This is a genomic window from Shewanella sp. c952 (assembly GCF_019654975.1).
Lineage (GTDB): Bacteria > Pseudomonadota > Gammaproteobacteria > Enterobacterales > Shewanellaceae > Shewanella.
Genome location: NZ_BPEW01000013.1, coordinates 1 through 57,671, shown reverse-complemented (window position 1 = coordinate 57,671; position 57,671 = coordinate 1). Strand labels below are relative to the sequence as shown.

Annotated in this window: 45 protein-coding genes (1 of these 45 running past the window's edge); 18 read left to right on the top strand and 27 right to left on the bottom strand. The window is 43.6% G+C overall.

The annotated features are described in order from the left end of the window. A protein-coding gene (gene purF / locus K5R16_RS10870; protein ID WP_220737585.1) for an amidophosphoribosyltransferase crosses the window boundary here: on the top strand, window positions 1-1,034 show its 3' portion. Its footprint begins 481 nt before the window's first position; 1,034 of the gene's 1,515 nt are visible here — the last part of the coding sequence; its start codon lies off the left edge, out of view; it ends in the stop codon at window positions 1,032-1,034. A gap of 59 nt (window positions 1,035-1,093) precedes the next feature. On the opposite strand, the gene K5R16_RS10865 is transcribed toward purF, so the two are convergent. Further along, a complete protein-coding gene (locus K5R16_RS10865) occupies window positions 1,094-1,366 on the bottom strand; it encodes a hypothetical protein (RefSeq protein ID WP_220737584.1) in 273 nt (90 codons plus the stop codon). 181 nt (window positions 1,367-1,547) lie between these two features. Between K5R16_RS10865 and K5R16_RS10860 the strand changes: the two genes are divergently transcribed. From K5R16_RS10860 to K5R16_RS10840, 5 genes are all read left to right on the top strand, one after another. After that, window positions 1,548-3,533 (top strand): DNA topoisomerase III, encoded by a 1,986-nt coding sequence (locus tag K5R16_RS10860; RefSeq protein WP_220737583.1) that lies wholly within the window; start codon window positions 1,548-1,550, stop codon window positions 3,531-3,533. A 165-nt stretch (window positions 3,534-3,698) separates the two neighbouring features. Then, entirely contained in the window at window positions 3,699-4,088 is a 390-nt protein-coding gene (locus K5R16_RS10855; protein ID WP_220737582.1) for a hypothetical protein, read from the top strand. A 247-nt stretch (window positions 4,089-4,335) separates the two neighbouring features. Further along, on the top strand, window positions 4,336-5,703 hold the full coding sequence (locus tag K5R16_RS10850; protein WP_259649841.1) for a TolC family protein: 1,368 nt from the start codon (window positions 4,336-4,338) through the stop codon (window positions 5,701-5,703). Continuing rightward, a complete protein-coding gene (locus K5R16_RS10845; RefSeq protein WP_220737581.1) occupies window positions 5,703-6,998 on the top strand; it encodes an efflux RND transporter periplasmic adaptor subunit in 1,296 nt (431 codons plus the stop codon). The genes K5R16_RS10850 and K5R16_RS10845 overlap by 1 nt, the downstream gene beginning before the upstream one ends. 12 nt (window positions 6,999-7,010) lie before the next feature. Next, window positions 7,011-10,151, top strand: a complete 3,141-nt coding sequence (locus K5R16_RS10840) for an efflux RND transporter permease subunit (RefSeq protein WP_220737580.1) — start codon at window positions 7,011-7,013, stop codon at window positions 10,149-10,151. 59 nt (window positions 10,152-10,210) lie between these two features. Here K5R16_RS10840 and K5R16_RS10835 read toward each other — a convergent pair whose 3' ends face one another. After that, window positions 10,211-10,408, bottom strand: a complete 198-nt coding sequence (locus tag K5R16_RS10835; RefSeq protein WP_220737579.1) for a DUF4250 domain-containing protein — start codon at window positions 10,406-10,408, stop codon at window positions 10,211-10,213. A gap of 139 nt (window positions 10,409-10,547) precedes the next feature. Beyond that, window positions 10,548-11,837 (bottom strand): alpha/beta fold hydrolase, encoded by a 1,290-nt coding sequence (locus tag K5R16_RS10830; protein ID WP_220737578.1) that lies wholly within the window; start codon window positions 11,835-11,837, stop codon window positions 10,548-10,550. A 238-nt stretch (window positions 11,838-12,075) separates the two neighbouring features. On the opposite strand from K5R16_RS10830, the gene K5R16_RS10825 reads away from it, so the two are divergent. From K5R16_RS10825 to K5R16_RS10815, 3 genes are all read left to right on the top strand, one after another. Further along, window positions 12,076-12,573, top strand: coding sequence for a DUF1294 domain-containing protein (locus K5R16_RS10825; RefSeq protein ID WP_220737577.1), 498 nt, complete (start codon window positions 12,076-12,078; stop codon window positions 12,571-12,573). A gap of 584 nt (window positions 12,574-13,157) precedes the next feature. Beyond that, window positions 13,158-15,200 carry a pentapeptide repeat-containing protein gene (locus K5R16_RS10820; RefSeq protein ID WP_220737576.1) on the top strand — a complete coding sequence of 681 codons (2,043 nt, stop codon included), beginning with the start codon at window positions 13,158-13,160 and terminating at the stop codon, window positions 15,198-15,200. Window positions 15,201-15,633: 433 nt separating this feature from the next. Next, entirely contained in the window at window positions 15,634-16,278 is a 645-nt protein-coding gene (locus K5R16_RS10815; protein WP_220737575.1) for an MBL fold metallo-hydrolase, read from the top strand. A 366-nt stretch (window positions 16,279-16,644) separates the two neighbouring features. Here the strand turns inward: K5R16_RS10815 and K5R16_RS10810 are convergent, their stop codons facing one another. The 3 genes from K5R16_RS10810 to pdsR form a co-directional block, all read right to left on the bottom strand. Further along, complete coding sequence (locus K5R16_RS10810) at window positions 16,645-17,823, bottom strand: cystathionine beta-lyase (protein WP_220737574.1); 1,179 nt, start codon at window positions 17,821-17,823, stop codon at window positions 16,645-16,647. Between the two features lie 92 nt (window positions 17,824-17,915). After that, on the bottom strand, window positions 17,916-20,102 hold the full coding sequence (gene pdsS / locus K5R16_RS10805; protein ID WP_220737573.1) for a proteobacterial dedicated sortase system histidine kinase: 2,187 nt from the start codon (window positions 20,100-20,102) through the stop codon (window positions 17,916-17,918). Next, window positions 20,102-20,794, bottom strand: a complete 693-nt coding sequence (gene pdsR, locus K5R16_RS10800; RefSeq protein ID WP_220737572.1) for a proteobacterial dedicated sortase system response regulator — start codon at window positions 20,792-20,794, stop codon at window positions 20,102-20,104. Before pdsR ends, pdsS begins: the two co-directional genes overlap by 1 nt. A 247-nt stretch (window positions 20,795-21,041) precedes the next feature. Here pdsR and pdsO point away from each other — a divergent pair, with 247 nt between their 5' ends. The 3 genes from pdsO (at window position 21,042) to K5R16_RS10785 (ending at window position 24,663) form a co-directional block, all read left to right on the top strand. Beyond that, window positions 21,042-21,791, top strand: a complete 750-nt coding sequence (pdsO, locus tag K5R16_RS10795) for a sortase-associated OmpA-like protein PdsO (protein ID WP_220737571.1) — start codon at window positions 21,042-21,044, stop codon at window positions 21,789-21,791. A 68-nt stretch (window positions 21,792-21,859) separates the two neighbouring features. Continuing rightward, entirely contained in the window at window positions 21,860-23,992 is a 2,133-nt protein-coding gene (locus K5R16_RS10790) for a marine proteobacterial sortase target protein (protein ID WP_220737570.1), read from the top strand. Window positions 23,993-24,045: 53 nt separating this feature from the next. Next, window positions 24,046-24,663 (top strand): class GN sortase, encoded by a 618-nt coding sequence (locus K5R16_RS10785; RefSeq protein WP_308440812.1) that lies wholly within the window; start codon window positions 24,046-24,048, stop codon window positions 24,661-24,663. A 100-nt stretch (window positions 24,664-24,763) separates the two neighbouring features. Here the strand turns inward: K5R16_RS10785 and K5R16_RS10780 are convergent, their stop codons facing one another. Beyond that, entirely contained in the window at window positions 24,764-25,786 is a 1,023-nt protein-coding gene (locus K5R16_RS10780; protein ID WP_220737568.1) for a GGDEF domain-containing protein, read from the bottom strand. Window positions 25,787-25,978: 192 nt separating this feature from the next. Between K5R16_RS10780 and K5R16_RS10775 the strand changes: the two genes are divergently transcribed. Next, complete coding sequence (locus tag K5R16_RS10775) at window positions 25,979-27,577, top strand: M28 family metallopeptidase (protein ID WP_220737567.1); 1,599 nt, start codon at window positions 25,979-25,981, stop codon at window positions 27,575-27,577. Between the two features lie 137 nt (window positions 27,578-27,714). Here the strand turns inward: K5R16_RS10775 and K5R16_RS10770 are convergent, their stop codons facing one another. Continuing rightward, window positions 27,715-28,587: a hypothetical protein gene (locus K5R16_RS10770; RefSeq protein ID WP_374758395.1), complete on the bottom strand. Its 873-nt coding sequence runs from the start codon at window positions 28,585-28,587 to the stop codon at window positions 27,715-27,717. A gap of 389 nt (window positions 28,588-28,976) precedes the next feature. Beyond that, the gene (locus K5R16_RS10765) at window positions 28,977-29,348 is read right to left on the bottom strand and encodes a diacylglycerol kinase (protein ID WP_220737566.1); all 372 of its coding nucleotides are present in this window, start codon (window positions 29,346-29,348) and stop codon (window positions 28,977-28,979) included. Between the two features lie 284 nt (window positions 29,349-29,632). Between K5R16_RS10765 and K5R16_RS10760 the strand changes: the two genes are divergently transcribed. Next, window positions 29,633-30,526, top strand: coding sequence for a DNA ligase (locus tag K5R16_RS10760; RefSeq protein WP_220737565.1), 894 nt, complete (start codon window positions 29,633-29,635; stop codon window positions 30,524-30,526). A gap of 121 nt (window positions 30,527-30,647) precedes the next feature. Continuing rightward, window positions 30,648-31,046 carry a DUF1353 domain-containing protein gene (locus K5R16_RS10755; protein ID WP_220737564.1) on the top strand — a complete coding sequence of 133 codons (399 nt, stop codon included), beginning with the start codon at window positions 30,648-30,650 and terminating at the stop codon, window positions 31,044-31,046. A gap of 34 nt (window positions 31,047-31,080) precedes the next feature. Here K5R16_RS10755 and K5R16_RS10750 read toward each other — a convergent pair whose 3' ends face one another. From K5R16_RS10750 to K5R16_RS10690, 13 genes are all read right to left on the bottom strand, one after another. Continuing rightward, window positions 31,081-34,221 (bottom strand): efflux RND transporter permease subunit, encoded by a 3,141-nt coding sequence (locus K5R16_RS10750; protein WP_220737563.1) that lies wholly within the window; start codon window positions 34,219-34,221, stop codon window positions 31,081-31,083. Continuing rightward, entirely contained in the window at window positions 34,221-35,390 is a 1,170-nt protein-coding gene (locus K5R16_RS10745) for an efflux RND transporter periplasmic adaptor subunit (RefSeq protein ID WP_220737562.1), read from the bottom strand. The genes K5R16_RS10750 and K5R16_RS10745 overlap by 1 nt, the downstream gene beginning before the upstream one ends. A gap of 161 nt (window positions 35,391-35,551) precedes the next feature. Then, window positions 35,552-36,358, bottom strand: a complete 807-nt coding sequence (locus tag K5R16_RS10740; RefSeq protein WP_220737561.1) for a TonB family protein — start codon at window positions 36,356-36,358, stop codon at window positions 35,552-35,554. Window positions 36,359-36,366: 8 nt separating this feature from the next. Next, on the bottom strand, window positions 36,367-36,759 hold the full coding sequence (locus K5R16_RS10735; protein WP_220737560.1) for a biopolymer transporter ExbD: 393 nt from the start codon (window positions 36,757-36,759) through the stop codon (window positions 36,367-36,369). Beyond that, window positions 36,743-37,147: a biopolymer transporter ExbD gene (locus K5R16_RS10730; protein ID WP_220737559.1), complete on the bottom strand. Its 405-nt coding sequence runs from the start codon at window positions 37,145-37,147 to the stop codon at window positions 36,743-36,745. The genes K5R16_RS10735 and K5R16_RS10730 overlap by 17 nt, the downstream gene beginning before the upstream one ends. After that, the gene (locus K5R16_RS10725) at window positions 37,147-37,773 is read right to left on the bottom strand and encodes a MotA/TolQ/ExbB proton channel family protein (RefSeq protein ID WP_259649840.1); all 627 of its coding nucleotides are present in this window, start codon (window positions 37,771-37,773) and stop codon (window positions 37,147-37,149) included. The genes K5R16_RS10730 and K5R16_RS10725 overlap by 1 nt, the downstream gene beginning before the upstream one ends. Beyond that, the gene (locus K5R16_RS10720) at window positions 37,770-39,131 is read right to left on the bottom strand and encodes a HAMP domain-containing sensor histidine kinase (RefSeq protein WP_220737558.1); all 1,362 of its coding nucleotides are present in this window, start codon (window positions 39,129-39,131) and stop codon (window positions 37,770-37,772) included. Before K5R16_RS10720 ends, K5R16_RS10725 begins: the two co-directional genes overlap by 4 nt. Continuing rightward, window positions 39,124-39,801 carry a response regulator transcription factor gene (locus tag K5R16_RS10715; RefSeq protein ID WP_220737557.1) on the bottom strand — a complete coding sequence of 226 codons (678 nt, stop codon included), beginning with the start codon at window positions 39,799-39,801 and terminating at the stop codon, window positions 39,124-39,126. The genes K5R16_RS10720 and K5R16_RS10715 overlap by 8 nt, the downstream gene beginning before the upstream one ends. A 209-nt stretch (window positions 39,802-40,010) precedes the next feature. Beyond that, complete coding sequence (locus tag K5R16_RS10710) at window positions 40,011-42,089, bottom strand: TonB-dependent receptor domain-containing protein (protein WP_220737556.1); 2,079 nt, start codon at window positions 42,087-42,089, stop codon at window positions 40,011-40,013. 295 nt (window positions 42,090-42,384) lie between these two features. Then, a complete protein-coding gene (locus K5R16_RS10705; RefSeq protein ID WP_220737555.1) occupies window positions 42,385-43,185 on the bottom strand; it encodes a DUF4198 domain-containing protein in 801 nt (266 codons plus the stop codon). A gap of 100 nt (window positions 43,186-43,285) precedes the next feature. Beyond that, window positions 43,286-43,801, bottom strand: a complete 516-nt coding sequence (locus K5R16_RS10700; protein ID WP_220737554.1) for a DUF2271 domain-containing protein — start codon at window positions 43,799-43,801, stop codon at window positions 43,286-43,288. A 5-nt stretch (window positions 43,802-43,806) separates the two neighbouring features. After that, entirely contained in the window at window positions 43,807-44,337 is a 531-nt protein-coding gene (locus K5R16_RS10695) for a PepSY-associated TM helix domain-containing protein (protein WP_220737553.1), read from the bottom strand. 147 nt (window positions 44,338-44,484) lie between these two features. Further along, window positions 44,485-45,402 carry a LysR family transcriptional regulator gene (locus K5R16_RS10690; protein WP_220737552.1) on the bottom strand — a complete coding sequence of 306 codons (918 nt, stop codon included), beginning with the start codon at window positions 45,400-45,402 and terminating at the stop codon, window positions 44,485-44,487. Between the two features lie 130 nt (window positions 45,403-45,532). Between K5R16_RS10690 and K5R16_RS10685 the strand changes: the two genes are divergently transcribed. Together K5R16_RS10685 and K5R16_RS10680 are read left to right on the top strand one after the other, a co-directional pair. After that, window positions 45,533-47,443 (top strand): alkyl/aryl-sulfatase, encoded by a 1,911-nt coding sequence (locus K5R16_RS10685; RefSeq protein WP_259649839.1) that lies wholly within the window; start codon window positions 45,533-45,535, stop codon window positions 47,441-47,443. Window positions 47,444-47,659: 216 nt separating this feature from the next. Further along, window positions 47,660-47,917, top strand: coding sequence for a hypothetical protein (locus K5R16_RS10680; RefSeq protein WP_220737551.1), 258 nt, complete (start codon window positions 47,660-47,662; stop codon window positions 47,915-47,917). A 42-nt stretch (window positions 47,918-47,959) separates the two neighbouring features. On the opposite strand, the gene K5R16_RS10675 is transcribed toward K5R16_RS10680, so the two are convergent. From K5R16_RS10675 to K5R16_RS10665, 3 genes are all read right to left on the bottom strand, one after another. Then, a complete protein-coding gene (locus tag K5R16_RS10675) occupies window positions 47,960-48,538 on the bottom strand; it encodes a HupE/UreJ family protein (RefSeq protein ID WP_374758396.1) in 579 nt (192 codons plus the stop codon). A gap of 241 nt (window positions 48,539-48,779) precedes the next feature. Then, window positions 48,780-49,718, bottom strand: coding sequence for a ribosome biogenesis GTPase YlqF (ylqF, locus tag K5R16_RS10670; RefSeq protein WP_220737549.1), 939 nt, complete (start codon window positions 49,716-49,718; stop codon window positions 48,780-48,782). 106 nt (window positions 49,719-49,824) lie between these two features. Next, window positions 49,825-50,664 (bottom strand): isopenicillin N synthase family oxygenase, encoded by an 840-nt coding sequence (locus K5R16_RS10665; protein ID WP_220737548.1) that lies wholly within the window; start codon window positions 50,662-50,664, stop codon window positions 49,825-49,827. A 383-nt stretch (window positions 50,665-51,047) separates the two neighbouring features. Here K5R16_RS10665 and K5R16_RS10660 point away from each other — a divergent pair, with 383 nt between their 5' ends. Beyond that, window positions 51,048-51,959, top strand: a complete 912-nt coding sequence (locus K5R16_RS10660) for a bifunctional methionine sulfoxide reductase B/A protein (protein ID WP_220737547.1) — start codon at window positions 51,048-51,050, stop codon at window positions 51,957-51,959. Window positions 51,960-52,024: 65 nt separating this feature from the next. Here the strand turns inward: K5R16_RS10660 and K5R16_RS10655 are convergent, their stop codons facing one another. Together K5R16_RS10655 and rne are read right to left on the bottom strand one after the other, a co-directional pair. Continuing rightward, on the bottom strand, window positions 52,025-53,584 hold the full coding sequence (locus K5R16_RS10655; RefSeq protein ID WP_220737546.1) for a SulP family inorganic anion transporter: 1,560 nt from the start codon (window positions 53,582-53,584) through the stop codon (window positions 52,025-52,027). A 389-nt stretch (window positions 53,585-53,973) separates the two neighbouring features. After that, window positions 53,974-57,216: a ribonuclease E gene (gene rne / locus K5R16_RS10650; protein ID WP_220737545.1), complete on the bottom strand. Its 3,243-nt coding sequence runs from the start codon at window positions 57,214-57,216 to the stop codon at window positions 53,974-53,976. Between the last annotated feature and the right edge of the window lie 455 nt (window positions 57,217-57,671).

Here is a 57,671-nt window from a genome sequence, read left to right as displayed (position 1 = left end):
TCGCTCGCGGTGCTTATGCGGTTGCGGCGATGGTCATCGGCCATGGCTTAATGGCATTTAGAGATCCATTTGGTATTCGTCCGTTAGTTATCGGTAAGCACGAAACTGAAACCGGTACAGAGTACATGGTAGCCTCAGAAAGTGTTGCACTTGATGCTGTTGGTTTTGAGTTTATGCGCGATGTCGCGCCGGGTGAAGCCGTTTATATCACCTTAGAAGGTGAGCTATTCACTCGCCAATGTGCTCATACTCCAAGCTACGCGCCATGTATCTTCGAATTCGTTTATTTTGCTCGCCCAGACTCGACTATCGACAATGTCTCTGTTTATAGCAGCCGCGTAAACATGGGGACGATGTTAGGTGAGAAGATTAAGAAAGAATGGGAAGATCACGATATCGATGTGGTTATTCCTATTCCTGAAACTTCGTGTGATATCGCCCTTGAAATTGCTCGTCATATGGACTTGCCATACCGTCAAGGTTTCGTGAAAAACCGTTATATTGGTCGTACCTTTATTATGCCTGGTCAACAAGAGCGTAAGAAATCAGTACGTCGTAAGCTCAATGCGATTGGTGCTGAGTTTAAAGGTAAGAATGTCTTGTTGGTTGATGACTCGATTGTTCGTGGTACAACTTCAGAACAGATCATCGAAATGGCACGTGATGCTGGCGCTAAGAAAGTGTACTTTGCTTCAGCGGCTCCGGAAATTCGTTTCCCGAATGTTTACGGTATCGATATGCCGACGACAAACGAGCTTATTGCTCATGGTCGTGACGTTGAAGAGATCACTAAGCTTATTGGTGCCGATGGGATGATTTTCCAATCACTGCCAGATCTTATTGAAGCCGTACGTAAAGAAAATCCATCGATTAAGCGTTTTGAAACATCAGTATTTGACGGCAAGTACGTGACTAATGATGTTGATCAAGCGTATTTAGACCACATTACCCAACTGCGTAATGATGATGCTAAAGCTAATCGCAGCAAAGATATTGGTACTAATCTAGAGATGCATAACGTTTGTCATCCGTAGATTTAGTATAAAGTGCAAAAAAGCCGAGTGAATACTCGGCTTTTTTGTGGCTATAAAGTCTAAAGACTAAATAGCTGTTGTGCCCATACAGCCATCCAACTGGCGAACAACAGTGTATAGGCCACTCGCGTAAAACCATGTCCTAACTTCAAACCTATTAAGGTGCTAACGCAACTGAGGGTAATAGTAAGACTGGCAAGGATCAACGGTTCTATTGTACGGCTCTGTGACAACAACGGCGAGGCTAGAATGACCCATGCCGTGATAAGTAAGAAGTGGAACAGTAATAACCTATCGAGCCTGACGCCAGGGTTTGTCATTGTGGTTAGCATAGTGGTTCTCCTTTAACGGTACTAAAGTCCTCCTTTAACGATGGCTAACTTAACCATTAAATGAGAATTGTTCTCAACAAAATTTACAATCTTTGAGCAGTTAAACGCCTTTTGATTGCGCTGTATGTCACCTCAGGTTACAGTTACTGTTAATTTATACAGTAATAAAGAATCTGCATCGATGATCTTATATATTGCCGAGAAACCCAGTTTAGGTAGAGCCATTGCCGACGTATTGCCCAAACCACTCAAAAAGGGTGAAGGTTTTATACGTGCAGCTAATGGCGATTGTGTTTCTTGGTGTGTGGGGCACCTATTAGAGCAAGCTGAGCCCGATGCATACGCGCCAGAATATAAATCATGGAAGTTTGAGCACCTGCCAATCGTGCCTGATGTGTGGAAGATGAAACCCAAGTATAAGATGCGAGGGCAGATCTCTGTGCTTAGAGGCTTAGTTAAAGAAGCGACACAACTGGTCAACGCGGGCGATCCCGATAGAGAAGGGCAGTTGTTAGTTGATGAGATTATTGCTCACTTAGGCGTTAAAGGCGCCAAGTTAGCACAGGCTAAAAGATTGCTAATAAGTGATTTAAATCCTCAAGCGGTAAAGCGCGCTTTGGGACAATTGCGACTTAACCGAGAATTTATTCCACTATCAACTTCCGCATTAGCACGCTCACGCGCTGACTGGCTTTATGGCATGAACATGACTCGTGCTTATACCATACAAGGCCGAAAAGTCGGTTATCAAGGGGTGCTGTCAGTAGGCCGAGTGCAAACCCCTATACTCGGATTAGTGGTGCGCAGAGATGAAGAGATCGCTAATTTTGTCTCTAAGCCTTTTTTCGAGGTATTGGCGCATTTAACTGCGGAGCCACAGCAAACATTCACCGCCAAATGGCAGCCTAGTGAAGCCTGTCAGCCCTATATGGACGAAGATGGGCGGGTATTGTCGAAAGGGCTGGCACAGAACGTAGTGGGGCGTATTAGTGGCCAGCAAGCGACAGTTGAAAAAATTGCCGCGCAAGACAAGAAACAGAATGCTCCATTGCCCTACAACTTATCAAATTTGCAAATTGATGCCGCCAAACGCTTCGGCATGAGTGCAAAAACAGTGTTAGATACCTGTCAGTCACTATATGAACGGCACAAGCTTATCACTTACCCGCGTTCTGATAGCCGATATTTGCCACAAGAGCAGCATGCTATGGCGCCAAGTGTCATCAGCACAGTTAACAAGGGCGCCCCGGAACTGACACAAGGCATTGATGCGCCTAATGCCAAACTTAAGTCAAAAGCTTGGAATGACAAAAAAGTCGATGCTCACCATGCGATTATTCCCACTGAAAAAGTGGCGAACTTAAGCAGCCTAAGCCCCGCAGAGAAGCAAATATACCTGCAGGTCGCCCGTCAATACTTGATGCAGTTCTATGATGCTTACCAGTACAAAGAAACGGTGGTGGAAATCATTATTGCTGGTGGATTATTTAAGACTAAGGCCAAGCAGGAGACCGCTAAAGGTTGGAAGCAACTGCTAAAGCAGAGTAAAGCTAACAGCAATGTGGAGGCTAATGGGCAAGATGAGGAAGAGTTAGCAACCATTCCACCATTAACAAAAGGCCAAATCCTTTCTTGTGACCGAGGCGAGTTATTAGAGAAACAGACTCAGCCGCCTAAGCATTTTACTGATGCGACGCTTTTAAGCGCGATGACAGGCATTAGCCGCTTTGTTACCGACCCAGAGATCCGCAAAATCCTTAAAGATACCGATGGACTCGGCACTGAAGCGACTCGTGCAGGGATTATTGAATTATTGTTTAAACGCAGTTTTCTTATCAGGCAGGGTAAAACAATTGTAGCCACCGACGTGGGTAAAGGACTGATTAACAGTTTACCCCATAGCGCCACAACTCCCGATATGACAGCGCTTTGGGAAAATAATTTGGACTCGATGAGCCGAAAAGAAACCCAATATCAAGCTTTTATGCAGCCACTGATCAGCAAACTTGATGAGCTAATTACCCAAGCGGGCTCCGTGTTACCCACCGCTTTGCAAGGAGTGAAAAGTCCTGCTCCGTTTAAGAAAAAGTCTTATGCACGTAAAGGGAGCAAAGGGCAATCAACCGCAAAGAAACCTGCTCGGAAGCCAAGGGCAGTTAAAAGTTAGCGATTAGAATTTAATGATAACTAATAACTTGTAAAGCTTGGCTTGCTTGTCGATCTCTATCATGTTTCACAAATCATTTTGCATGTAGGGCTATTTCGCCGCGATAAAAGCGGTTATCATTTGCAATAGTTTGGCTGGTGCCAGTTTACGCTTTTAGGAAAGTTGTTGTTTAATTCACGAAAATCAATGCAGATGTTCCAATCTAATTTGACACTGGCGTTATTGCTGGTGGTTTTTGTGTCGCAAATTTTTCCAACCTGTGTGGCAGCAGACATTCATAATGTTGAACAGAACATGAGCCAGATCCATCACTTTGAAAACAGTTTGCCAGCTGAGCTGCAACAAGACTGTTGCGATAGCGCTGTGCATGCGTGCAGCCACATGGTTGATGTCAGCGAGCAAGATGAGCATAGCGATGATTTCCATACCGCTTGTCATCCGCCAGTCGAATTAGGCACAGTGGCTAAATCGACAGGTGTAGAAGATCGTACTCTGTTTGCGATTAGCTATCAAAACCGCAGCTATGCTCCACCTATTCCCCCTCCATATTGTTAATCCCTGTTTCGTTTAATTGAATTATTTTTGAGTGATTAGACTAGCGAATATGCTGGATCTTAGGCATTTCTACATCCGTTACGGTTAGTTACTGTCAGTTATTGCCAGTTATTGAATGTATTGCCGATTTACGATCCTATTCACATGCAAAGTTTAAGCTCGAATCAATGAGTCAATGCATTGTTTATAAGGCAGTATTTACTGCGATTTAAACAAGCAAAGGCTTAACTAACAGGAGTTTCATCTCGTGATAAGAGATAAAAATATCTTCTTGGTGGCATGCCAACGGGCATTGTTCACCGCGGTTATCTGCATGGCAGCGTTGTATTGCGCCAAGAGTATTGCCGCAGAGCAAACACAATTAGCATCATCACAGCCGCAAGATTTAGCATCAACAGCGGATGTTGGCATCAACTTACCTTGGGCATTAGAGCAAGCATTACTTAACAATATTGCGCTTAAATCATTTCCTTATTCGCTACGCGCAAGTGAAGCATTAACTTTGCAAGCTGGTATTACTCCTAACCCTGAGCTATCGGTTAGTGTGGAAAACATTCTCGGTACCGGAGATATGCAGGGGGTTGATAACGCTGAAATCAAATTGGTGCTGAGCCAATTGATTGAACTGGGCGATAAACGTCAGCACCGCATTGATTACGCCCAAGCAGGCCAAAAACAGCAGTTAAGCGATTATGAGTCCATCCGCTTACAGGTGCTAGCGCAAACCACTGAGCGCTATTATCAGCTGTTACGTTTACAAGCTATGCAAACTTGGATCGACAGACGTATCGAGCTGGAACAAGCCTCGTTAGCCGCGATTAAAACCCGTGCAAGCGCAGGTGCGGTGATCCAAGCCGATGTCAGTAAAATGCAGCTACGTCTCATTCGCTCAAAGGTGTTAAAGCAGCGTATTGATGGCGACTTTAATGTTGCTAAACAAAAGCTGGCAGCCATGTGGTCAAGTGAAGTTAAGTTTACGGCAGCTAACGATGAGCTAACACCGCTTTTAGTGTTGCCAACAGCTGCAAGTGTGCTCAATGCGATTGAAACTGCGCCGCAGTATCTACAACTACTCAGCGTTGAGCGTATGCTGATTGCCAAGCGTCGAATGGAAGAGTCTAAAGCCAAGGCCGACATTACCCTAGGGGTTGGCGTGAAAAGCTATGAAGGCTTTGATGACGGTGCATTGATGTTTAACTTTTCAATGCCACTGCAATTTTCTAATCCAAATCAAGGCAATATTCTTGCCGCTAAGGCTCAAGAAGATAGAGCCCACGAGCAACAACGCTTTGCCCGTGAGCAACTGAAGCTGACCTTGTTAGAGCTGCACCAATCAATGCTCAACAATGCTAAACAAGCGCAGTTGTTAAAAGTACAAGTGTTACCGCTAGCTAAGCAGCTACAACAACACACTCAATCTGCTTACCAAACAGGTCAAGCTAATGTGCTGCAACTTGCCGATGCACAATCAGAACTTTTCAGCGTTGAACGCGAATTGATTGAAGCCAAAACGGCAGTATATATGGCATTGCTTGCCATTGAGCGCATTACTGGGCAGTCAATGACTGTCGCTAACACCAACATAAAGCCTGTTGTGGCAATGGAAAATCGATAATGAAACTTAATTTTAATTTTTTACCTGCACAACTGGCAGCCACTATTTTATCTTTCGCTTTATTGACTGCAGGCACGTTAGCGCCTGTTAGTGTGGCAAATGCCAGTGGCGATCACGGACATGGTCACGAGGAAGAGGAGGAGCACCAAGAGGAAGGGCCACACGGCGGCCGACTGTTGGAGCATGAAGATTTCTCACTAGAGATCACCATGGCAGAATCTGGGATCCCACCAGAGATGCGTATATACGCTTTTTATAAAGGTGAGCCAGTCAATCCTAATGAAGTCGAGCTATCAGTGACTTTAGCCCGCTTAGGCGGTGCTATCGATAAGGTTAGTTTTGCCGCTGAGGAGCAATATCTGGTTAGTCAAACCAGTGTACGTGAACCACACTCATTTGACGTAGAGGTTCATGCCGCATTTAAAGCTCATGATTATGATTGGCACTATGAAAACCACACCGGCCGAGTAACGATTAATGATCGCTTACTGGCATTATCGGGTGTTGAAACCGCTAAAAGCGGCTCACAAGAGTTGCATTTTGTTGACAGATTATTCGGCGTTGTTAGCACCATAACCGACAAGCAGTTTAGTGTGTCAGCGCCTTATACTGGGGTTATCGAGCAGCTGAATGTGACTGTCGGTGACAGTGTAGAGAAAGGCCAAGTGATCGCCACGGTAAGAAACTCATCAACCTTGCAGCGTTATACCGTGAAAAGCCCAGCAAAAGGTCAGGTGACAGAACAGATGCTGTCGGTAGGTGATAGCACCTTTAACCAAGCGCTGCTGCAAGTCAGCGACCTGTCAAAAGTGTGGATTGATATGTCAGCGTTTCCAAAAAACTTAGCCCGAGTGTCGCTCGGTCAAAAGGTGACTATTGGTGATGATGAGCACGGCAATAGCGATGAAACCCACAGCGAAGGTAAAGCCATTAGCACTATCAGCTACATTGCGCCTGTCATGACCGGCGGTCATATTGCCCGAGTACGCGCCGTTATCGCAAACCCTGACGGCCACTGGCGTCCAGGTATGCATGTGCAAGCTAATATCGAAACGCGTTCGAAAAAGGTTGCTCTCGCTGTTCGTGCGGATGCACTACAAACCTTTAATGACAAGCCTACCGTTTTTGTAAAACACGGTAATATCTTTGAGGCGCGTATGCTAACACTAGGCGAATCAGATGGTGAGTTTGTTGAAGTGCTAGAAGGGCTTGAGTCAAACGCAGAGTACGTGACTGAAAACAGCTACTTGCTTAAAGCTGACATCATGAAAAATGCTGCTAAGCACGTACACTAAGGACGAAACGATATGGATACTATTATCTCATTCGCCCTTAAAAGGCGATTACTGGTACTAGCAATTACACTGCTCATCGCGCTATTAGGGGTTTATAACACTCTAAAACTGCCTATTGATGCCGTGCCAGACATTACCAATGTGCAAGTACAGATCAACACTGCGATTGCCGGCTATTCACCGCTTGAGTCAGAGCAAAGGCTGACCTATGTGATTGAAAATGCTATGGCTGGGATCCCAAGCCTCGATTACACCCGCTCAATCTCGCGTTATGGCTTGTCACAAGTGACCGTCATTTTCGAAGAGGGCACTGATATCTACTGGGCGCGTCAGCAGATAAGTGAACGCTTACAAGGCGTTCGCAGTGAGCTACCTGCAGAAGCCGAACCTGCGCTTGGCCCTGTTAGTAGTGGTTTAGGCGAAGTATTTACTTACTCCATTCGCGCCCTTGATGGTGCGGTAAAAGAAGATGGCACGCCTTATAACGCTGAAGATCTGCGTACGATTCAAGACTGGATCATCCGCCCGCAACTGGTAAAAGTGAAAGGCGTTACAGAAATTAATAGCTTGGGTGGTTATGAGCGCGAATATCAAGTCGCGCCAGTGCCAGCAAAGTTATTGGCATTTAAGGTGACTGTTGATGATGTCATTAGTGCACTTGAACTCAATAACCGCAATGCAGGTGCCGGTTATATCGAGCGCAGCGGCGAGCAATGGTTAGTCCGCTCTCCAGGGCAGCTGAAAGACCTTGAGTCAATTCGCCAAGTCGTGGTCACTAAACGTGATGACGCACCTGTGCGAATCGGCGATGTTGCCGACGTGTTTTACGGTAAGCAGTTACGTACCGGCGCCGCCAGTCAAAACGGCGAAGAGACCGTGCTGGGTACCGCGTTTATGTTACTGGGTGAGAATAGCCGCGTAGTGGCTAAAGAGGTCGGAGAAAAACTCCAGCTCGTCAATGCAAGTTTGCCTGAGGGCATAGTGGCAGAAGCGGTGTACGACCGCACAACCTTGGTCGACAAAGCAATTGAAACGGTACAGAAAAACCTATTTGAAGGCGCTGTACTGGTTATCGTGGTGCTATTTGCACTATTGGGTAATTTCCGCGCGGCACTGATTGCGGCGCTAGTTATCCCTTTGAGTATGTTATTTGCCATTACTGGGATGACCGCTAACCGCGTATCAGGCAACTTGATGAGCCTTGGTGCAATTGATTTCGGTATTATTGTCGATGGCGCAGTGATTATTGTTGAAAATGCCCTGCGTCGCTTAGGCATGGCGCAACATCAATACGGTCGCTTACTGGTGCTTGAAGAGCGCATTAAAGTGGTTGCTGATGCGACCAAAGAGGTGTTTCGTCCGGCGGTGTTTGGTGTACTTATCATTATGTTAGTGTATCTGCCGATATTTGCCCTAAGCGGTGTCGAAGGCAAAATGTTCCACCCGATGGCCTTTACCGTGGTGGCAGCACTTATTGGTGCATTGCTGTTTTCGGTAACGTTTGTGCCAGCAGCCATAGCGCTGTTTGTAAAAGGCAAAGTGAACGAGAAAGAAAACTGGCTGATGGCTGGTGCACGTAAAGCCTATGAGCCAGTGCTGTTTTTCTCGCTTAAACGTCCTTTTATTATCATTGCAGGTGCTATCGTGCTGATGGTGGTGACCAGTGTTCAGCTGAGTCGTTTAGGTTCTGAATTTTTGCCAAAACTCGATGAAGGGGATATCGCGATGCATGCCATGCGGATCACCGGCACTGGGCTTGAGCAATCGATTGAGATGCAGAAAAAGCTCGAAGTGGTGATTAGTGAGCTTGATGAAGTTGAGCGGGTATTTTCAAAGGTGGGAACACCTGAAGTGGCAACCGACCCTATGCCACCGAGTGTTGCCGATACCATCTTAATCATCAAACCACGGTCGCAGTGGGCTGATCCGACTAAGACCAAAGCGCAGTTTGTTGATGAACTTCGTGAGCATGTTGAGCAAGTGCCGGGTAATAACTATGAGTTTACCCAGCCGATTGAAATGCGTTTTAACGAGTTAATCGCGGGTGTGCGCGCCGATGTGGCATTAAGGATCTATGGCGATGACCTCGATACCTTAAAAGAGGCTGGTGACCGCGCTGTTGGGTTGTTCCAAGGTATAGACGGCGCAACCGATGTGCGCGTTGAGCAGATGTCTGGTCTGCCAATGTTATCGGTCGAGCCTAACCGCGATCATTTAGCGTTGTTGGGGCTGACGATTGTTGACGTGCAACAAGCGCTACAAACAGCAGTCTCGGGCATACCTGTAGGGCTCATCTATGAAGGTGATAGACGTTTTAAGCTGGTAGTGAGAATGGCGGATGATATCAGTCAAGATCTCGATAAACTGGCCAATATTCCTATAGCACTGTCAAGCGAGCTTAACCCCGATCTCAGCTATGTGCCTTTGGGCGAAGTGGCTGAGTTGCACTTTAAAGTCGGCCCTAATCAAATCAACCGTCAAAGTGGTAAACGCCATGTCGTGGTAACAGCCAACGTTGATGGACGCGATTTAGGCTCGTTTATACAAGACACTAAAAATGTGATGGCGGAAGAGCTCGCGCTTCCCAGTGGTTACTGGAGTGAATATGGCGGCACTTTTGAGCAGCTAGAATCAGCATCGAATCGCTTAATGATTTTAGTGCCGTTAACGCTTCTGCTTATTTTTGGTCTGTTATATAGCGCCTTTGGCTCAGTGCGTGACTCGCTCATCATCTTTAGTGGCGTACCTTTAGCGCTTACAGGCGGTGTATTGGCTTTGGTATTGCGCGATATGCCATTGTCGATCTCAGCGGCGATTGGCTTTATTGCACTATCAGGCATTGCGGTGCTAAATGGCGTGGTGATGCTGAGCTTTATTAAAGAGCTTAAACTGCAGGGGCTAGAGCTTATTGAGGCGATTAAACAGGGGGCAAGCCAACGTTTACGCCCTGTGATGATGACGGCATTAGTGGCAAGTCTTGGCTTTGTGCCGATGGCGCTCAATGTCGGAACCGGTGCAGAAGTACAGCGACCGCTGGCCACAGTCGTGATAGGCGGTATTATCTCGTCGACACTACTGACGTTAGTGATTTTGCCAGTGCTTTACTCATTGGTTTATCGCTTTAGCCGTAAACAGAGTTCTACAACGAGTTAAGCTGTAGCAAGCAGCAATTTTGTTAATGATAGAGACGATAAAGGCTAAGCCTTTATCGTCTATTTTAGGTTTTTATATTGATTACTGAGCGGGTCATAGTGGTAACCGATATCGGCAAGCTTAGAGTCTAGCAATTGCTTATCAATATCCATCTCATAAAAAAGCGCGGCTTGGTCGTTGCAGGTCAATCTGAGTTTTTCGTTAACGATCCCAAGCAATGTTGCAGAGCTAAGCTGTTCCAGATGAGTGATGTCCATCAGAGTTAACCTCAATATGAGAGAGGCTTTAAATATGGTTTTCGAGGCAAAAAAAAGCAAGCCTAAATGAGGCTTGCCAAAGGTGATACAGGTGAGGAACAGATTACATTATGTCGAGGTAAGCTTAAGTGTTTCTTAATTAACGTAAGTTTTCCCCACGATTAATTGTAATTAATCTGTCCAAAATATGCTCGCCATCCATACGAATACCGTTGTGCTCATATTCAGAGGTTAACCAGTATTTTAAGTTGCCCACTTTCGCTGCGGTTTCTAAGCTATAACGCATCTCAACAAACATATCTTCGCTATATATCGCTGCGGCAACAGGCACCTTGTTCTCTGCTAATTTTGTTGGTTGATATAGCATCGGCCAATCGCTTTTTTCAGCTAGCATTGCCGCAGCCTCTTTTAACGGCTTAAGGTTATTGAACTGCTCAAACATCCACGGGTAGATCATCTCTCCGGTGAATAGAAATGGCTTATCGGCGCTGTAGTTAAATTGCGGATACTGCTGTCTTACTCGATGAGCTGACCAGTTTGACGCGCTTTGCTGGCAATAAATAGACTCATGCAGTAAGGCAAAAATGGGGTTGGTGTTGTAATCGAGTAACTGGCAGAAATGTGCCAAAAATAGCGGGTTTACTATGGTACCGCTAGCCGTGGTGATTAGCGCATGTTCCAACAGATAATAGACGCTCTCTGGACCTTGCTCCATGCCTATGTTTATGCCGAGCAGTTGTAACATCTCAACGGTAAGTTGCTCGCCAGTGGCCAGTTTTACCTCGTTATTGCTAATATGTTGTGCTAGTGCTTTAACCAACTCCTGCGCATCAGTAAAACGGTTGAAAAAGTCATTATTCTTAGCGATAACTCGCTGGTATGTGGCTTGGTAGACTTCATCTGCACTGCGGTTTAGCGACGGAATACCGCCAGTAATATAAGCTTCTTCAACGCCATTAGGCGCATCATTAAGGTATTTTAAAACACAAAACCCACCAAAGCTTTGCCCTAGAATCGACCACTTATCATCGCCAACCAATTGCTGACGAATAGACTCGGCATCGCGGATAATATTGTCGGCGCGAAAGTGGCTCAAGTATTGGCTTTGCTGCGCTGAATTCAAGTGCGACAGGCTTGCAGAGCTTACAGGTGTCGATAGCCCGGTACCACGCTGATCGAGCAGCAACACTCTAAATTCTTGCAGTGCTCGTTTTATCCAGCCTCCAGTAGCGGCGGGTCTGACCGCACCAAAGCCGGGACCACCTTGAAAAAACACTATAAAAGGCAACTGCTTATCTTTGTTTACAGGGCTAACCAGTTCACGGGCAAAAACATTAATACTTTTACCATTAGGCTGCTGATAATCAAGGGGCAGGGTGAAAGTATGTTTATGGGCAACCATGCCTGCAAAGGTGAGTTGTGGGATCATGTTGTTCGCCTTATTTGTTGTTAACTATTATAGGGGCAATGAGGCTGGAGATTGTATACCGAAATCGGGCAAGCGTGCTGTAAATTTCTAGCAAAGAGCTAATTGTACGCAGCATGAGGTTTTTAAAAAATCCTTTTGCAGCAATTATTTGTCGGTGATAGAGTGACTTGAATAATTAGACTGCCTTGTTAGTTATCGTACTGCTGTTGAATAAGCTGTTAGCTGTTAGAGATTGACTATGAAATTTCACTATTTACCCATTTATGCTTTATCAATTACATTATGTGTATCATTTTACCTAGGTTATTTGCCTCCAATCGTCTCCATAATATTCATTATAGCGAGCTTATTAACATATTTAATCTATGCAAAAGATAAAAGGGCTGCTCAGAAAAATGAATGGCGAGTTTCTGAAAGTACACTCCATATATATTCATTATGTTTTGGTTGGCCAGGCGCTATAGTTGCACAGCAAAAACTTCGACATAAAAGTAAGAAGCAAAGTTTTCGGTTAACTTTTCTGTTTACAGTCTTAATTAACATCGCATTTGTTGTTGGGATGCATACCAATGAAGGTTCTACTTTATTGAAAAAATATACTAGCGAGTTGAAAGTATATGTGACTAAAAGCGTTGATAATCAGCATGTTCGTAAAGCAGTATCGTTTCTATTAAGTGCTCACAATGAAAATTATTTCTACTACGAAAGCCCTACTCGTTATATACGGGAAGGCTAATATTCGCTAAATAGGCGTATTATTAATGGCAAGTTGTAAATTTGATGTACTGAAATTGAAAAGCGGCGAGTTTCAGTCATATCGGCAGATACGCTGACGGAAGTGCATAGAAACCACTTTGGGCTGAAGTTAACTTGTTACTGCTCTAAAATCCGCTGAGCGCATTTAGATTTCCCAAGTTGTGCCCGTGGCTTAAAGGGTATTACGAACTTTTCGGCGTTTTGCTTGCAGCCTAAACAGCTTTTGGTTATCGCCCTGATGATTTGCACTTGAGCAAAGCTCTCATTCGTTAAACAATATTACTGACTCATTCGAGTAACATTTACTTGCCAACTGACCGGGCTCTATCGCTCTTAGTCTGACTGTGTCTTTGCTTAATACCCTGTGTTTATCCGTTATCCTTTGCTGAATATAGCTCAAGTTCCTGCTTTGGTTAGTTCTCGTGGTTGTTAATAAACATGAGGATCGCTATGCTATTGATTAATAATGGCTGCCATCTAATTAATCGGTACGGAATTAGAAAGTATGGAATGAAAGGCCGTTAATAACTTCAGCAAAATCTGTTTCATTATAAGGAAAATAACGTGCAGACTATCAATCAATACCGCAGCAACTTTAACGTGCTGTTGGCGTTAATATTTTCACTCATTTTCGTCACAGCTTGCAATAGCAACGATGATACGGAAATACAATCAGATTTCTTACTCGAAAAAGACTTTGCGAATAATAGTCGCTTGCGTGCCAACCCTGAACAGGGGGTCGTGGCCTTATTCCTTGAGCCAGCCACGACAACTACAGCGGATGACTCCAATGATGAATCAGGTACTGATCTCATACCTTACCAATATTCGCGTAGCCTCAATCATACATTTTGCTATGAAGATGGTAACAGCGATTCAAATCACTCTATGGTACTTAACAATAGCAATGGCGAAGAAGTGCTTAGCATGTCAGCCAATGACGAGTGCGTATCGGCAATAGTGCCAGCTGGGGAATTTCAGCTGGTACTGATCCACGGTGAACATGTTGAAAGTACAGATCTAACCTTCTTAGTGACGCAGCCTAATAGTGGTTCCTTGTCTGAAATAAAGAGTACCAACTATTCTATTGTTTCCAGACTAATGAGTCACATAGGTAATCTGTTGATAAGCTCTGCTCATGCTGAGACTACAGATGATAATGTGACCACGCTTATTTCTACTAACGCCTGTAAAAATTGCGATTTATCAGATGCAAATTTGGATAATGCAACACTCACATTTGCTGATCTTTCTGGCGCTGATTTAACTGATGCCATATTAACCAATGTTGATCTTTTCGAATCAACGCTCACAGGAACCAACTTTAGTGGCGCCGATATGAGCAAGGGTGACTTTCGTGGGTCGGAAATGACGTATGCTGATCTCAGTGATGCCAACCTAAGTGGAGCTTATTTTTCAAGCGCGCAATTATCCCCAGCTGACCTTCATAATGCGACGATCACGGATACAGATTTTGATAACGCCAATCTTGTTGGTGCGACCTGGACTGACGGAGGCATTTGCGATATCACCTCTGTTGGATTTTGTAATTCAACAGCCGTTGCCGAGTCCGACCCGTGCGATTCTGTTAAGCAAGATGTTACCGATGATGGTAGCACCGTTTATAAATGTTTATTGCCAGCGGTTGATAAGGAAGTTTGTACCACCGAGTATGCTGGTGTTGATGGCGGCACACCAATAACAAGCTGCGAAGCCATTGATACTTCAGAGCTGGTTACCTCGGTCAATCTTGTCGATATCTTCAGTCAAGTTAGCTCATCTTTTGATACCACACTGGACAATGACACTCCGATGGCGATTTTAGCTTGGGGTGGAGAAGGTGGTATAGGTTCTAATGGCGGGCTTTGGACCTCTGGTGGCGATGGCGGAGAAGCAGGTTTTGCATCAACCGTCACTACACTATCTCACTTCCTAGACAGTTATGGGCAAACTTCATTCAATTTCTTCCTCGGTGAAAATGGCACACTAAGCAATATCTATGGTGACGGAGGCTCTTCGACACTGGTCATGATTGCCGATAGCAGCCCAGCTTCACTTGAAGACGATGTGATACTTATTGCTGGCGGTGGCGGTGGCGGTGACTCATCTGGTTGGATTAACGACGGTACAGATGGCGCCAATGGTGGCGTTGCGGCCTCATCAATCATAGGTCAAGGAACGATTGGTGTCGGACAAGGCTTTGACAGTGGAGCCGATGGTGGCAGCACAGATGAATGGGGAGATGGAGGAAGTGGCGCTGGTGGCGGTAAAGATGGCATTGGTGGTCAAGGCGGGCAAGGTTTTTTAGGGCTTAACAGCGAATGGGTTAATGGCGACCCAGGGGTTGGCTCGAACGGCAGAGGCGGTAATGCCGATGATAGCTTTAGCGGTGCTGGCGGTGGCGGCGGTGGTGGTGGCTATGGTGGCGGTGGTGCTGGCGATGATGGAGCAGGAGCTGGTGGCGGAAGCTGGTCGATTATCCCAACGACTACCTGTAATAGCGCTCCGACTAAAGAGACTGCACCTTCAACGCCTGGCGCATCTGGTGATGACTTTGGCAGTAAAAATGGTGCTGTTGAAGTTTGGATATTTCCAAAAGGTTGTTAGTCACAGATAAAACTCGCAGAGAACTGGGTGTTTATTCAGTTCTCTGCTTGCTTTACGTGCTAGCTAATCTGTTTTAATAAATGGCTGTATCTGTTTTTATCCATCTATTATCAATCTTATTCTGTTACTACCAAGTAGCTATCTTTAGCATTGAAATTATAAATAGCATCTCTTTTATGTCGGGACGGCAATTGCCACTTTGCTTGTCTTTCCGCTAGCAATTGCCTTTAAACTATTTCCATCTTTAACTGCGGATCCCATTTAAAAATTGCGACTGGTTAACAGAACAAGGGCTCATCTTTCTATTAGCTGCTTTTAATATGCCGCTTTTGTGAGCGTTAGTTCATGTTCTACCAATTATTTATAGAGGAAATGCTCAAGTTGGCGTAATCTTTAACCATTGCACTGCTAAATAATTGTTAGGTGAGTTTCGATGAAGTATCAGTTAATACCGGTCACGCCATTTCAGCAAAATTGTAGTTTAATTTGGTGTGAGCAAAGCTTGAAAGGGGCTGTGGTTGATCCTGGTGGAAACCTTGAGCGAATTTTGGAAGAAGCCGCTAAAAACAATGTCCACATTGAACAGGTGTTATTAACCCATGGCCATATTGACCATGTCGGTGCGGCGCAAACTCTTGCTGAGCAGCTAAATGTTCCTATTGTGGGACCTCACTTAGCGGATAGTTTCTGGTTAGAAAGCTTACCTAAGCAGAGCCAACATTTTGGTTTTGTACATTGTGATCCGTTTACTCCAAGCCGTTTTTTACAAGAGGGTGATGAAGTGACGGTGGGTGAGCAGGTGCTATCAGTATTGCACTGCCCTGGACATACTCCGGGACACGTGGTGTTTTTTGCTAAACAAGCCGCGATTGCTTGGGTAGGCGATGTGCTCTTTAGGGGCTCTATTGGCCGTACTGATTTCCCGCAGTCTAACCATCAAGATCTCATCGACTCTATCACTAAAAAGCTGTGGCCTTTGGGTAATGAGGTACAGTTCATTCCGGGTCATGGCCCGTTGTCGACCTTTGGTGAAGAACGCGCACAGAACCCGTTTGTTGCTGATCAGCTGTTTGATTAATTCTGCAGCGACTTTAAGCACCCGCTGATACTAAAAATCCGAGCCTATTACTAGGGGCTGTTGATCTTTCATGGTTGTTTTTGCAGCAATTTATTGGCCATTTTGGCAAGGCAGAGACTATGTAGTGTAGTCATTCTCCACAAATAGCCTTTAACGCAGAAAAAATGGCCAAGAAATGCTGTCCTTTGGATTCGTTTCATTGCTTCTATTCTTTTATGACTAGAAGCGCTCAAGCCTTGCACTAGAAGCATTATTCCTTACGGTAAATAATCGAACAAAAACTAAGCTCGAAAGATCAACAGACCCTAAGCTCGGATTTTTATATGACTGGCTTTATACGCTAGCGAATAATCTACAAGACAATAGCTACTTACTTAGTTCTGCGTTAAAGCGATCAAAGGCGGCATCAAGATCAGCAATCAGATCGTCGACGTTTTCAAGGCCAATATGCAGTCTGATCAGCGGCTTGCTGCTATCCCATTTAGTGGCGGTGCGCAGCTTATCAATGCCGAACACGCCTAAGATTAGACTTTCAAAACCACCCCAAGAGAAGCCCATTTTAAAGTGCTGCATGTTTTCCACAAAAGCGGTGACCGCTTTTTGATCGCCTTGTTTTAGTACAAACGAGAACAAGCCATTCGATGCACTAAAGTCGCGCTTAAAGAATTCATGCCCAGGACAAGTTTCAAAGGCTGGGTGACGGAGATGATCAACCTCTGGGCGGCTATCGAGCCAGTTAGCGACTTTTAGGGCGTTTTGTTCGTGCTGGGCTAAACGAATACCCAGTGTACGCAGCCCTCGGCTGGCAAGGTAAACATCGTCTGGTGAGGTGCACTGACCTAGCAGATAGCTATTTTCTCGAAGCTGTTGCCAATGTTTCTCATTGGCGGTAGCGGTGCCCATCATGACGTCTGAGTGGCCGACAATGTACTTAGTTGCGGCTTGAATCGAGATATCGACGCCCATTTCAAACGGACGTGAATTGATTGGCGACGCCCAAGTATTATCTAGCATCACAACAACATCATGTTCATGGGCGATACGGCTTAATGTTGGCACATCTTGAATTTCCATGGTGATAGAGCCTGGAGATTCTAAAAACAGCACCTTAGTGTTGGGGCGAATCAATTCACGTATACCTTCACCAACCATTGGGTCGTAATAGGTGGTTTCGATGCCGTATCCAGCCAGTAACTTATTACACAGGTCACGAGTAGGCTCATAGGCGCTGTCGACCATTAATAGATGATCGCCAGCTTTTAAAAATGACAGTAAGCTGTTGCTAATAGCCGCGCTACCAGATGGGTAAAGTGCAGTGCCTACACCGCCTTCTAGTTCAGCAATAGCGGCTTGAAAGGCAAAGTGAGTAGGGCCGCCACGACGACCATAAAACATCTCGCCATTGGCTTTGTTTTTTGCAGCAAAACGCAGATCTTCCATGGTATCGAACACCATGGTGGATGCCCGGTAAACCGGTGGATTGATCACTCCTTGAGTCCATTTTTTATCACGGCCAAGACTAATTATCTGCGTTTCTTTTTTCATAGGGCTATTATTCCACAATTAGGCATCTTTTGGTTTTAGCCATCTTAACATCTAAACGGCTAAAGTGAAGCGTCAATATATTCAAGGTTGTCTTAAACGGACTTTTCTTTACTAATAGGCAGCTGGATGACAATTTCAACGCCAGAAACAGCACCTTGATCATTGACTCTGTTCTGTGCACTAATTTTGCCTTTATGAAACAGACTAATTAGCCGAGCGATATAAAGCCCGAGCCCCAAGTGCGGTTTATCTTGCGCCTTTTGAGCTCGCACAGAAACCATAGATTCAAATATTTGCTCTGACATATTATCCGGTAACGGTGTGCCATAGTTGGCTACGGTCAACAGCGCTGATTTGCTTTGCACGACTAAACTCACCTCTATCGCACTGTCTGGGTGGCTAAACTCCAGTGCGTTAGCAATCAGCTTATCCATCAGTTGGGCTATATACTCAGGTACACCTTCAACCAGGATTGTTTGCGGCTCAATATCGGTATTGAACCGCTGATTTGGGTAGGTCATCTGGTAGCCTTGCATACAGCCACTCACCACTTTATCTAACGGAAACAGCGATTTTTCTGCATGGGTTAGGCTCTCTTCTAGACGAGTGGCTTCGCTCATATTGCTGAGGATCATATTCAGACGGTTAACGCCTTCCTGTGCCCGGTCAACATATTTGCGACTATCAGGGTTAAGGGTTTGCAGGCTTAAGTGCTCCAGTGAAGAGCGCACTACAGCGACTGGAGTGCGCAGTTCATGGGACAGGCGCGACGACATGTTCTCTAAGTAATGAGTGTATTGCCCGAGTCGACTTACAATACTGGCAAAGCTGCGGGAGAGATCGCCAATTTCATCGCGCACTTTTGAGCCTTGGATCGACTTTTTAATTCGTCCTTGGTTATCAATCGCTTCTTCAGCTTCATCACGTAGTTTACGTATTCTGCTGGAGATATTAGAGGCAAAAAAGAATAGCGCTAATGTGCCCATACTCATGATGGTAAGGATCACATTAAACAGTTTCTCTAAAGCTTTATTGCGTAGCGTACGGATCCCGTGTGTGGTCTCTTCTGCAATCACCACCCCCATCACTTTATCGTCGATCCAAATTGGGCTAGCTGCGGCCAACACGACGGCTTTACTGTCGGGAGTCAGTCGCCAGGTCGAGCCTTGTTTGCCCTGCAATGCTTTACTGATATGACTCCCTTGCAACACCGTGGAGTCTTGTAAGGAGTCGACAAAATCTTTTGGCGGCGTGGTTAGTATTTTATAGTAGAGCGGGTGCAGGTATTGCTGCTTAAATCTATCCCAACTGCTTTTGCCCTCTTTTTCAATGGTAGAACGCGCCCACACGCTATTATCGGATCGTATATCTCCCGATTTTGCCAGTACACGACCATGTTTATCGACTACCCAAATGCGCGAACTATTGTGAGCCATGCCTTTGATAATACTTTCGATTTCTGGTGATGGCACCAGTACCGTTCCGAGCTTGTTAACATCATCAATCGCCGATGTGCCGACAATGGCATCTAACTGTCGGGCGTTCTGATCGTTGACATCGTAGATGGCAAAACCCAGTTTGCTGCCCACCATGCTGAGCGGGATCCGCAGCTCGACATTATAGCCTTTAGCGGTTTTCAGCCATTTACCTTGGATTTTTACTTCGGGGGTAACCGGAGTGGTGAGCGCTGGATCTTCAGGCAGTTCAAAAGCACTTATCCAACCGTCTTTTGTGGTGGCGACGATATAGCGGCGAAACTGGCCGTCGGGCGCCAGTGTTGCAATAGCGATATGGTCGTTACGATCGATGCTTAAGCTGTTTTTGCCGCGGTAGATCACTTGTGGATCGGTGACCTCAAAAAAGCCGTACAGGTAACCGGCGTATTTTCCCACCATGTGGGTAAAGTCGATAGCTAGAGCGGCTGCTTGGTCGCGTTTATAGATCTGATAATCTTCACCATAGTGCAGCGCACGATGGCGGTAGGGCTGCCAGTCGCCTAACTTGCCATCGAGTTGAATGGGGCCCGCAAGAGGATAAGCATAAAGGTCACGACCTTGCTCAACTTGGGTTAAAAAGCTGGCTTGGCTATCGAATAATCTTGGTCGTTCGTGCAGCGCCGTCGCTAATGCTTGGGTGGTGCCTTCGAGGGTTTTTTCTTGCCCCAGCCTGAGGTACTTTTCCATCTCCCACACATATTGATACCCAAGCCAAGGCAGGCAGAGTAAAAACAGCGATAAAACAGCGACTTTTGCGCGTAGGCCAATTGGAAGATTAAACATTAACTCTGAGCATCCCAGCGGTAGCCCATGCCGTAAACGGTATCAATACAATCAAACTGTGGATCTTGGGCGAGAAACTTCTTCCTGATCCGCTTAACGTGGGAGGTAATAGTCGAGTCATCAACGAATATCTTCGCCTCTTGCATCAGTTCTTGGCGCTGACGCACGTGTCCAGGGCGCCTGGCGAGTGCGTGCACCATCCAAAACTCCGTCACGGTCAGTTCGATATGATGTTTGTTCCAGTAAACCTGCATCCGATTAATATCAATAGAAAGTAATCCATGGTCAATTAACGGACTGTTATCGCTGCTGGCATCTTTGAGCTCTGAGCGTCTAAATAACGCTGCTAATCGAGCAATAAGGTGGGGGAAACTCACCTCTTTACTCAGGTAGTCATCGGCACCTAAACGCAGGCCACAAACCGTATCAAAATCACTGTCTCTGGCGGTTAAAAAGATGATGGGTAGGGTGCTGGACATAGCTCTAAGTGATTGACACAGCGTAAAACCGCCGTCGATCTCATTTTCTAAACCGATATCGATAATCGCTAGATCCGGCAAACGAGTATTGAAAGCGCGCATCGCCTCCGGTCGATTTGCATAAGCCTGCACGCTATAACCTTGCTGCTGCAAAACGTCTTTGTAATTTTCTCTAATGGCGGCTTCATCTTCTACTATCGCGATTCGTTTCATGGCTGACTAATTTTAGCGTTATCTCGGTAATTGATTGTGACTATACAGGATTTTACCTGTGTTTAAAGGCGCTGACAGCGATTGCCATTTTGTTGCCACATTTGATATTTAAATTGCCACGTTTGCTCCCTTTTACAGCCATTTGGCTGAGGTTTAATAGCGTTATTGAAATGACGCCGCACTTCGGCAACTGAATCTAAGGCTCAAGCTGAGACTTAATTTAAATGAGTACATAAAGGGAAATATTATGAAAAAGCATCTTATCGCGTCACTGGTTATCGCATCTATCACTCTTTCTTCAAATGTGAGCGCTGCTGAAAATGTGGAGAACACCGAACGTAGCCACAATGAAGAGTTAATTGGTTTAAGCTCAGGCATTGTGGTTGGTGCCGTCGTTGGTGGCCCTGTTGGCGCTATCATTGGGGCATTTGCAGGTAGCTTATTAGGTAAATCTGTTGGCGATGATGATGAGATTAAAACGCAGCAGGTGATGCTGGAAAGTAAACAGGAGCAGCTAGCGTCTCTGAATGAAGAAAATCAGTCTCTCATAGCATTGTCTAGTCAGTATGAAGATGCACAGCAGCAACTAAACAGTCTGAAAATGGCGCAAGAGCAGAAGCTCACAGAGCTCGCACTTGGCTTAAACGTTCAGTTTAAAACGGGATCATCGACCATTGAGCCTCACTTTCAGCAGCAGCTTGACGATGTGGCCTATGCGATGTCGCTCTCTCCTGAGTTAACGTTGGACTTGACCGGTTACGCCGACAGACGCGGCAATGGCGATTACAACCAAGCATTATCTGAGCAACGGGTAGCTGAAGTGACTAGTTACTTAGTAGAGCAGGGCGTTGCTAGTGAGCGATTAAACTATCAGGCTTATGGTGCAAGCTCGCCGCTAACGGCAGAGCAAAATTTTGAAAATGACTTCTTTGATCGCCGCGTGACCTTAAAACTTCAATCTCACGATAGCGCACTTGCTGCAAATCCAGCTCATTAATCCATCGATAGCAGATAAGACTCAACCTTGTAGCTATCAGGCTGCAAGGTGTTTATAAGGAGATAAAGATGGTTAGCCAACAAGATGCAGCCAAAGGTTTCGTTCGGCATTGCTATAACGCTTTGCTGCTGTTGAGCACAGCGTTCTTGCCGATGTATACCAGTGCAACCGCCGCAGTGCCAGCATCAGCAACTAAAAGTGTAGAGAGTCGAGTTGAAATGGTTAATGCCATAGAGCAAGGCAGTTTGATTACTTACGATGCCGCTGGCAAGGCAAGTTTGTCTTTGCCGATGAAAACCACTGTGAGTATGCACGTTTCAGGCTGGGTGAATAGAGTTTCACTGCGTCATGAATTTAGTAATGAGCAACTTGTCTGGGTTAATGGCGAATATGTGTTTCCGCTGCCGAATGAAGTGGCGGTTGACGGCCTGAGAATGTTTATCGGTGAGCGGGTCATAGAGGGGGAGATAAAACCGAAAGCAAAAGCCAAAGCGCTATTTAATGAAGCGAAGAAACAGGGTAAAAAAGCGAGTTTACTGCAACAGAAAAGGCCCAATATATTTAGTGCCGAAGTGGCCAATTTGGCCCCCGGCGAAACCCTTATTGTTGAGCTTAGTTATCAAGAGCTGGTGCACTATGATAAAGGTGAGTTTAGCTTGCGATTCCCAATGGTGGTCGCCCCGCGATACAAGCCTGGTGGTGAAAAGTCAGCGCTGTCTGATATGGCTACAGAGGTTAATAGTTATGTAGCCTCTACTTTGGGTTACCAGCAAGGTTCTGCAACCAAGCGCGTTAATTTAGTCGACATTGAGGTGATGCTCGATGCTGGCATGCCTATTGGCGAAATAAGCAGTCCTTATCATCAGATAGAGGTTAGCAGTAAGGAGGATACTCAAGCGCAGATCCTGTTAACAGCTGCAAAGGCTAATAGTGACTTCGTCCTCAATTGGCGACCGATTGTTGGCAGTGCGCCGAAGGCAGCTATTTTTAGCCAACAAGGTAAAACCCACGTACAAGAAAACCTTGAGGAAAACAGTGCCGCTCAGCCGCAATACTCATTAGTGATGTTGTTGCCACCACAAGACAAAATGCGTTTATCAGCAGTTGCACCAAGAGAGCTTATTTTGGTGATTGACACCTCAGGTTCTATGTCTGGAGAAGCCATTGAGCAGGCAAAATCATCCATCATTTACGCATTAGCTGGTCTGTCAGCGCAGGACAGTTTTAATATTTTGCAATTTAATTCCAACGTTTATGCATTGTCGGACACACCATTAAACGCCAGTGCGATAAACATAGGCAGAGCGCAAGCTTATGTGCAGCGCTTGCAAGCAAACGGTGGCACTGAAATGTCACTGGCTCTCGATAAAGCGCTGTCTCAGCAGGATGCGACTAGTGAGCGGTTACGTCAGGTGCTATTTATCACCGATGGTGCGGTAGGTAATGAGCCACAGCTATTTGCTCAAATACGTAATCAACTGCAACAAAGTAGGCTATTTACCATTGGCATTGGCGCCGCACCTAACGCGCACTTTATGCAAAGGGCTGCTGAACTTGGCCGCGGTACCTATACCTATATTGGTAAGCAATCTGAAGTTAAAACTAAAATGGTAGCGATGCTAGATAAGCTAGAAAAGCCCACAGTAACCGACGTCGAGGTTCACTTTGCCGATGGCAGTGTTCCTGATTACTGGCCTGCGAGTATTCCAGATCTTTATGCCCATGAGCCAATAATGGTGGCGATGAAACTGCCAAGCTTTACCGACAAAGAACTGGTAGTGAGCGGACAACTAGCTGGACAGTATTGGCAGCAATCGCTAGCGGTTGAAAATAGCGCTGAAGCTAAAGGCTTAGATCTTATATGGGCCAGAAAACAGATTGCTGCGCTGGAGTTATCGAAAGAGCCTGCAAATCGTGACCGTATTGAGAAGCAAGTCACCGCCATTTCACTCAATTATCATGTGATGAGTGCATACACCAGCTTGGTAGCGATAGATAAAACTCCTGCTAGGCCTATTGGAGATAAATCTGTTAATGGCCGGGTGTTACCGCATACGCCTAAAGGTTGGCAGCGTTTACCGCAAACTGCGACTAGTAGCTATGCCATGCTGATTTTTGGCGGCATGTTATTGCTATTATCACTACTGTATTGGGGCTCATTTGGTCGCGTTGGCCGCAGAGATAACCGGGCAGCACTATGAACCCTCTTTGCTTAATAAACGGAGCGGCTTCTGCCGAAGGAAAGAGTACGAGGTTGTTTGCTCATCGGCGCATTCACCTACTATTTTCGGCCTTATTGTTCATTGTTGGATTGTCTTTTGTGGTTCAAGGAGGGTATATGCAGGCTAAGGCATATTTTGCACAATTTTTAATACAACAGGCGTGGCAGAAAACTTTAGATGATCAGCAGCAGCACAAGCCTTGGTCATGGGCGGATACCCATCCTGTAGCCAAGCTTCAATTTATCAATGTTGAGAAAGAGGGCAAAGTTAATGATGCCAGCAGTTTATATGTATTGGCCGGGGCTTCGGGTCGAAACTTAGCGTTTGGGCCAGCGCAAGTATTGTCGTCTGCCGCGGTCAATGGTCCGGGGAACACTGTAATTGCAGGCCACAGAGACACCCATTTTTCACTATTAAAAGGAGTGAAAGTTGGCCAACTATTAACGCTGCAAAACGCTCAAGGGCTGGAGATGCTATATAAAGTGGTTAACACGCAAGTAGTGCATGAAAGTGATACTTCGGTGATGAGTGATGTTGGTGACAAGCAGTTAACTTTGGTGACCTGTTACCCGTTTAATAGTGCCGTTGCGGGCGGGGCGCTACGATATATTGTCACTGCAGTACCGATAGACAAAATAGAAGCGATTTAATAAAAATAGGGCAAGAACAGTGCCGCGTTACTGTTCTGCCATTATTGATCTTGCAACAGTTAGATAGCGCTCTAACAGCTCTTTACTTTTATATTGTGGGTTAGGTGATTGGCATTACTCGGTTACGGCCCAATCTTTTTGCTTCGTACAGTTGCTTGTCGGCACGCTCTATTAATGTTGAATCGCTGTCTTTATCTTGGTATTGCGCCACGCCAAATGATGCTCTGATATTGTCGACTCGCTGATCTTTACGTTTATCTTTTAATACCAGTTTTTCAAGGCTACGTCGCATCGATTCTGCAAGTTGCCTCGCTCTACCCAATTGGCTCTTTGGCAACAGTAATGCAAACTCCTCACCGCCAAAACGATACAGTTTACAGCCCTCATGACAGCTCTCACCGAGTCTTCTGGCAACGGCTTTTAATACTTGGTCACCAAGCTGGTGGCCATAGGTATCGTTAAACAGCTTAAAGTGATCAATATCGGTGATGATTAAACAAAGACCTTGTGGATTTTGTTCTGCTAGCCCTTTGATATCTTTATTAAATGCTCTGCGGTTTAATGCACCGGTTAACGCATCATAATGCATGTCATGTTCAGATTTTTTCAGTTGTATTTTTAGCTGGTTAATCTCTGACTGCGCATGAGCGAGCTGTTCGGTAAAATGTAATGTGCTGTTTTTTATATCGGTAGCATCGCCGGCGAGACTTTTTACCAGTGACAATACTTCGTCAATGGAGAAGCCTTCATTCTCAATCTTGTTTAAGCGCTCAACGTTGTTGTTTATTTTGCTTTGAAATTGGTTAGCATCAACATTGGTATCTTTTAAAGACTGGGATAGGTCAGTCACCATAGCATCAAGATTTTGTCGCAGTTCAATTACGTCTAACTCAATGGGATCTGACAGATACTCTTGGTAGAGTCGCTCGCCCTGGCTGGGGGGGCAAGTACTGTACTGGTTCACCACTTCATCCAACTGTTTATTAAGCTCTGGGCTGCTTTGACCCACATAGGCATACCATAAAGCATAATTGGTAGGAGTGGTTGGTATCTGGTGTTTTAGCATTAAAGGCACCGCTTTTTTCAATTTAGCGGCAGCTTCCCTGAGCACTTCATTCGACATTTATCAGCCTTGGTTTTATCAATTGAGCCACTTTGTAATTTTTATGCAAATGAGTGGTGGCATCATTGTACATTTCACTACGCCATTCTATTATGATTTGCCTTTGTGAATACATCTGTTTAATGAAAATCAGTGACAAAGTTGTCGAATAAATACTATAAAGAACGAAATAATAACAATAAAGGACAAGCAGTGAATAAACTAATACTCGCAAGCGTGTTGTTGGCATTAGCCTTACCCGCATTTGCTCACTCAGATAAAAGCGATATCAGCATTGATCTTGAAAAGTATCGTAGCCATGTAAAAACCTTGGCTAGTGATGAATATGGTGGGCGTGCGCCTTTGTCAGCAGGCGAAGCACTGACCTTGGACTATATAGAGGCTGAATTTAAGAAGATTGGACTTAAGCCAGGTTTTGGCGATAAGTACCTACAGCCAGTGCCGCTAGCTAAAGTCACAGCCGATCAAAATATGTTGCTTAAGATTGGCGCATTAAATTTGACTAACGGCAGCGAGTTTACTGCCCGAACCCAAAGAATTAGCAATAACGTTAAACTTGAGAACAGCGAAGTTGTATTTGTTGGTTACGGTATTAACGCGCCAGAATATAACTGGAATGATTACCAAGGGGTTGATGTAAAGGGTAAGACCGTTATTGTGTTGGTGAATGATCCTGGATTTACGACACAAGATCCTACGGTGTTTAAAGGTAACGCCATGACTTATTATGGCCGTTGGACCTACAAATACGAAGAGGCCGCAAGGCAGGGAGCAAAGGCGGTTTTTATTGTGCACGAAACTGCGCCAGCAGCTTATGGCTGGGGCGTGGTGCAAAATTCTAATACAGGTAGCAAATTTACTTTAGTTGATGACAATAACAATCAAAATCAAGTGGGCGTGATGGGTTGGATCCAGCATGAAAACGCTAAGCAGGTTTTCGCTGCTGCGGGTCTTGATTATGAAAAGCAAAAGCTAAAGGCGGCTAAGTCTAGCTTTAAGCCTGTATCACTAAAAACATCGGCAACCTTAGAGATTAACAACAGTATCGAACGCGCAGAATCTTACAATATTATGGCGTTACTACCAGGCAGTGACAGAGCCGATGAAATGGTGGTGATGCACGCACATTGGGATCATCTTGGAACACGAGTTGACGAGAAAGGCGTGAAGCACATATACAATGGTGCAGTCGATAATGCTAGCGGTGTCGCTGGAGTGCTAGAACTTGCGCGTATGTTTAGTTTGCGTGCTAAACAAAAGCCATTTAAACGTTCTATTCTGTTCACCTCATTTACGGCTGAAGAAACGGGGCTAATTGGCGCCCAGCATTTCGCTAAGCAACCACCGATACCAACTAAACAGATTGTTTCCTTTTTAAATATCGACGGTATGAACGTTAACGACAGTGTTGATTACATATTGCGTTATGGAGAGGGCGTATCGGAGATGGAGTATTACCTTAATAATGCTGCTAAGTACCAGCAACGTTATGTCAAAGGTGATCCATTGCCGCAAAATGGCCTTATGTTTCGCTCTGATCACTTCGCTTTAGCACAAGAGGGCGTGCCTGGACTGTTATTCATGAGTTTGGGCGATACTGACCCAGACTATATTGCCCATAAATATCACAAAGAAGCTGACGATTATGATCCAAGCTGGAGTTTAGGAGGGGTAAAGCAGGATATCAGCCTTATCTCTGACATTTTGGCTACGTTGGCAAATAATGAAGATTGGCCTAAATGGTTAGAAGAGTCAGATTTTAAAAACCGTCGAGCGCAAGATGGACGCTAAGTCATATAGCTGACATTAAAAAAGACACCCTTAGGTGTCTTTTTTATTCAATTCGAAACGTTGATGAAGTACTTAAATTTAGTTCTTTAACATAAGTAATGAGTTTTAAATTAAACCTAATGCTGCACTTCCAACGCTTAGAATTGGTAGCTTACCGATAGCATCGGACCTGTAAAACTGTAGTACATACTAAAGTCAGCAAGCTTTATATCAGTATCTTTGATGTTGGTAGTGTATTCAACATCAACTTCATAGTAATTAAACGCAGCTGTCATATGCCAGTTTTCAGTAATTGCGGCCTGAACACCTAATCTAATATCAACTAAACCACCTTTTAAATCATCTAGTTTGATATAAAAGTATTGTGCATGGCCGCTAAACATAAAGCCTGGATAAAGCTCATAACTGCCATATACTCCGATATCGGGTAAGGGTGCAGTTAGCTTCTCATCAACAACTTTAGGAATGGTAATGGTGTCAGGGCAGCGTGTTTCAATTTCGACTTCACAGATGCCAATATCGCCTTTGAATGCTGTTTTGATAAACATGGCATGCAGGCCTACTGACAGACCGACCTCATAATGATCACCTTGAAAAATATCATAGCCGTAACCAATGCGAGCAATATCGATGTTGAGGGTAGTATCAAGCGCAACACCTGCTTTGACATCATAAGTCGTGTCGTCCCAAGTAAACTGGAATGGCTTTTCAACAGATTGATTAAGGGCGCTGCGATGTAGCTGTTTCCAATCGATATAAATATTATGTCTATCGTTAAAGCGGTGAATAAATTCAAAGAAAGGCAAAAACTGAGAGTCTTCAAGCTTTAAGTCTTGCTCGAAGTCTAATGAGAAATCATTACCAAGCAGAGGGTCGTTTACATCTATAGTTGAATCTGTATTAGCGTAAAAGCCACCGACACGAATGATAGTATCATTCGTGGCATAGGCGCTATAGCTAGTCATCAGGGCCAATAACGTGGCAGTGATAAATGTGGAACTTTTAAACATTAAAAGTAACTCCGCAATCTCTTATAATTTTTATTTTGTAGCTGTTGAATCGAGTCAACAGTCTATGGACATCGAAAACAGCATAACAGTATATGTGGAAATGTGAACGATATGTTTCAAAAAATGTCTGAATTGTTTGATCTAATGCATACAAACTGTATTTTTCGCTGCTTTTGATGGGATTTGTAGTTGATCCAGCGGTATAGATAAGAGAGTTGTGCTAGCTCCAAAAGGATAGCAAAGCGAGTTATTATTCTAAATGTTTGAAGTGTAGTGAATATGCTTATATGAGCATAAACGCTCACTGAGCATCGGAACTTGTCGTCATCTATGGATCAGAGCGACAAGTTCAGATGAGGCGGTAATAGGATGTTTGTGCGCTACTTAGATTAAATAAATTTAGGTAACAGTATAAGTAACCATGTTAAGCCGCAAAAGAATAGGCTCATAAATACCGCTGCGGATGCAATATCCTTAGCTTGGCCGCTAAGAGGGTGAATTTCATCACTGATCCGATCGACAACAGCTTCAATAGCAGAATTTAGTAACTCGACAATAAGGACAACAAAAAGCCCCAAGATTAACAGAATACGTTCAACCGTGGTGACATCCACAAGTAAGGCAATGGGTAACATAATCGCAGCAAGAATTAGCTCTTGTCTGAATGCAGCTTCATGTTTCCAAGCAAGCTTAAGCCCTTGCATTGAAAAGCCAGTCGCTCTAATGACGCGTTTAATACCGTGGTTATTAGCAGGTTTCATATATTCCCATCTTATAATTGATTATTGTTTTACTGCGGTTCTTCCCCAAAATAGCGACCTAGTATAATCGTAATATTACTAAATATGTAGTCAATTGAAGGCAAGTTAAACAACAATCTTATTACATATCACGCTTTCGTTACTTAGTGGTTCAACTACAAATGACTAAGGGCATTATTTCAATAAGTCAGTCATTTAGTTGATGGCGAACTTCAAGCTCAGAACTAGGCTTCAAAACGAACAATAGTCTTTCACTATTTATCGTCACTATCTTGGAGCCATATATGACAAAAATTAGTAAACGAAGTTCAAAGAGGGACCATTTATGGTTTTTCAGTTGGCCGTTTTTACTGTTCATCAGCTTTGCCTCTATATCTGTTGAATTAAATGCTAGCGAAATATCTAAGCCCTCCTTGCAACTTGCTACCGAATTTCAAGCTGAGAGTTCGATTCAGTTAGATGACTATTTAGTCAGTGAAAAACTCGATGGCGTAAGGGGCTATTGGAACGGCAGTATTATGTTTTCTCGTTCGGGGCGGAGGATTAACTTGCCCAAGTGGTTTACTAAAGGGTTTCCTGCTTATCCTATTGATGGCGAACTCTGGATAAGTAGCAACAAGTTTGAGCAGGTTTCAGCAATTGTTCGAAAACACCATGCTAGCGATGCCCAATGGCGACAAGTTCGATTTATGGTATTCGACCTACCTGGCGAAAGTAGCCCCTTTGTCACCCGGTATAAGAAGGCGTTAGCTGAATTAGCTAATATCAGTCGCTACATTGAGGTGATCCCACAGTTTTCAGTTAACGATAAATCAGCGTTAGATAACCAACTAGCCGCTATTGTTGAAAACAATGGTGAAGGGTTGATGTTACACAGAAAAGGTGCATTTTACCGAGTTGGCCGCAGTCACGATATCGTTAAGTTAAAACCCTTCTATGATGCTGAAGCAACAGTACTTGCCCATAAACAGGGAAAAGGTAAATACACTGGCATGATGGGGGCACTGCTAGTGGAAAATGAGCAAGGCGTTCAGTTTCGTATTGGCACCGGTTTTACTGATAGCGAACGGCGCAATCCTCCTCAAATAGGCAGTGTGATCACTTATAAATTCTTTGGTAAAACCCAGAAAGGGACACCAAGGTTCGCTAGCTTCCTGCGCGTGCGTGATCCCATCTAGGGGAAGGGCCAAAGTTTGTTGATGTTATTTCAATATGGAAGCAGAATAATTCCAATTACGTAGGGTATAACTGTAGGATAACGCAATTCTTTTTTGGCTTACCGATGTGTTTGGAGATAAATTGATTAACTATAAACGGCGAAGAAAGTACAAATATAACCTGCACTCAGTACTGACCTATGCCACGGGATTATCAGTTGATGAACCCGTAGCAAACCGTTTTATTGAGATAGATGAGAGCGGTCTACTCACCATAAAGCCCGGCTATGCTTGGGATGGCCCCAGTAGCCCAGCAATTGACAGTAAGAATTTTATGCAAGGTTCACTCATTCATGACGCGCTATATCAGTTAATGCGTGAGGAAGTACTGCCGCAATCAGCGAGAGAGCGTGCCGATGAAATTTTAAGAGAGGTTTGTTTGCAAGATGGTATGTCAGCCTTTCGTGCTTGGTATGTCTACCAAGGCGTAAGAATAGGTGGGGAAAAATCAGCTAAACCTGACTTGCTTACTGCGCCTTAACCTAGTGGAATAGGGCGCAGTTATTTTGTCCCTTCTATGCTGAAAGCGGTATTAATATGCTTTTCTTAGGCACTTGCCTATGCCAGCGCTCGCTCAGTAGAAATACAGCAGGAGCAAATACTAAAATGGTAGCCATAGAGAAAAAAGTACCAAAGCTAAGACTAATCACCATTGGAATGAGGTATAAAGCCTGAGTGGAAGTTTCAAATAGCATTGGTGCTAACCCCAGTGTCGTTGTCATAGCGGTAATAACGACAGGCCTAAAGCGACCTAAGCTTGCATTCATCACCGCTGATTCAATGTCGAAGCCTTGACGTAACTGCTGTTTAACCTCTAGTAGTAGTACAAATGAGCCGTTAATGACGAGACCTGATAGGGCTATCATGCCAAACAAGCTCATAACACTAAAACTCTGGGCTAATAGAATATGTCCGAGCATCGCAGCAGCAAGACACAGTGGGATCACGCTCATAATTAGCACCGCGTCGATGACATTCTTAAAGTAGATAGCCAAAAACGAAAACACAATAAAGAGTGCTAAAATAATGCCAGTCAAAAGCTGTGAGTTAACTTTTCTTTCAGTACGAGTGCTGCCGGCGAGTTCAATACTGACACTAGGATACTTTTGTTCTAGCTGCGGTAGTATGGAATCGGATATTTGAGCATTGATTAGTGCAACATTGGCGATACTTCTAATAAAGCTCGCACCCACTTCAACTTGCTCTACTCCGTCGACTCTTTCTATCTGTGTAGCTGAGAGAGAAGGGATAATATCCGCTACCTGCTTAAGTAAAACCTGCTCACCTGTTGGTGATACGATAAGGAGTTCACCGAGTTGGCTGGCTTTATACTGTTCATTGCGTTGGCGCATGACTCTTATTTTAAGCTCTTCACTGTTTAAGATCTGCCGTTTAACTTCATTGCCATAAAAACTATTACGTACCAATGCGCCTAAACTCTCACTATCAAACCCCAGCATAGTGCCACGGGCATTTATACTCAGTGTATATTCACGTTGCGCGTCAACCAATCCACTATCGATATCAGCGACCCCTGCTATATTTTTCAGTTGCGACATTAGTTCAAATGTAGCTTGGTTTAAGGCATTTCCGTCAGTAGATGCTAATTCGATGGAGAGCTCTTTGCCACCGCCTGGGCCGACTTCGAAGTCAAAAAATAGTGACTTCACCCCAGCAAGTTGACCTATTTCTTTACGCCATATATCGACAAATTCTCTGGCGCTATAGTTTCGTTGACTATCCTCAACGATTTGAAAAGTAGTGGCTGCAGAACTGGTTCCAATTGAAACCATAATATGCTTATAGCTATTTGGCGCAGCTAACTTATCAAAAGCCCGAAGGCCAGCGGCTTGGATCAGTGCCATAGTGCGTTGCTTGTCTGCTAGCGGTGAACCAGCTGGAAACTCGACTTCAGCATCAATCCGCTGCGATTCTACTTTAGGGACAAAGCCGGTATCGACTCGACCTGAATTAACCCAGCTGAAAATGACAATGGCAGCTGACATAAAAATAGCCAATACGGTAACGGGTTGGCGCAGGCTTGCCCGCAGCAACGATTTAAAATGATGATCTCTAAGGCGTTCAAACGCGGCGAAACTTTTTTGTTGAATTCTAGCTAGCTGGTTGAATTTATGTGGTTTGTTTAGCTTTCTCAGATGATATGGAAGAATAAACAAGGCTTCGATAAGTGAAACGATGAAAATGGCGAATATGAGTAGGGTCATAGGCTGGTACATTACCCCTAACTCTCCAGGAACAAACAGCAGTGGTAAAAAAGCAATAATATTAGTGGCAACCGAGAAGCAAACGGGTAAACACATCTCGGTAGCACCTTGCTTGAGTGCAGCGTTCATCTCGAGTCCTTGCTGTCGCTTCTGGTAGATATTCTCCGCCACAATGACTGCGTCATCGACTAATATGCCCAAGGTAATGATGAACGCAAATAAGGTGACCATATTTAACGGAATATTGAGGCTAGGCATAAAAGCCAGTGAGCCAATGATAGCGATGGGGATCCCCATGCAAACCCAGAATGCTAGGCGTAAATCAAGAAAGAGAGACAGGGCGATAATGACTAATATCATACCCATTAGACCATTGTTTAATAGCAGGTCTATGCGGGTTTTAAATGACTCTGCTTGATCGTCAAGGACGACAATTTTGCTATGTTTCGGCAGCGTTTGTTGATACTCATCGATGAAACTTTGTATGTCTGCGCTTAGTGCTATTGGCTTTGCGTGTTTACTTTGGTAAACAACAAGCATGACTGCCTGCTCATTATTGACAAGAAAAGGAGCTTGTTGCTGAGCATAACCGAAACTGACATCAGCAATTTGACCTAGTTTTACCTCGGCGCCATCAATTGTGGATTTAACAACAATCTGTTTAAATTGACTTAATTGCTCTTTACGGCCCAAGGTGCGGATCAAAATATCACCAGCATTGGTGGTGATACTGCCTGCTGATACATCGCTAACTTCCGCGGCAATTTTTTGATTTATTTGCGCAAGGTTGAGTTGGTATTGAGCCAGTTTATCTTGGCTTATTTCAATGATTACCTCAGCTTCTCTAACGCCCTTTAACGCTATTTTTGCGATATCAAATTGCTCTAGTAGAGCTGTTTTCAGAGCGATCCCTTGTTGACGCAACTCAATCTCAGAAAGGCTGCCATAGATCCCATACTCTACCAGTGGTTCCAGTTCCTCAACTAAAGATATTTGCAACGGTTCCATACTGGCTGGGAAGCTATTGATAGCGTCTAAGTCGTTTTTCACCTCTGCAATTAGACTGTTTGCATCGACACCCTCGTTGAGTGTTAATTGAATTCTGGCCTCTCCCTCCTTGGCCACAGCTGAGAGTCGATCAATCTGAGTGTTTTCAGTTAGGCTATGCTCGATAGGTTGCACGATACTCTGCTCAATCTCTCTAGGCGTTGCCCCAGGGAAACTGGCGCTAATCTCTATTTCATCAACCTTAAACGAAGGCGAAGTTTCTTGCGTAATATCGCCATATCGGTAGATCCCAAATGCAAGAATGGCAATGGTTAATAGATTAACTGCGACTGGGTTATCAATCATCCAAGCAATAAACTGATGGAGTCGAGAGCTTAGGTTGCCGTTTGTTGCAAAAGGGTTAGAGGTGCTCTGCTTATCCATTAGAGAACCTCCACAATGTTAACCGTTAAGTTAGGCTGTGGCAGGTGAATTTTGTTGCTAATGATTTGCTCGCTCTTGCTGAGGCTATTGATTATAACTGCATGAGTATCATCTTGCTCTATAACGGTAACTGGCAGCGCCTTAAGTGTACTGTTAGCTGTCACCAGCCAAAGTTGGTTATTGTCTATGGCTGCAAGCGGTACGCTTAAGGTATTTGGTATCGGCGTATATTGTAATGTTGCTTCTACAAAGTCGCCTATGATCAGTCGGTTAGATTCATCTGCCGCAGGACGATACTCAGCAAACACCTTCTGCAACTGCACTTTTTCCTCAAGCATAGGCAATATATGGCTGATTTTAGCTGTTACTCTCAGCTGTGTTTCTGGTTGATAGAGAGAGACTGACTGACCAATATGAGTTTTAGCCGCAAGCTCTCTAGGAAGGTAGATAGGAACCCTTAATTCATCTGTATCAATAAGCCTCGCTATCTCATTGCCCTTAGTTAAGTAATCGCCTGTGGAGACTTGTTTTGACTCAACGATATAATGTTTGTCACTGTGCCACTGACTTTGATTGAGATCTCGGTTGGCAATTTTTAGTGCACTGTGGGCAATGTTGAGCTGAGCTTTGGCTTGAATAAGCTGTGGTTTTCGTAGCAATAGCGCTAAGTCTAATTGCCATTCGGCTTCGTTAAAGTCTTTTTGCATCATCTGATAGTCTTTTTCTGCAATACGTTGCTGGCCTAATTCTAAAGAAAGCTGAGCGGTGGCAATTTTTACCTCTGCTTGGCGTTGGGCTACTAAGGCTGATAATTCACTGCTATCTTGTTGAAAAACATGATCACCGATTTCGATCACACCACCTTCAATAACATTTTGTGCTAGGTGATCAAGCCTGCCTTCAACTTGGGCTGTTAATGTGAGTTTATTTTTGACTATTACTCTGCCATAAGCCCGATAAGTCGGAGTGAATGGCTGAGGTTCGACATCAATAACATTGACATTAATTATCTGTTCACTTTCAGGTTTAACCGCTGCACTTGGGGCAGTAACTTGTAAAACATAAGCAACCAAAACAGCGATTAATATTAAGCACACCGGCAGGTATTGATTAAATTGCTTTGAAGAGAAAAGCTGTTCAAGTTTGTTTTTATTGTTTGTAGCAGTCATTGGTTACCCTAAATTGATATGGCGTAATGAGTGGTGAATGGAGCTATTTCATTGCATGGTGGCTAAACTAACCAAAAGTGTGTGAATGGAATGTCAATTGATGATAGCTGTCGATTCTGCAGCTTAATCTAGCTAATAATTATCCTTAGAATGACTCCCGATTAGCTATTTAGTTGCTGCAATGAGAATTCAAAGGTTAAGGTCAGTCGCTTTGGAAAAGCGTGCTTAATTTGTGGTGTTGGGCTAGGTAGGTTGATGCGCCGTAGAAGTTTTTTTACACTCTTGTTGAGATATTTACTCGATGATTTGTGTAGTAACACTATATCTTTAATCCCTCCGTTAGCTGTTAAGGTAAACACGGCGGTAATATTCCCTTCATGACGTCTCATTTTTGCCTGTTTAGGGTAGCGCTTATGCTGCAAAATTTGAGTTCTAACAAAATTGATATATTCATTAGTTTGATGTTCCGTAAGCATTATTGCAGCACTTTTGGCATTGTCGACATTAGCTGATGCATTGTTGGCGGGTTTAACAGTCGAGGGTGATGAACCGCTAGCTTGTATTGGCGACGACGGTTTATGGTTGCTGGCTTTTGGTATTGCAGCAATCTGGGACTTTACTGGGGCTGTTTTTACCGTCTTTTTGGTTATCGCAGTAGGATTCTTCTTGTGTGTTTCTTCTATGTTGGCTTTAGTTGGCTGTTTTTTTATTACCGGGCGAGCAGCGACTTTCTTGGACGGCGTTATATCAGCCTTTTTGTTACTATTTTTTTCGTTAGCTTGCTGGTTACTTAGAGGGTTTGAGGGTTTGTTTGCTCGGTGGCTAATTGACATTTTTGTCACTAAATAAGCATTAGGTTGGTGACCAACATCGGTAATAGTTGGTTGGCAGGAAAAATAAATGAATGCCAAGCCGTGAATGGTTAATGCTAGCGTGATTGCTGCGGCGGTTGTCAAAGAAAGTTTCATTGCTAGTATTATTCTTCTAAGCGAGTAATCAAGGAAATATCAGCGATAGCTAGCTGTTTAAGCGCGGTAATAATAGGTTGTAGTTTTCCCATCGGCAGTGCTCCGTCAACAGCGACATATAAGGTTTTTTCCACTGGAAATACAGTATCTAATTGGCCAGTGTCTAGTCGCTGTTCATGATAATAACAACTGCCAGAAGAGCTAATGTAAAGCCAGTCTTCATTGGACTCATTCAGCTCTAGCTGTCTATTTTCAGTTGTTAGCATTTGTACTTCTATTTGCTGCTCTGCTGTGATGTGGCCAACCACTAGAAAGAAAATGAGCAATAAGAAAACCACATTAATGAGTGACAACATAGGTTCAATTACTGGCCGAGTGCTAGCTTCACTGTTCAATTTCACTTGGGATTATCCACTCTTCAATATTGGTATAGCCACGGCTCGATAATGTCTCTTTCAACGAAACAAACTGCTGTGCAGTTACGGCGAACTCAATGTTAATGTTTAATTTTTCTATCGTATTTGCAGGCACTAATTGGATAAATTGACTTACGGGGTAGCGTTGCTTTTGATAAATAATCTCCCCACTTGTGGTCAAGATTATTTGAATTTCATTTTCTATCTTGTTAGTGCTCTTTTCGCCTTCTGCCGGGGACAAAATAAGCGCGAGTGACTGATATGTCTCCATTTTGGTAACTAACATAAAGAAGATGAGTAATATAAAAACTACGTCAATTAACGGCGTTAAACTTATTTGCGGCCGAGTTAGGTTTGTTGTCTTTAATTTCATTAGAATGCCAAACGGGTAGATGGGAGAGATAGATAATCGGTTAATAGACGCTCCATAGCCGCAGAGTGCTGGGTAATGAGGTTGTCGAAAAAATGCCAAGCCGCAGTGGTAGGGATGGCAACAATTAACCCAGCTGCTGTGGTAAGCAATGCCTGAGATATACCACCAGATAAGATTGCTGGGTCAACTTTTGTTCCCGCTTGTTGCAGGTTATGAAATGCATCTATCATCCCTAATACAGTGCCAAGTAATCCGATTAGCGGCGCTAATGCCGAGATAACTTCAAGTGCTCGCATGCCTTGTTTGAGTTGCACGACTTCTTGCTCAGCTTTAAGTGTCACTTTGTCTTCTAATATTTGCTTATCAATTACACTCGGCAAAATTTGTACACAGAACCTCATTAGTCTTGTGGCTGGGTGATTGCTGCGAATATGTCTGTCGCTAAAACTGATTTTGTCGACGGTTGGCAGGGTATCTAACCAAAACTGGTATTCGCTATGCAAATTGATACCAAGCTTAGAGAAACTAATAAGTTTATAAAAAATGAGACTTAATGAGATCACCGAAAGTGCTATAAGTAACCATAGGCACCAACCACCTTGCATGAGCCAATCAGGAATGTTCACAGTGTGTCCTTATTTATATTTTGGGTATTAATCGTGTTGTGGAAGTTAGTGGGGTGGTATTTGAAAGTGATAATGACTCTGTACCTCTGCTCGCTTTTATCTATGGTTATCTGACAGTTTAAACACTCAGCTATTCGGTTGATTATCTCTGTACCATAACCAAAGCCCGCTACTGCAGCGCTTTGACCTTTAACTAGGTCATTATCAATCAATAACTGATTATCACTGAGAGTGAACCGCACCAAATGATTAGAATAGGCAAGGGCGTTGCGCAGCAAGTTATTGAGTAATATCCCCAGTAACGCTTCATCAGATTGGACGGTACCATCATGGCAGATGAGAACCTTGGGAAAGGTAGCGTTATTTATTAGCGAAGAGTCTATTTTATCCAGCTCGTTAAAGATGACTTGGCGTAAATTGATCTCACTAAGGCTGTCAATTTGATGTTCTCTTCCGAGTAAAAGGAAGGTTTCAATCAATTGCACCATATTATTAGCGGCTCTATCTATGCGTGATAATGCAGTCATTTTAGCTTCTGCATTTGCATCATCTAGTTTGAGTAGGCTTACACTATTGGTCATTATCGTTAACGGTGTTCGGAGCTCATGGCTAACATGGCGTGAAAACTGCTTTTCGCGGTAAAGAAACTGTTTAGCTCTTTCTATCGAGGCGCTGAAGCTGCGGCTTAGGGTGCCTATCTCGTCTGTACGATGATGACCACTTAACGGCAGAGGTGGTTCATCTTGACTCACTTCTTGCGTTAATAGCTTCAATGGTTCAGCTATTTTTTTGCCTAAGACAATGGATACCAATAATCCTAATAAACATATGAATATCGCGATGGTGCTCAGTCCGGCGATGAGATCTGGGGTGTTTTCATCTAATTTAGATGCATTGGTTTCTTCATAAACCAAATAGAGAGTGATATTTCGCTCTGATAATCTGGATACTAGAATTTGAATATTTGCAGTTTGGTTTTCATGAAGTCCTGGTTTGAGTGCTACAAGATACGCTGGAATGTTTCCCGTTACTGAGCTGTATATATCTAATAAAGGACGTTTGTCTTTAAACCGATTAATGAGCAAGCTGATTTGGTTTACGTCGGTAGAATTGTTTAGGAGTCCTTTCGCTTGAGGATTTGCTACCAATTCAGTTGTATCTAGCTGGTAAAGCATCTCGATGTTGTTGAGCTCTTTAATTACTTCAGCCTGAGCATTTTGTAGATAGATCTGTGCAGCTTGATTTTCTATTTCATGTACCGCATAAAAAAGTAAATAGGCGTAAACAGTGCACAATATACTGGTATAAACCAAGAACGTTGCCGTCAATACATGGTTAAACTTGTTGACTTTAAACAATTTGATAGCCTTTAGCATAAACAGTACGGATAACAGTTTTTTCAAATGCAACTTCCAAGGTTGCTCTTAAACGGTAGATATGAGTACGAAGCGGATCACTATCTGGGGGGGTACCATCCCAAATGGCTTGCTCAAGTATTTGTCTTGAAACTACGTTTGGGTAGTGTTTTAGCAGCACAGTTAAAATATGCATTTGTAAGCTTAACAAGCGCACCTGTTTATCCTTATAGCAAACCAAAGATTGGTTATGATCGATGGTTAAACCGGCTATCTTTTGGATACCTACATCGCGTCTTGGTCCTCGAGAAAGCAATGCTTGAAGACGTAAATGGAGCTCCTCAAGCGCAAAGGGTTTTACAAGGTAATCGTCAGCCCCAGCTTGAAATCCTGCTTTTTTATCTTCTAGTGTGTCTCTTGCGGTTAAAAAGATAACTGGGATAGGGCTAAAGAGTTCACGTCTTAGTTTGTGACAAAGCTCTAATCCTGTCATCTTGGGCATGGCGATATCAAAAATGACAATGTCATAAGGGTTACTTTCTAGTAGCTGAAGTCCTGCGGCTCCGTTAAAGGCAAAGTCAACACCATAGCCTAGTGCGGTTAGGTAATCGGAAACAGAGCCTGCAAGTTCATTATTATCCTCAACCAGTAATACTTGCGTTTTTTCAAACATAATTGCTGTTCCCATAGATATTGATTGTTGCTAAGCATGATTGAAGTACTGCTAACTTTACGATTAATGCTTTGCATTGAATGTGAAGATAGCAGTTGGGGTGTCAATGAAATGTCAACGAGAATGATATTGATTTGTATTAGACTACCCGTCACTTAGAGAAGCTGCGGGCAGTGGTCCATTCTTGGTTAATAATGAATAAAAATACGTTAGAATTGGTAGCTTAGTTGTAGGTTTATAGAACGACCTTCTTCATAGTATTCATTGGCAGGCGTTTCTGTGCCATCACGATCAAAGTCCATTTTGTGGGCATAAGACTCATCGAATAGGTTTGTGATCGATAGTTTAGTCGTTAGACCGTTAATGCTATCTGGGCTATAACTTGCGTAGAGATCCATGGTGAACCAAGCATCAAAACCTGCTGCGGGAATATCCTCGATAATGCCGTTTTCACCAAGTTGCTTGGTTGGCACTTTATCATGGGTTAATGCGTAAACAGCCCTAGCACCAATTAGCACACTGTCGTTGATTTTGGTGTCAAGGTTGAGGTTAAACTTATCAGAAGGTATGTCTGCTAAATACCAGCCCGTTGTCATATCTGTGCCGCGTGTTTGTCCGTAGCTTAAGCTCATATTCCAGTCATTTAGGCTATAGCTTGAAACAAACTCAAAGCCTTCTAATCTTGCTTCACCAATATTAACTTTTACCCCGTCAGGGTAGTTGTCGTTATCGGTATATGCGGTACCGATATAGTCTTTGATATCATTGCGGAATATATTGACGCGAGTCGTGAGACTGTCTTGCTCACTAAAAAGGTCTTGAGTATCCCAAACCACACCTACTTCTTTGTTATCTGCTCGCTCAGATTTTAGATAAGGGTTTGGTTTAAAACCTCTTCCTGAAGTAAACAATTCACCATTTTGAGGTGCGTTAAGTGCTTCTGCATATGAGGCAAACAGGGTGATATCATCGCTTAAATAGTAGTTGAGGTTTATGGATTTAGATAATCGACTTTCGGTGCGCCCATCACGTAATAGCGGCTGCCCATCGGCATCAATGGCATTGGCCGACTCAATATAAAATTGGTCGTAACGTAATCCCGGGATCAGCTCTAGTGACTCTGTTATAGGGAGCTGATAATTGACCCAGCCAGCGAGTTTTCGACTACTTGTGGTGGCTTCATCAGTTGCACTATCATCGGTGATGTCGCCAGTTTCATCGTCTTTTTCATAGATAAGTCCATCATGATCGGTGAAATGGCCTGAGACACCAAAATGTAATAGTGTGTCGACTGCGGCAAAGCTAAATATGCTGTCATTACTGACGACAAAACCAACACTGTTATCTTTGATATCCTGTATTCCTTCGCTTGACCGTCCTTGCTCTGCGCTATAAGAGTTAACCCCATTGAAGTAAACAGAGGTGTTTAAATTCAAGTATGGGTTATTTGAGCCGTTATCTTCCCAAACCAATGAAGCGCCAGTATATTGCTCATTTCGATAGCCGATGTCATTTCGAACTTGATGTCCGTGTGTATCATCAAGATTGAGTGTAAATTGTAATCGTTGATCTGTTGAGAATTGATGTCCTAACTTAAACAAACCACTTTTTTGGCGGCCAGCGGTTTTATAGTAGCTACCTCCGCCTCCAACTTCATAAGGATCTTTATCCATATAGTTGCCAGAGACAAGGTAATCAGTCGCGCCTGTTTTACCGAAAAGCGTCAAGCCTGAATCTTGCTGGGCATTGTTACTGCGGTAACCAAGATCTATTTTGGCACCAAAGCTTTCATCCACACCAAGTAGATCCAGTGCTGAGATGGTATTGATACTGATTTTACCTGCTGCCGCGCCTGAGCTCGGACCTGCAGTGACTCTTATGTTATTAACCAAATTCGGATTAAGGTACCAACTACCTCGCTTTGTCGCGTAGTTACTTTGGTAAATCCCGTCAATAACCACATATGCATGTGATTGTGGTAAACCACGTATGGTAATGTTTTGGTTACTTGATGAGGGGCCACCTTGCACATCGACATTTGGAATAATTTGCAGTGCATTAGGGACATTTGTAGGACTTAAATTTTGTATTGTCTCTCTTGATATGGCGTTCACCGATTGGGTCATTGTTAACGGATCTTGCTGCTCTTCAACTTGACTGGTAACGGTAATATTATCAAGGCGGTATATTGTTTCTGAATTTTCATCGCTGGCTTCTGCTTGGGCGCCATGGCTGCTAATTGCAAAAGCAATACAGCTGGCGATGTAAGTTACTCTTAATGGTTTCACTATTGTTACACTCCCGTTTAATGCAAATGATAATTGTTATCATGTTAATTTGGGCGTGAGTATAGTGTTGTAACTGTGAACCAAAGCTCACCTATATATAAAAAATGATTATTGGATTCTATATTTCTTAAAATAGTCCTTTGTAAGGTGGAAAAACTAAGTATTTATATCTTTAAGGGCGGAAAAATAGGGCGCCACGGGAAGTTGGCGCCTTAGAATAGATGGGAGCGTTTTATTGCTGCATATCAATGATTTTTATATTCAAAGCTATTGCTTTCACATTGAATTCTAATTGTTACTGCACGACATCGAAGCTTCTAAACAGTTCTATCGAGCGCTGGTCTGCGTCTTGGCCGTTTTTAAGGTTAATAGAGTGCTCAACAGCAATGATATAGCGGCCTGTTGTCTTTGGAGTGAATGCAACTTTTCCATTTTCATCAGAGAAAAGCTCTGACTGTTCAAACTCACTATCATAAATGCTATTCATACTCTTTACTGAAACTTCAGCATTGGATATTGGTTTGTTATCCATTGACACAGTAAAGCTAATTTTACCACCAACAGTATACGTATTCGGGTGTAGGAAGCTGGTTAATGAGATCCCCTCTTGCTGCACCTCTTTAGGTTCTGAAAAACCGTTATAACTGATATAAGTCTCGGTTATCATCTGTTTTTCTACTGTTTTTTCAATTTCAATATTGTCAGGTAGTTCGCTGTAACGACTTTTAGGCATCCTAACTTTGTGTTTTTTTCCGTTGGCATCACGATAAAATGTCAGAAACACCTGCGTCATCGGGCTTCTAAAATAATAGGTTCCCTGTTCAGTAAAGTTTTGTTCGAATACTTCCTTATTTTGGCCACTAAATGCAGCGTTGAGTTGAGTTGAAGCACCTGAGGGCGACAGTACATTAAGGTATTTTACTTGATGATTAGCTTCTGCGATAAATGCTTCAGCAGAACGTGCTACATCTAAACTATATACGTTTTGTTCGTCAGAGTTGATTTCAAAACTACCACTGTTTATCCAAACTTCATGGGCATTTGCCGCAACAGTAGTACCTGCAATCATTAGAGCTGTAACGAGTATCTTTTTCATTTTAATTCCATAGAGTGATTAACTGCCTCAATTCTATGATTGCAGTCGTGAACCAAATATCACTGAGTTGTTCTTTAATTCTGTAGGCTATGCCTCAGCACTATTTGTATTCAACACAGAAAAGGCTGATCTCTTTAGTACCTTTTACGCAAATTTTATTTTGTTTTTGAGCGGGCATATTAATGCTAATAAGTTCTCTTTCACCATTTTCTCTAACGACCTCTAGCCAATATTTATGCGCTTCAGTGGTCGCTTTATTGGGGAGAGAAAATTTAAACTCATGTTGGCCAGGCTTCACGGTTGCGGCGGTAATACCATCGAGTTTTTCTCTGTGATAGCGTGCAATGTAGCGCCAAAATGATTTTAAATCTCTTAACCATTTACTGTCAGAGCGAAGTACTTTTAAGGGGGTGTATTGGCTGTTGGGTAAGCTATACCAAAGCGCAAGGTAAGGTTTCTCTGTTAGCGTATTGAATTGTTTGAGGCCAACTTCTATCGAAAGACTAGTTGCCATGCTGTTTGAGTCGTTATTTGACACACTATTGTTGGCAGTTGCTGCCAGCGGCAGCGTGAGTAAGGTGAGAGTACAGATTATTTTTCGAAGCGAGATATGCATAATGTTTAGACCATAGTAAGAAGAGCAATAGAGCTAGCGGTAAGCAGATATAAATAACGTTTCCGGTGCGCTTTGTGTTTTAAACTTAACCAAGTGCCACTGATACATATAAGCATGAGGATACCGGCTATAACGTCTGATATTACAGTCCATAATGCGGGGGTATGTCGGTTTTGGTGTAACTCATTGAGAGTTGCAATCCAGCCAAAATTGGTATCAACAATTTCTATGATATTGTTTTGATTATCGATATAGAGATCGATTCGTTGCCCAGGATTGGCGATGGTGAGCTCGCTACTGGCGATTAACAGAGTCTGTTGAGATTGAGACAGCACAATACCATTGCGCGCTAATGCATCATTATAAAATTGTGCCGTTGGTTCAGAGATGGAGAGTTGCCGCTGATGTACACTCGGTTTTTTCGTTAGCAGGCTAGGGTGGTTTAACGTAATGGCGGTGAAACAAAAAAAGAACAGAAATGAGAAACAGATCAGTGACAAATAGATGTGAATTTTCCGGAGTATCTTGCTATTCATAGTGTTGTTTAATGGCTAGGCGATAAAACTGTTCAGTCGATTTTACTCAGATAAGTTCACCCAATGATCACTTAGATATGCTGGTGTTAATCCTTTGGTTATAGCGCCGAAATGTATGACATTTATCCGCCATAACAAGGCTTAAAGTTACTTGTTATAAAGCTCAGCAGCTTTTAAGCATAAACCCCTAAGCCATCTATGGCTGGGGTCGTTAGTGCGTGATGAATGCCAAAACATCGCAACTTCAATCGATTCAGTTAGAAACGGAGTGTTGAGCTGTTTTAAATTATGGATTTGAATGTATTGTTGAACTGCTGTTTTGGGTAATAGCCCTATATAATCGGTGCGCATGATCACTGGTAACATTTCCATAATGCTACTTGCTTGCCAAGCGACGTTGCGTTGGCCTAATAAACCTTCACTCTGCAAGCCTCGCCCAATTAGGTAGCCATCATCTTTATCAAACTTGGAGTGAGTAACGTGTTTTTCATTTAAGAATTGCTCGACGGAGATACTGCTGCCGGTGAGTCGAGGGTGATCTGCTCGACACAGTAGTTGCAAGGAGTCTTGCATGATCACTTTAGAGCGTAGGTTTGAATGCTGGTTTGCGACAACTTCAATGACCAGATCGCATTGTTGTGCTCTAAGTTCGTTGGTCATATCTCGCCCGAGTAATGGCTCAACTTTTACGCTGGCGAGCGGAGCTTCTATACTCATCAAGGTGCTTAGCTCTGGTAATAGTGTAAAACCAAATACACTTAATGCACTGATCCCAAACCGCCGCTCACATTCCGCAGCGATGAAGTTTTTATGCTCGGGTAGCATGTGGGCAATGCTCTCTACTGAGCTTGCCAGCGTCGGATATACATCTATTGCAAAAGGAGTTGGGGTGATGCCATGGCTGCCACGAATAAATAGGGAATCTTCAAAAATATCTCTTAATCTATTCACACTCTGACTGACCGCAGACTGGGTGATCCCCAGCCGTTTAGCCGCTTTAGTGAAGTTCTTTTCTTCGAAAATAGCAACAAAAGTTGGAATTAGACTGTAATCTGAGTGTTTCATTTACTTATGCCTCTTGTCATTGTTCGCTCTTGATATTAGATATCTTATATCAAGTATCAGCCATCTTATAACCTTTTTAATTATTCTATTGCCAACTTAAAGTCGTTAATTAAACATACTAAGCGTGGTTATGATGAATAAAACTCTCCTTACTCTATCTATAGCTGGGGCTATGTCTTTATCTGGGCTTGCGATAGCACATGATAATGAAGCCAATCGATTTGATAATGTCGAAGTGACCATTCCTACATTATCCCATGACTACTATCTTGGCGAAGGCTCTGGTGCGACTCATTTTTGGCATGGCTCAGATAAAGACATGCTGTGGAACGCTACGGGGGGCAACGACGCTTTTGACGCCAAGTCAAACAAGGTTCATCCGCAATTAACAGCACATTCAAAAAAAATGGAAAAAGGTGTCTTTGCTTATAAAGACAAGTTCTTCCAGGTTTACGGTTATGGTTTAACGTCACCGATGATAGTAGACGGCGATGAGGGGTTACTCATTTTTGATCCGGTAGAATCAGTGGACAAAATGAAATCTGTCATGGAGGATTTCCGCAAAGTTACCGGTAACAACAAACCTGTCGCGGCAGTGATGTATTCACACTGGCATCCAGATCATTATGCTGGTGTACGTGGTATTGAAGGCGCTGAAAACGCAAAGATTATTGCTCATGAAACCTTTATGGCTAATGTTGTAAAAGGTTCAATGGGTGGCACTGGGCCTGCGCTAGGTTTCCGAGTTGATTACTCGCTAGGTACCTTACTCAATGTAGAAGAAGCTGGCCGAATTAATGGTGGCCTCGGACCCGATTTTGAAATACGAGAACACAGTCTAATTGCTCCTAATGTTTTAGTTAAAGGGACGAACGGAATACTGCAAGCTGAGATCGCTGGCGTTAAGATTGAATTCAAGCATGTGCCTTCAGAAGCTTCTGATGAGATCACCGCCTATTTCCCTGAGTTTGACTTGTTATTTGGTTCTGAAGTCATTCAGGGTGAGAGTTTCCCTAACTTGCATACAATTCGTGGAACTAAATACCGTGATCCAAGTATTTGGTTCCCTGGTGTTGATACGCTACGTGAATATAAAGCTGAAGCCATGATGCTCTCACATGGGCGTCCAGTTGTTGGCGGAGCATATGTCGATGATACGCTAACCGCATACCGTGATGCGATTCAGTTTACCTATGATCAGTCAATCAAAGCCATCAACAATGGTTCAACTCAAGAAGACCTTATTCGAGAGATAAAGCTGCCAAAGCATCTTGAAAATCATCCTTGGTTGGGAGATTTTTATGGCTCTATACGTCATGCTGCGAAGCAAATTTTTGTTGGTGAGATGGGCTGGTTTGACGGTGACCCAACAACGCTGAATCCGACATACTCAGTCGCGGCTTCTGAGCGCTATATTGCTATGGTTGGTGGTAAAGAGCAAATGATGAAGTTTGCTATGGATGCCTGCAACAATGACGATTTTCAGTGGTGTGCAGAGCTTGCTACCCACGCAATACGTGTTGATCTCAATGACATGGAGCCAAGATTACTTAAAGCCAAGGCGCTACGTGAGTTAGGTTACCGCGAAACGAACAACAACTGGCGTAACTGGTACCTGACTTCTGCACAAGAACTTGACGGTACTATTGATTATTCAAAGAAGATTAACCTTCAAGCGCCAGATTTGATGGCTGAGTTTGAACCCGCTCAATTGGTTAATGCACTTCGTTTCGGCTTAAATGCCGAACGTAGTCAGGACCAGCATTTTACCGTAGCGTTTGAGTTTGCTGATACTGACGAAACCCATGCAATTGAAGTTAGACGCAGTGTGGCGCAGTTCCATAAAAACTATGACAATGCAGCCAAAGCGACTGTGAAACTGACCAAACCAGTATTTCTTGGTTTGTTGGTTGGAAAAGTTGATTTCACTAATGCCGTAAAAGGAGGTTATATCAAGTTAGAGGGTGATGCTAAAGCGGTAGCTGAGTTCTTTGACTTGTTTGATAAGCCAGCAGAAAATCCAAAAATTACTGTACGTTGATCTATGAGCCAAGCATGCCACTTTTTACAAGTGGCATGCTTATCGTAGCAAGCTGTATAAAGAATTAATCGCTCAATGAGAGTTTTGACTGCCTATTTCAGTGTTGAATAAGCTGATAATGGAACCCCATTTTGTCATTTATTCGCCTTGAATTGGGTTGTAAAAAACACTCTGAGTTGATCAAGGTCTCTTACTGATTGGTATAAGGTTTAATTTATGAAACAGATAATCTGCCTAGTAGGCACACTTTTTATTAGTTGCTTTGCTTGGTCATGTGGCAACCATGTTGATTGGTCAGTACCGCACATTCATCATCACGATGCATTGGTTACCGCTGCTAATGAATCTGAACCAACCGCCCCAAAAACCATTAGCTTGAGTGGCATATATGACGGTGTGTTGTTAACGCCTGACAGTGTTGATGAGGGCGCTGAGCATCAACACACCAAAGAGGATCAATATCGTCATAAGTGAAATAACCTGTTTTAGTTCGCAGGTCATTGACTCAATGACGCTTTAAACACTGAGTAGAAGGTATCCACCAACAAGTGCTATCACGCCGCCTGATGAACGAACTAAACGGTTTCTAGGGTCCTTATCTTGCATCGCAATACCCAGTATCACTCCCACAATATGTATTGCTGATGTACCACAGATAAACCCAAGAACATAGAGAGCGGGCTCTGCAAGTTGTGGCATTTCTACGCCGTGTGCATGGCCATGAAATATGGCGAAAGTAGCGATAAAGGCCATGACTAACCACTGAGGTAACTTCCTATCGATCGCTAAGGCGAGGCCTAAGAGTAAAACAGAAGCAGCAATTCCAAACTCGACAAATGGGATAGGAAGGGCAAGCAGCCCTACTATCCCGCCAAAAAGCATGAATAGAACAAATACAGCAGGTACGGTCCAGATAGCTCTGCCACCAAGTTTAGTACTCAGAATTCCAACACATACCATCGCTAACATGTGATCAAATCCGAGAACTGGATGATTAAACCCAGAGATAAAACCGCCAGTAGAATGAAGCTCATGGGCTTGTGCAGGAAGGCTTAAGAAAACTGTCAGTATAGACAAAGTTATAAAGCGCATAATCATAATAATCCTTTATATGATGGACTTAGAAAGATTGCAGCAATCTACACCACATTCAGGCTATACAAATTGATATACATCAATAGCTTGGTAAACATCGCGCAAGTTTAATTACATACGCAGCAAGTCGATATCGCTTACCTTTGCCTAGGGAAGGGCTGTGGTTGGTACTGCGGTGCTAAATAATAGCTAATAAAAAAGCGCTGAATTCAGCGCTTTTTTATTAATACTGAGAAACCAATTACTTGTGGCGTTTACCTGCACGCTTAAGCGCTTCATTCTCTTTACGCGCTTTCTTTTTGGCATCTTTTTCAGCCATGATTTTAGCGACTTCGACTTTCTCAATTTCTGCCATCGCCGGGGTTTCAAGTGATAGTAACCCCATTTTTCCTGAACGGAACTCATGTAATACTAACTCTGATGCCTTGTGCAGATCGATACGGCCGCCGGGGCGCATTGCACCGCGTTGACGACCAATCGCTTCAAGCAGCTCGATATCGCTATCAGGTAACTCTTTTAATTTATAACGCTCTTTAATCGCTTCCGGGTATGCAGCTAAGAAGTATTCAGCCGCAAACATAGCAACATCTTCATAATCCATCGCAGTATCTTTGATAGCACCGGTAACCGCGAGGCGGTAACTGCTTTTATCGTTGTCGACTTTTGGCCATAAAATACCAGGGGTATCAGATAGCACGATACCGTTACGCAAGTTAATGCGTTGCTGGACCTTTGTAACCGCTGGCTCATTACCGGTTTTTGCGATTGTACGACCTGCTAAGGTATTAATGATGGTTGATTTCCCAACGTTGGGGATCCCCATGATCATGGTGCGGATATCTTTTTCAATTTTGTCGCGGCTAGGAACAAACTTGCGACAAAGATCAGGGATCTTCTTGACCTGTGCGGCTTGCAACGTGGTAATTGCCATGGCCTTTACCCCTTGCTCTTGCTCAAGGTATTCAATCCATTGTTGGGTGACAACAGGATCCGCTAAGTCAGATTTATTCAGTAGTTTAATACATGGTTTATCACCACGTAGTGAGGACACCATGGGATTTTCGCTGCTGTATGGAATACGAGCATCTAGCACCTCAATGACGAGATCGACTTGAGGCATAACCTCTGCGATCTCTTTTTGTGCCTTATGCATGTGCCCGGGATACCACTGAATTGCCATCTGCTTGCTCTTTGTTCGAATAACGATATGGAGGTGATTTTACCTTGTTGCAGTTAATTTTAACAAATAAAAAGCGCCCGAAAGCGCTTTATTAGCCGTTTAAGCGTTAAATAACACCTAATTCACGCAGACGTTCCATCAAATAACTATCGGCAGTGTAGTTTTCCGATAGTTTAACTTCAGGTTTAGGATGTAAAAACAGCGGTAAAGAGACGCGTGCTTTTGTCATATCGCTGCCTTCAGGGTTTATCACTCGATGGCTGGTTGACGGGAAGTATCCGCCAGAGGCTTCTTGTAACATATCACCGATGTTGATGATGATATTACCAAAGTCGCTAGGAACATCTATCCAAGAGTCATCTTTTAACTGTACTTGTAAGCCAGGTTCATTTGCCGCTGGTAAGACCGTAAGCAAGTTAATATCTTCATGCGCTGCAGCGCGAATAGCACCAACTTCTTCGTCGCCAGACATTGGCGGATAATGCAGAACACGTAACAGTGTTTTCTGACTGTCTGCTATCATCTTTGGCAATGCCATCGAAAACTTGTCTTTCACCTCTTGTGGCGAGTGCTGCTCAACCCAATCAAGCAGTTCTGCGGCGAGATTATTAGCACTGTCGTAGTACTTCAATATATTGCTTTTTAGCTGTTCTGGAATACGGCCCCATGGGTAGACATGATAGTACTCTTTAATATCCTTGACCGTGTGACCTTTGGCTGTTTCTGATATTTCAGCAGGGAAGAAACCATCTTGAGTTTCTGGCTTAAATAGAAAAGCTCTTTTCTCTTCAGTATTAAAGAAGGCTTGCCATTCACTATAGATATCTTCAACCAGTTGTTTATCGATAGGGTGGTTGCTTAACACGCCGAATCCCGTGTCTCGTAGCGATTTTACAAATTTTTCAGCACTGTCTGCTGCTCTGTAATCAATTGTCTCTAGTTTCATATTCTCTATTCTTATTTTTAGTTGACCCGAGGCAAGTTTAGCGGCGCAGTTATATCGACGCAATCATCAGTGAGCTAGATCACACTTGCGATTGTTTTACTCGGTGAAAAGTGTTCAGTTAGAGGGGGTTATTGCAATAAATATTAATGCCTTAGCTGTTAACATGGCCCTAATATTATACTGCTAAATAATTTTATATTTTTTAATAGATGAATAGTAATCACATAGTTTTTAGCATTATCGACCGAAATAGTTCATCTTTGTGTTATCTATGTTGCTGAAAAATGTTCGGGTAAATAAACTAATTTAGTGATAGATGAATGTAATTGGTTTGATCTAAGGTCTATATGATCAAGTTATTCGGTTTAAATAGAGTAGTTACCATGCGTAAACTGACAGATTTTGAAAAACAGGTAATAGAACAAAAGGCTACTGAAAGGCCTTATAGCGGTGAGTTTTATCAGCATGATGCACAAGGGGTCTACTGCTGTAAAAAATGTGATGCTCCTTTATACCGCTCTGAGAGTAAGTTTAATGCTCACTGTGGTTGGCCTGCGTTTGATGATGAGATTAGCGGTGCTGTAAAGCGTAATATTGATGCCGATGGCCGTCGTGTAGAAATAGTGTGTGCTGAGTGTGAAGGGCACTTGGGTCACGTGTTTGAAGGTGAGTTTCTTACCCCTAAAAACGTAAGACACTGTGTTAACTCGGTATCGATGGTTTTTAAGTCAGCTTCAGAGGTCGTTGCTGCGGTTAAAAAGACTGAGCTAGCAACATTCGGTGGCGGATGTTTTTGGTGTACTGAAGCCGTTTTTAGCGCTTTAGAAGGTGTAAAAAGTGTCGTTTCTGGTTATGCGGGCGGGAGTGCCGCTGACGCTAATTACCGTGCGGTGTGCAGCGGTATGACAAGTCATGCTGAGGTTGTGCATATTGAATTTGACCCCGATGTCATTAGTTATGAAAGTCTACTGCAGGTATTTTGGCAAAGTCATGATCCTACCACCTTAAACAGACAGGGTAACGACAGCGGACCACAGTATCGCTCGGTGGTTTTTATCCATAGCGATAAACAAGCCGAATGTGTCAATGGGATGATTAATACATTAACTAAAGCTGGTGTCTGGCAAGATCCCATTGTCACTGAAGTCTCAGCTTTTGATGGTTTTTATCCTGCAGAAGATTATCACAATGACTATTTTGAACTTAACGGTGAGCAGCCTTACTGCCAGATAGTGGTAAAACCTAAAGTGGATAAAGTAAAAGCATTGTTTGCTGAGTTGCTTAAAAGTAATTAGTTACTCCAATTAAAAAAAGACGAGCGTTAAGCTCGTCTTTTTTGTATGGCTAATATGGCTGATGTCTATGAATCGAGCTTATCGTCAGCGACTTTGTAGTGCGGATCTTCGATTAAGTTTACTTCAACCAAATCACCTGCTTTATGCAGCAACTCTTTACAGTCATTACTTAGATGACGAAGGTGCAGCTTTTTACCTGCGCTCACATAACGTTCTGCAAGGGTATCAATAGCATCAAGTGCTGAGTGATCACATACACGTGAGTTTTGGAAATCAACAATCACATCTTCAGGATCAGTCTTTGCGTGAAACAGCTCTAAAAACTCAGCCACTGAACCGAAGAATAGTGGACCATTAAGTTTATATACCTTCCAGCCATTTTTATCTTCACTGATCTCTACGTTGATATGTTTTGCATGTTCCCATGCGAACACGAGTGCCGAAACGATGACACCAACAAATACCGCGAACGCAAGATCAGTAAATACGGTTACGATTGTCACTAGGATAATCACAAATGCATCGTGCTTAGGTACTTTGCGCATCACTTTAAAGCTAGCCCATTCAAACGTACCCAATACCACCATAAACATTACGCCAACAAGCGCTGCAAGTGGGATCATTTCTATCAGGGACGAACCAAATAAAATAAATGCCAGCAGTGCAACAGCGGCTGTTATCCCCGATAAACGGCCACGTCCACCAGAGTTAATGTTAATCATAGACTGACCAATCATCGCACAACCACCCATAGCGCCAAAGAAGCCACTCGTGATGTTACCAACGCCTTGACCAATACACTCTTTGTTACCACGGCCGCGAGTACCGGTCATTTCATCGATAACAGTCAACGTAAGCAAGGACTCAATAAGACCTACAGCAGCAAGAATAAGTGAGTAAGGTAAGATGATGTAAAGTGTCGCTAGGCTAAACTCAACAGCTGGAATTGAGAATGTTGGTAAGCTACCAGCAATCGTTGCGTGCTCATCACCACTCATTGATTTTAAGAAATCTAATACGGTACGCGTATCCAAATTCAAGAATGTGACTAATAAGGTTACTGTTAAAATAGCCGCTAAAGATGACGGAATTGCCGTGGTGATTTTTGGCAAGAACTGAATAATCGCCATCGTCAGTGCAACAAGCCCTAACATCAGTAATAACTGATCTTGTGGTAGCCAGTTCATAACTCCGTTTGCATCAGGAGTTTGAAACTGTCCTAACTGGGCTAAGAAGATGACAATAGCTAAACCGTTAACAAAGCCTATCATTACCGGGTAGGGCACGATTCGGATAAATTTACCGAGCTTTAGTACACCAGCTGAGACTTGTATAAGCCCCGCTAACACTACGGCAGCAAAAAGATACTGTACGCCATGCTCAGCAACTAGGGCGACCATCACCACTGCCATCGCGCCAGTAGCGCCAGAAATCATACCTGGACGACCACCAATGAGTGCGGTGATTAACCCCATGATAAAGGCGGCATATAAGCCGACCATAGGCTCAACACCTGCAACGAATGCAAATGCAACAGCTTCGGGAACTAAAGCTAGGGCGACGGTTAAGCCTGAAAGTAAGTCAGCTCTTGAACTGGCGGTTTTGTGACGAATGAGATCGAACATTTAGCCTCTGTTAATTATTTGTTGAATGGGAAGAATACCAATCACGATAAGACGTTGCTCTAATCAGAGTGTTTTTGGCAAACTAATTCAAGGCGAATGGACGACATAATGGTTATTCCCTTATGTGATCCTTCAACGTAGAAGTAGGCAGCAAAAAACACTCCTCAAGGCGAGCTTTACTGATTCTGCCGCTGTGTTAACGAATTTGAACGTAGAATAACTATGTTCCTCACTCGTTGCAGTGGTTCAGAATCGTCAAACTCTCGCTGAGCGAGCAAATCTTTATACAGATTGGTATAAGGCGCGAATACTAACAAAATTAAGCTTATTTTAACATAAAAAAAGCCATGCTCTTCAGCATGGCTTTTTCGATACCGCTTTACTCTAGATTAGGTACGAGACATATCTGAGTTGGCGCTATTTGCAACACGTGGTTTCACGTCGTCATTTTTTTCAGATGCTTCATATTGACGACCTGTTGGGGTTTCAATATTTTCTCTGACTTCAACAACTGGTTTAGTCATTTCTGACATCACCATAGAGCCGAATCGACTCGCTGGCTTAGCTTTAGCTGCTGGTTTTGTTTCCGCAGCGGGCTCAGCAACAACCTTTTCGACAACTTTTGCTTCGGCAGGCTTAATCGCAGCTGGTTTTGCCATCGGTGCTGATACAGTTTTTGAGCTAGCAACTGTTTCTACAGGCTTGGCTTCAACTGGCGCTTTGATTTCAGCCACAGGCTCAGGCTTCACTGCTTCAGCTTTAACTGGCTCAGCGGTTACTGGTGTCTCAACGACAACCTCAACAGCAGGTGCTGGCACAGGTTCAGACACTACAGCAGCCTCAACAGCTTTAACCTCTGGCTTAGGCTCAACGTTAGCTGTTGGCTTGAAAGCTGGCGAAGTGTTCATCGCAGATGAACTCGCAACAGAGCTTGTTTTTGCTGGCTGTACTTTTTCTACTTTAGCTTCAACAACAGCTTCTACGCTATCAGCTTTAACAACTTCTGAAGTTGCAGTTGCTTCAACTTTAGCTTCAACGATTGGAGATACTGGCGCTTCAACTTTAGCTTCAACTTCAACGACTGGTGTCACTGGCGCTTCAACATGAGTTTCTATCGCTTGCATAGATTCAATGTCTTCGTTTGGTGTAAATACAGCTTCAGAGCCATTTTCATCACCTTGTTGAGTATCTTCATCACGACGGCGACGTTGACCAGCAGCACGAAGGTGACGAGGGCTACGACGACTTCTACGTTGACCTTCGCGAGGCTCACGTGATTTATCATCGGCAGACGCTTCAACGTCAGCTGACTCAGTTGCTTCGACTGGCGTCGATACTGACTCTGCTTTTGGCGCTGCTTGTTTTACAGTACTTGCTTCTGTATTAGCCACTTTTTCACTTACGGCAGCCTCTACATTAGCTGAAACCTCAGCCGTCACTTCAGTAGTTTCAACCGCTTCAACTTTAGCTCTAGGCTTACGAGGCTGACGCTTAGGGCGAGCTGGCTTATCGTCAGCTTTTACTTGTACTGGCGCTTCAGTATTCGCGACAACTTCTTTTACTTCTTCTTGCTCATTACTTACACGCACTTTACGACGCATGTTGCGGCGTTGACGACGCTCTCGTGCAGCTTCTTGCTTAGGCTCAGCATTTTCGTTGCTAACAGCTTCTACTGGCTTACGAGGTTTCTCATTGCGTTGTGGGCGCTTATTCTCTTCTTGAGCTTTTGAACGGTTGTCATTAGCGTCATTACGATTGCTCTTATTACGCTTGTCTTTATTTTGCTCGCTGTCATTACGATTTTCGTTGCGGCCTTCATTGCGATTGCGACGAGGGTCATTACGACGATTATTGTTACGACGGTTATTGTTACGAGACTGACCGTTACGGTTTCCTTTGTCTTGCTGTTTAGGCTCAACTTTAGGTTCTTCGTTGCTCGAAAATAGCGAACTGATTGCTGCTGCAATCTTAGCAAATAGACCTGGCTCGGCAGGTTTAGCTGGTGCAGGTTTTGCTTCGACTTCAACGGGTGCGATTTTTTTAGGCGAAGAGAAACCTTTTAGAGCAGGTTGCGGCGGTGCAGCGCGCTCAAGCTTACGAGGTTCGTATAGCTTAGCCTCTTCTTGTTCGAGCAGCTTGTAGCTAGACTCGCTGATCTGATCATCTTTACGATGACGAACAACGCGATAATCTGGTGTTGTCATGTTCGGATCTGGGATCACGTACACTTCAACATTGTGGCGCTCTTCAGTGATGCGAATCGCTTTACGCTTTTCGTTCAATAGGAAGGCTGCTACATCAACAGGTACAATCGCTTCAATTTGCGATGTGTTCTCTTTAATCGCTTCCTCTTCCATCAAGCGTAAGATAGAAAGTGCAAGTGACTCAGTACCACGAATAGTACCTTGGCCGTGACAACGCGGACATAGGTGAGCGGCAGACTCTTCTAAAGAAGGGCGTAGGCGCTGACGTGACATCTCCATCAAACCAAAGCGTGAGATACGGCCTAATTGGACGCGAGCTCTGTCGTGATGTACGGCATCTTGCATACGCTTCTCAACTTCACGTTGATGGCGAACGGGTGTCATGTCGATGAAATCGATAACGACTAAACCCCCTAAATCGCGCAGACGTAATTGACGTGCAATCTCGTCAGCAGCTTCTAAGTTAGTGTTTAGTGCTGTTTCTTCAATATCTCCGCCTTTAGTGGCTCGGGCAGAGTTAATATCGATAGAGGTTAACGCTTCTGTTGGGTCGATAACAATCGAACCGCCAGAAGGTAAACGCACTTCACGTTGGAACGCTGATTCAATCTGCGTTTCAATTTGGAAGTGAGTAAATAGCGGGACTTCAGCATCATAACGCTTAATACGTTCAACAAAGTCTGGACGTACTAATGAAACGTGCTCTTTGGCTTGCTCATATATACGAGGGTGATCAATTAGGATCTCACCAACATCACGACGCAAATAGTCGCGAATAGCACGAACAATCACGTTACTTTCTTGGTGGATTAAGAACGGAGCTGGTGCACTTTCAGCAGCTTCTTTAATTGCTGCCCAGTGATGTTGTAGAACTTTTAAGTCCCACTTTAGCTCTGCAGGGTCTTTACCAACACCTGCGGTACGAACGATAAGACCCATACCTTGTGGAATATCAAGCTCAGATAATGCCGCTTTTAGTTCTGTACGCTCATCACCTTCGATACGACGAGAAATTCCGCCTGCACGTGGGTTATTTGGCATTAAGACTAAGTAAGACCCAGCAAGACTAATAAAGGTCGTTAGTGCAGCACCTTTATTGCCACGCTCTTCTTTATCAATTTGAATGATTACTTCTTGGCCTTCTTTAACCACTTCCTTAATGTTAGGACGGCCTTGGAAAGAGTAACCTTTTGGGAAATATTCGCGAGCGATCTCTTTAAGCGGTAGGAAGCCATGGCGATCAGCGCCATAGTCAACAAAAGCAGCTTCTAAAGACGGCTCAACTCGAGTGATCGTCCCTTTATAGATATTTGCTTTCTTTTGTTCGTGACCTGGGCTTTCAATATCTAGATCGTATAATTGTTGCCCATCAACAAGGGCTACGCGCAACTCTTCAGATTGAGTTGCATTGATTAACATCCGTTTCATGATGACTTAATTCTTCTTTATAAAGGTCATCAAACGATACTTATTTCACTGCATTACGGGCCTAGGATTAAAAAACAGGACCTCACGGTCAGTCTCTAGGCAAGGTGCGCATTTGCTGTTAGACGCATTCTCTGCGTGTCGCATCCTATTTATGGCTTATTTTTTAATGTTTACAAAAACAAGGAATTCGTTGTAAAAACGTCAACCAACCCCATAAATTCTTAAAATACTTTCCAGTAATGCCAATTCGAAATGGTAGCGTCTGACGACGAGTTAAAATTATTCTTCGAAATTGGGGCGTTTAGAGCAGAGAAACCAGTTGTAAGTTGGGTTTACGTTTTGATTTAGTCGTGAAGGTCCACTTATTGACCTTTTGATTGATACAACGACCTGTAAATCAATTATTTACTATCAAACTGTAAACATTTTTAGTCTCATGCTTTAACGTATTGCTT

Coding starts and splice junctions, on each gene's coding strand:
- K5R16_RS10865 (WP_220737584.1), bottom strand. CDS start 1,366: ATGCTAACCACAATGACAAACCCTGGCGTCAGGCTCGATAGGTTATTA.
- K5R16_RS10860 (WP_220737583.1), top strand. CDS start 1,548: ATGATCTTATATATTGCCGAGAAACCCAGTTTAGGTAGAGCCATTGCC.
- K5R16_RS10845 (WP_220737581.1), top strand. CDS start 5,703: ATGAAACTTAATTTTAATTTTTTACCTGCACAACTGGCAGCCACTATT.
- K5R16_RS10840 (WP_220737580.1), top strand. CDS start 7,011: ATGGATACTATTATCTCATTCGCCCTTAAAAGGCGATTACTGGTACTA.
- K5R16_RS10835 (WP_220737579.1), bottom strand. CDS start 10,408: ATGGACATCACTCATCTGGAACAGCTTAGCTCTGCAACATTGCTTGGG.
- K5R16_RS10830 (WP_220737578.1), bottom strand. CDS start 11,837: ATGATCCCACAACTCACCTTTGCAGGCATGGTTGCCCATAAACATACT.
- K5R16_RS10825 (WP_220737577.1), top strand. CDS start 12,076: ATGAAATTTCACTATTTACCCATTTATGCTTTATCAATTACATTATGT.
- K5R16_RS10815 (WP_220737575.1), top strand. CDS start 15,634: ATGAAGTATCAGTTAATACCGGTCACGCCATTTCAGCAAAATTGTAGT.
- K5R16_RS10810 (WP_220737574.1), bottom strand. CDS start 17,823: ATGAAAAAAGAAACGCAGATAATTAGTCTTGGCCGTGATAAAAAATGG.
- pdsS (WP_220737573.1), bottom strand. CDS start 20,102: ATGTTTAATCTTCCAATTGGCCTACGCGCAAAAGTCGCTGTTTTATCG.
- pdsR (WP_220737572.1), bottom strand. CDS start 20,794: ATGAAACGAATCGCGATAGTAGAAGATGAAGCCGCCATTAGAGAAAAT.
- pdsO (WP_220737571.1), top strand. CDS start 21,042: ATGAAAAAGCATCTTATCGCGTCACTGGTTATCGCATCTATCACTCTT.
- K5R16_RS10790 (WP_220737570.1), top strand. CDS start 21,860: ATGGTTAGCCAACAAGATGCAGCCAAAGGTTTCGTTCGGCATTGCTAT.
- K5R16_RS10780 (WP_220737568.1), bottom strand. CDS start 25,786: ATGTCGAATGAAGTGCTCAGGGAAGCTGCCGCTAAATTGAAAAAAGCG.
- K5R16_RS10770 (WP_374758395.1), bottom strand. CDS start 28,587: ATGTTTAAAAGTTCCACATTTATCACTGCCACGTTATTGGCCCTGATG.
- K5R16_RS10765 (WP_220737566.1), bottom strand. CDS start 29,348: ATGAAACCTGCTAATAACCACGGTATTAAACGCGTCATTAGAGCGACT.
- K5R16_RS10760 (WP_220737565.1), top strand. CDS start 29,633: ATGACAAAAATTAGTAAACGAAGTTCAAAGAGGGACCATTTATGGTTT.
- K5R16_RS10750 (WP_220737563.1), bottom strand. CDS start 34,221: ATGGATAAGCAGAGCACCTCTAACCCTTTTGCAACAAACGGCAACCTA.
- K5R16_RS10745 (WP_220737562.1), bottom strand. CDS start 35,390: ATGACTGCTACAAACAATAAAAACAAACTTGAACAGCTTTTCTCTTCA.
- K5R16_RS10740 (WP_220737561.1), bottom strand. CDS start 36,358: ATGAAACTTTCTTTGACAACCGCCGCAGCAATCACGCTAGCATTAACC.
- K5R16_RS10730 (WP_220737559.1), bottom strand. CDS start 37,147: ATGAAATTAAAGACAACAAACCTAACTCGGCCGCAAATAAGTTTAACG.
- K5R16_RS10715 (WP_220737557.1), bottom strand. CDS start 39,801: ATGTTTGAAAAAACGCAAGTATTACTGGTTGAGGATAATAATGAACTT.
- K5R16_RS10705 (WP_220737555.1), bottom strand. CDS start 43,185: ATGAAAAAGATACTCGTTACAGCTCTAATGATTGCAGGTACTACTGTT.
- K5R16_RS10700 (WP_220737554.1), bottom strand. CDS start 43,801: ATGCATATCTCGCTTCGAAAAATAATCTGTACTCTCACCTTACTCACG.
- K5R16_RS10695 (WP_220737553.1), bottom strand. CDS start 44,337: ATGAATAGCAAGATACTCCGGAAAATTCACATCTATTTGTCACTGATC.
- K5R16_RS10690 (WP_220737552.1), bottom strand. CDS start 45,402: ATGAAACACTCAGATTACAGTCTAATTCCAACTTTTGTTGCTATTTTC.
- K5R16_RS10685 (WP_259649839.1), top strand. CDS start 45,533: ATGATGAATAAAACTCTCCTTACTCTATCTATAGCTGGGGCTATGTCT.
- K5R16_RS10680 (WP_220737551.1), top strand. CDS start 47,660: ATGAAACAGATAATCTGCCTAGTAGGCACACTTTTTATTAGTTGCTTT.
- ylqF (WP_220737549.1), bottom strand. CDS start 49,718: ATGGCAATTCAGTGGTATCCCGGGCACATGCATAAGGCACAAAAAGAG.
- K5R16_RS10665 (WP_220737548.1), bottom strand. CDS start 50,664: ATGAAACTAGAGACAATTGATTACAGAGCAGCAGACAGTGCTGAAAAA.
- K5R16_RS10660 (WP_220737547.1), top strand. CDS start 51,048: ATGCGTAAACTGACAGATTTTGAAAAACAGGTAATAGAACAAAAGGCT.
- K5R16_RS10655 (WP_220737546.1), bottom strand. CDS start 53,584: ATGTTCGATCTCATTCGTCACAAAACCGCCAGTTCAAGAGCTGACTTA.
- rne (WP_220737545.1), bottom strand. CDS start 57,216: ATGAAACGGATGTTAATCAATGCAACTCAATCTGAAGAGTTGCGCGTA.